Source organism: Sphingobacterium sp. HSC-15S19, assembly GCF_050433745.1.
GTDB lineage: Bacteria > Bacteroidota > Bacteroidia > Sphingobacteriales > Sphingobacteriaceae > Sphingobacterium > Sphingobacterium siyangense.
The window spans coordinates 57,672-101,242 of record NZ_JBNPWQ010000024.1 but is presented as its reverse complement, the minus strand read 5'-3'; the positions used below and the strand labels follow the sequence as shown (position 1 = coordinate 101,242).

Below are 43,571 nucleotides of genomic sequence, written 5' to 3'. Positions count from 1 at the left end.
GCAGATTGAAAAATAGGGGTCAATATCGAAATGATGAAAAAAGCTATGCTTGTACCACAGAAATCCAATCCTAAAATTTATTTAGGACACATATGGTAATGTATATTAAAAAGGTTTAATACATGCATTAATAGATTTATAGTTAACATCAACTCCATAGATATAACTAATTGTATATTAATACACTTGAATTGATATCAATAAGCGTCATTTTTTGTATTTGATTTAAATAATGTTGCTATATAATAAACAATAGTAATAAATACATAAAGATTATTAAACATAAAGGTAATACACAGACAGTATCTTGCAGATAAGTTAAGTATTTACAATCAATAAAAAAGTATTAATCATTTTATACATAAGGGTAGGGTTATATTAGCGTGGATAATTAAAGCATTTTGTTTGGCCGACAAATTAGGAGTTTTCTTGTAAACCTAAATAAATAACAAGTAGGCATTGTCAAAGCCTAATCCAAAGCGACGGAAAATTAAATAAAATTGTAATGAAAAAAATTAACGAATTGTCGTTAGACACTAAGCTACAAGATAGCAAAAATCCTTTGTTTGAAAAACGCACTGTTTCAGAATTGTCCGATAGCGAAATGGCTGCGATTGATGGTGGTACTACCCCAGCATGTTTTAGTATTAGTCTATTAATAACATTGACTCTAATACCTTACCCTGCGTATTAATTTTTGTTTTAAGGTCATCTATTGATGACCTTAAATATTTTTTATATGAATAGTAAAAATATAAAGTGGATAAAATATTGTTTATCAATTCTGTTACTATTATTGACCAGATTAGTAGATATAGTATTCACATATCAATATACTCCCAATTTGAGTAAAGAAGGAAATCCGCTGGTGGTTTATTTTAATTTTGGTTGGGCGGAAATATTAATATGTCAGTTTGTTGGGATAATCTTAATTAGTTGGCTACTATATAGCCATATATTTAATAAAAGCAATATGAACCCGGAGGTTAATGGCCTTTCGTTTAACTCTTTTGCTTTACATCAATATTACGGCGCCGAATATTTATCTATTTCAAAGAAGTGGAATGTATTTTTGGATTATCCAAAAGGATTTCAAAGGAATAAATATATTCTAGGCTGGGTGCTCCCGCAGGCTGCAATTGTCGTCGGACTGCAACTTGTAATAATTCATATCTTTCTGAGGGAAAACCAAACATTTAGAAGTAATTACCGCATTATACTACCATGGATATATGTATTATTAGTCTTATCTGTTTTTTTATGTTTTTATTTATATATGAGAGTAAAATTTACAAATTATAAGCGAGCTAATAGATCCGATGTTCAGATTCTGTAGGGCTCAAAAATGAGCTAAATGATTTTTCATTGGATATGTATTACCTAATCGAATATAAATCAGGCAAATGGTTCCATTCTTTCCTTTAATATTATTAAAACTTGAGATAAACCACAGTTATATTGCAATAGCAAACTGATTAAATACAAACAATAAAGGTATTCTCGGGATAAGTGTCATAAAACTTAGCACAAGATTATAGTTATATGTTAACTCTCGTCTAATTATTCCAAAGAAAGATACCTCTAGTAGGTGGTTTTAGCTTTGTACCCTTAACATCATGTCATATTGATTTTGTAATATGATGTTTTAAAATTGTATTTAGCTTAAATTTCACTTTACTTCTAAAAATACTAATTACTTCAATTTATAATTGATATTGAAGATTATGGAAGTTTTTTACTTCAATGTACGAGTTAAAAAAATGATTATTAAAATTATATAATATTATTAATGAGAAGTCTTGTCGTCTGCTCGAGTAATTTCGAGAATTACTATAGCAAGTGTATTTTTAATGGAAGTTTATCCTTGGACGGTCATATAATCAATTATGCTTTAATTGAAAGTGAAGATCCCCATTTCGATCCGGAACTATATCCAAATCATGTATTGTTAAAAAAAACCGCATTTTCTTGTAATTACAGAGAGATAGCATCGATGCTCAATGCATATTCCAAAATATCAATGCTGAAAAACGAAATAAAATATTATGCTATAGGTTCTGAATTTGTTGCAACCGTTATTGGTGTTGGAAAAAATGTCAAAAATCTAAAATTAATGGATAGAGTGATACCTAACGGAGAGTATCCCTTTACTAATTCGCCAGATATTACACCAGGCCTACCAACGAACCACGCTTCAAGAGAAATTGAAATTTTGCCTGCGGAAAAACTTTTTAAAATACCTGACTTGCTGGAGGATAATGTTGCCTCAGCATTTACGATCGGAGCACAAACTACTTATTCAATGATTGACAAACTAGACATAAAGACAGGGAAAAAAGTCTTAATAACAGGAATAAGTTCTAATACTTCTCTTTTTGCACTGAATGCATTAAAAAATATGAATGTATCAGTTTTCGGGACATCCCGAGATCCGAGACACCGAAAGAAGCTTCTTGACATAGGACTAGATGATTTTTTTGTTTTAACGGAAAGTGTAGACAATATCTTAGAGAATCCCGAAATAAACAAGTTTGTAGCTCATAATGGAGGATTCGATTATATAATCGATCCATTTGCAGATGTCCATCTTTTTAAAATTTTGGAAGTGATGAACATGGGGGCGAAATATATTTCTTGTGGTGTAGCCGAACAGTTTCGAATCAAAAATGAACTGGTGCAAATTAATCTGATCTTCGCGAGAATAATTCAGAACAACCTATCTATTCTTGGGAACTGTTTAGGAACTACTGAGAATCTATCAAGAGCCGTAGAGGATTATATTACAGGCAGGCTACAAGTGGTTATAGATTCTGTTTTTAAAGGAGATATTAAAGGATTTATTGAGAGATCTTTCTTAAGCAAAGAAAGACTTGGAAAAGTTGTCTTTAGATATGATTAAATAATATGTTAATAATCTACAAGTACTGTAAATAATAATAAATGTCTGAACCTTTATGCGAATATGAGCAAATAAAAAATAGGGAAATATTTTACTTAGGAGAGATATCTACATCATCTAAAGTTCTATATATCTTTTTATTGGCTCTGGTTATAATTTCGGTTTCTGCCTTACCGTTTATTAAGGTCACTATAAACTCTTCATCTCCTGCTATAATTCAAACAGCTTTGACAAACGAGGTTGTAATGGCAACTGTTGAAGGAAAGATTACAAAATTGAGTTTTAAAGATAATTTGCGAGTTCATGCCGGAGATACACTATTTTGGATAGACAATAGTGCTCAAAAAAGTAATATAAATGTCCTTCAGAATCAGAAAAAACTATTGCTGGATAACCTTAATGATTTGAAACTATTTAATTCGATTTCTAATTTCGATGGTCGTCCTAATTTTCGAACTCGAAAGTATCAAATAGAATACGATCAAATGCTTCTCCAAAAGAAGGAAATCATGTTTAGGTATAAAAAAATAGCAAAAGATTTTGAAAGAAGTGAGACTTTGTTCAATCGAAAGGTAATTTCAGCGAGTGAATGGGAGGTTGAAAAGCTGAGATATGATGGAGTCAAAAGTGAATTGGAGATGTTAGCTGAAAAGTCTAAATCTCGCTTTAGTTCTGATGAGTACAGTTTAGCACAAGAGTTGAGTAACATAGATAAGCAAATTATTCAATTTCAAGACGCTAACGTACGTAGTGTGGTTATAGCTAATATATCAGGAACAATTTATAGAAGTAGCGGAGTTCAGCAGGGGTCTTTTGTCCGGCTAGGGCAGCAAATCGGAGAGATTAGCCCGACCAGTTCATTGATTGCAGTTTGTTATGTCTCGCCTAAGGATATTGGATTTATTTCCTTAGATCAAAAGGTAAGATTGCAACTGGACGCTTTTAGCTATATCGATTGGGGAACTCTTATCGGAAGAGTAGTCGAAATAAATGACGAAGTTGTAATGATGGAGAATAAGCCTTTCTTCGTTGTAAAATGTAGCCTAGAAACCAGTTTTTTAAAGTTAAGCAACGGTCGAAAAGGTATCATTAAGAAAGGTATGACATCAACAGCCAATTTTGAATTAACTGAACGGAGTCTTTGGCAATTAATTTTTGACAAAATGCACAATTGGTTAAATCCCAACGTAACAACACAATAATTCCTTATGAAAATTAATCTTAAGCAGCACGACGCCTTTGATTGTGGAGCGGTTTGTCTTGCTAGCATTTGTGCGTATTATCATCTTAAGATTCCTATAGCTAAAACAAGGCAATTAGCGAATACAGACAAGAAGGGTACGACATTATTAGGGCTTGTAGAGGCCGCAAGGAAAATTGGATTTGATGCCAAAGGAGTAAAATGTAGTAAGGACGATTTGCTCGAGATGCCATTCCCATGTATTGCTCATATCAATTCAAAAGAAAAATTCCCCCATTATGTAGTTATTTATAAAGCAACGAAAACCTATTTTAAAATAATGGATCCCGAGGTTGGCAAGATCATTAAATACAAGAGGGAGCAGTTTTATAAAGAATGGACCTCTATATTGATAGTGCTAAGTCCAAATAGTGATTTTAAAAGTGGGAGTTTAAATGTTTCCAAAAAGCTTCTTTATTGGAAATTGCTACAGCCAAAAGCGAGTCTCATTTTTCAAATTATTCTGGGGGCATTACTCTACACTATACTAGGCCTAGGTAATTCGATATATATTCAAAAAATTACAGATTTTGTTATACCGAACTTCAACGGGAACCTTTTGAACGTCTTAGGTTTAATAATGCTATTCGTTATTGTAACTCAGGTAACCATTGGATTTATCAGAACACTTTTCACAATTAAGTTGGGCCAAATGCTCGATTTACGACTAATACTTGGATATTATACACATTTACTTGATCTACCTCAGGCTTTTTTCGACAATATGAGAGTAGGTGAAATTGTTAGTAGGATCAATGATGCAGTTAAAATTAGAGTCTTTATAAATGAAGTTTTAGTAACAATACTGGTCAATTTTGGAATTGTCTTTTTTTCCTTCATCATGATGTTTATATATGATTGGAGACTTGCGCTATTGATGGCAGTAATAATTCCTTTTTATATAACAATGTATATATTCAGTGACAAACTAAATAAGAAAAATGTACGTAATTCTATGGAAAACTCAGCGGAGCTTGGTAGTCATTTAGTGGAAAGTGTAAACTCTATGGAAACCATAAGGAGCTTTGGGTTAGAAGTGTATGCAAAAGAAAAAACTGAGGAGAGATTTATCGCGTTTTTAAGAAGTATCTACAAAATTGCAATTACTAATTTATATATAGCTTCTTTTTCAGATTTTATCACTAAATCATTATCAGTCTTGCTATTCTGGGTAGGTACAAATTATATATTTGATAGCGAACTTACGCCAGGAGAACTTTTTTCATTTTTCGCCTTATTATCTTATTTCACAGGCCCCCTTAGCAGCCTAGTTAAAGTAAATCAGCAAATCCATGAAGCGCTCATAGCTTCAGATAGGTTGTTTGAAATAATGAATTTAGATCAGGACGCAGATCAAGAGACAAAATCTATTGATATTAGTCCGGCGATGATAGGAAATATTGTTTTTGAGAAAATTACTTTCCGATATGGTTCAAGAGCTATGGTTTTCCAAGATCTATCAATTACTATACCCAAGGGAAAGTTAACTTCAATTGTAGGTGTTAGCGGTTCTGGCAAGAGCACCTTAATAAATTTATTACAAAGCATGTACCCATTAAGCCAAGGACGGATTTGCATTGGAGACTATGATATTAAATATTTATCAAATGAATCACTTAGGAATGTAATCAGTGTAGTGCCGCAAAATATTGTTTTGTTCGCAGGTAGTATTATTGAAAATATTGCAATTGGTGATAAAGAACCTGATGTTAATAGGGTGATTTCTATATGTAAAAATCTGGGTTTCATGGGCTTTATTGAGAGTTTAGATAATGGGCTATTTACTTATATAGGAGAAAATGGGACTAATCTATCAGGAGGTCAACGGCAGAGAATTGCTATAGCTAGAGCTTTGTATAGGAGCGCTGAAATTTTAATTTTAGATGAAGCTACCTCCTCTCTAGATAGTTTTAGCGACAGCTACGTCCAAAATATCATAAAAGACCTATTGAATATGTCAAAAACGGTAATAATAATAACTCATAAATTAAGTTCCGTTCTCAGTTCGGATAAGATTATTGTCTTAAAAGATGGAAAGGTAGTGGAAGAGGGAACGCACTTCGAATTAATAAAAAATGAGGATTATTATTTCGAGTTATTGCAAAAGAACGGATTATAGACAAAGTAAAAAGAATATATTGTATATGACAAAATTCCCATACGTAATAAAAGACGACATAGTTGTTAGAATTCCAAGATATTCCTTCCGAGATAGTTTGGATATCAAAGACATGGATCGTTTGTTAAATGATGAAGTCTTTTTAGAGGCAATTTATATAGCTTCGCCTGTTCTTTATAATGAAATGATAAAATTAAAATTAGGTATTTTAGCGGAGGATAAAAAGGCGAAGATCTCAATCTCTCTCCAGAAGTATTATTCTAGAATGTTCAGTAGATGTACACCGTTTGGGCTATTTTCTGCATGCGCAGTTGGAAAATGGAGCAATAAAGGAACGTATCTTAACTTTTCAGAAGAAGACTTCTTTCGTCATACACGATTGGACATGAACTACTTAAGTGATTTAACAGCTAAGATTTCCAATTTACCAGCTGTAAGAGCCAGATTATTATTTTATCCCAATTCTAGTATTCAAGCGGTTGGAAGTGAAATTAAATATTGCGAGTATTATCATAAAGACAACAGACGCAAGAACAGAATTTCCGCCATTAAAAATAACCTGTATATAGAAGGTATACTATCAAATGCAAAGAATGGGGCTACTTTGTCTCATTTAGTTTCAACAATTTCGGATGATCGATTTGATAAACAAACAATTTTAGGACTTCTATACCAATTAACATCGTCACAACTTTTGAGAGATGAACTAGAAATAGAGGTCACAGGGAAAGATCATCTGGAAAATATTATCAAGATTCTACATAATAAAAACTTCAAAGATCAGGAAAATCAAATTTTGAATATAATTTCGGAGTTGCAAAAAGTCAAATTAAGTTTGGAGAGTTTGGATGATAATAAAAGAAATAAAGTTGAAGCTTATAAAGACATAATAAATATTTTAAAACGTTTTGACGTTCCAGTTGATGAAACAAGAGTATTTCATGTAGATAGTTATCGTTCTTCGGAAACGATAATGTTAGACTGGAAAATTAAAGAACAGCTTTGTGAAGCTCTCCTTCTTCTTAATTCTATGCATATGAATGCGACATCTGCATCTGATTCTTTAATACAGTTTAAGAAAAAATTTAAAGAGAGATACGACGGGAAATCCGTATTGTTAACTGAGGTGTTAGATTATGAGAATGGAATAGGGTACCCTGTAAACAACCCTTCAATATTTGCTCCCCTAGTATCAGATATTTCCCAAAATTGGCAATCGGAAGACGTAAATATTACTTATAAAAAATCAAATAAATGGATGCTTGAATTGCTAAAAGAAGCCAATTACAATAGCAAATATAGCATCGAACTTAATGAAGCGGACTTTGATGTCTCTCAAATTAATTGGGATGATTTTCCTCCATCTTTTTCCTTACTATTTAAAGTAATTAATAAAGAACAAAATATAATAGTGCTAGATGGAATGGTTGGCCCATCTGCTATCCCGGTTCTAGCTAGATTTGCAAATGGCAACTCCTCGATTTTTAATATAGTAAAAGACATCGCAAAAATGGAAGAGCAACAGAATCCAGGAGTAATTTTCGCAGATTTTGTTCATCAGCCAGACGCTAGAGCCAGTAATGTTATCATGCATCCGAAAATTCGAAACTATGAGATACCTTATCTGGCTAAATCATCGCTAAGAGGTGACCAAAGAATTGAAATGACCGATATCTATATCAAAATCGAAAATGATGAAATTATATTATTTTCTAAAAATCTTGGAAAAAGAATTATCCCTACCAAAAGCCATATGCACAACCACTTTGATAATTCTATTCCACTGTATCATTTTTTTGGAGATTTATATAACCATACCTCTAATAATAAGATTATAAATTTTTCATGGGGAGGGCTTTCGTCGCTTTATTTTTTTCTGCCGCGCATAACTTTTAAAAACGTAATTATATCCCCTGCAACTTGGAATTTTACTTTAGATAATTTCAAACACCTATATAACCTTTCAGAACAGGCACTCTTTGAGAATATTCAAGCATTACGTATGGAGTACAAGTTGCCTGAAAAGGTAGTTTATGCAGAAGGAGACAATGAACTTCTTGTAGATTTTCACAATGTATTATCAATTAGATCATGGTTGCAAACGATAAGGCAAAGAGGTTTTATTCCATTAAGAGAATTCTTGTGGAAAGAGGATTCTTCAGGCTCATATATGAATCAGTGCGTAGCTAGTTTTATAAAGAAAGATACTTCATTTAGAAATGGTAATATTATGCAGTATGGTTATGAATCTGAACAAAATGATATTACTGATGCATTTGGTTTAGGCTCGGAATGGGTGTATTACAAATTCTATTGTAACTCGGAAAGTGGTGATCAAATATTATCGAGTTGTGTAAAAAACATAGTGGATGTTTTGAAGAATCAACAATTGATTGATAAATGGTTTTTCATTAGGTATGCGGATCCCGAGCCTCATCTTCGAATAAGGTTTCACCTAATAAATTATACTGATGTAGGTAAATTGATACAATTAATAAAGTCTTTTCTGGAAAGGCCAAGTATTGCGAAAACAATTTGGAAAGTTCAGTTAGATACATATATCAGAGAAATCGATCGCTATGGAAGTAATTCGATCGAATTATGTGAATCTATTTTTAATCTGGACAGTGATATCACCTTGGCTTTGGTAAATATAATATCTGAAAATGAAACTGAAAAATGGCTAGCCGGAATTAAGGGGATGGATGATTATTTAAATAGTTTCGGCTTAGATCTACATGCTAAGATCGAATTTACTAATAAAAGTAGACAAAGCTTTTTTTACGAGTTTAATGTAAATAAGGTTATGAGGGATAAAATTAATCTTAAATATAGAAATCACAAATCCTTAATTGCAAATATGTTGACTGGGGCATCATCGTCGGGATTACGAATGAATATCAATAGCCTTCTTAAATCAAGATGTTTATTACTTAAACCCTATGTTGAAGAGTTACAACAGGTACGCGAAAATAAAATATCAAATGTAACTGAAGAGAGTATAATAGCAAGCTTGATTCATATGATGCTGAATCGTCTTATTGGTTGTAAGGAACGTACTTATGAAATGGTGCTTTATGACTTCCTTTATAAATACTATGTGTCAGTTCAAGCACAGCAATGATTTTTAATCGTAAGTACTATTTTTAAAACATGGATTCAATCGTTATAAATAAATGTAAAGTAATTTAGAAAATGAAGTTTTATTTTACGTTACAAAGCCGCATAATTCTGCGTTATTTAGCAAATAGTGGGATGAACCCACTTCTAGTAGGTCTTTTAATATTGATAAGTTTTACTGTTATTTCACAGTATATAATCTTAAAAGCCTCATACACACCTTATGTGTACGCTATTATCCCGATGGTGCTAACTTTTTGCTTAAATGGTAGTTCTAGGAATATATTTTTAAAATTTAACTTTTCAAATAGACATTATTATTTAATAAGGGCTCTTGAAAATATCATAGTGGGACTACCATTTATTTTGCTCTTGATTGTAAATGGGAAATTGTTGATTCCTGTTATCATAATGATCGCTAATGGTCTTTTAATCTTTATAAAAGAAGGGAGAAAAGCTACTTATGTGCTTCCAACACCATTCTATAAGCTTCCTTATGAATTTATAGTGGGTTTTAGAAAAACATTTTTGATAATCCTATTATCCTATTTTATCTGCGGTATTAGCATTACTGTTGGAAATTTTAATTTAGGTGTTTTTTCATTAATAATTATTCAGATAATTAGTTTTTCATTCTACTTGGATCCAGAAAGCCACTTTTATGTATGGATTTATTCAATGACATTCTCTCAATTCTTATTAAATAAAGTCAAAATATTGATATTATATTCAACTGTCTTGTCGTTACCTATTGCTATTGCACTTGGTATCGCCTTTAGTGATCAATTTTTAATCTTAATTATTGTGCAAATCATTGGTTATGTATCAATAGTATCAGGGTTATTGAGTAAATACACTTATTTTCCTAATAGAATGCCTTTACCGATATTTGTCTTATTTATTATTGCCTTAATCTTTATTCCACTTGTGCTTGTGTGTATGCCTTATTTCTATGTTAAATCGCGAACTAGCCTTAAAGAAATATTGAAATGATTACCGTAAAGAATTTATCAAAAAAATACGGCTCGAAAATTATTTTGAGTGATATCAATTTGAACTTTAATAGAGGAGAAGTACATGGCATTGTTGGTAACAATGGCGCAGGCAAGTCAACCCTCTTTAAATGCATAGCTGGTATTGAAAGTTATGAAGGAATAGTTAAATCGGAGTTTGAAAAAACGAAGGATCATATAGGCTTTCTAGATACTGACCCTTATTTTTTTCCAAAAATTACCGGAGAAGAATATCTTCGTTTGCTTTGTCATAGCAGGAAAGTGCCAGAGCCAAACTTTGAAGAGAAAAATATATTCGATCTTCCGCTAGGTGAATATGCTGCGAATTATTCGACGGGTATGAAAAAAAAATTAGCGATTTCTGGAGTCATGCTGCAGGATAATGATTATTTTATTTTCGACGAACCTTTTAATGGCCTCGATCTCCAGAGCAATATTATTGTGACCGCCTTAATTCATCATCTCAAAGAATTAAGAAAAATTGTACTAATAAGTTCACATATTTTCTCAACACTACATGATTGCTGCGATCGAATTCATTTCCTAAAAAATGGACAGGTAGTTAAGAGTACGGGTAAAGAAAATTTTAGAGATATTGAAGAAGAGATGAAACATCTCATATTGGGCGATAAGATTGCTAAACTTGGGCTCAAATAAGATAAGCTTTTTATTTTAGAAAAATGTTTGGTTAAGGATGAGCTTCATCATTCCTTAATAAACGAATAATTATAAAGTTAATAGGGGGATATTTTGGCATTCACGTTCGTAGATAAATAGTAAGTATTATATTAGCTTAAATAGTATTCTTGCTTTTCATTACTTGAAAGAATTTTCCTAACTTAGCTATCAAGAACTTGCAGCTAAAATGTATGTCAAACCAGTGAGTTATTCGGTGAGTAGGGAAATGGAAGGTTTGTAAATAACTGATAAATAGATTAATGCAATTAGGGTTCGATTCCCCTACGGGCTACAAAAAGCGACTTCAAAAGAGTCGCTTTTTTAGTTTTTATCTAAGTGCCCAATACCAAATTCAGGAAACAGGCCAACAGATTTTTAAAGGGGCATTCAATAAAATTTAATTCTTTAAAATTTTCGCTTTTTCCGCGTCAAATTCCTCCTGGTTTATAATTCCCGCGTCCAACAGATCTTTTAAATCAAATAGAGCCTTTTTCTTCATTCCCATATCCACGTTTGATAAGGGTTCAGTGAACACTTTTTTCTCTGGAAGGCCGGGCTCACCTTTTAGGGGATCGGTCTGTGCGCCGGCATCAATCAATAATGCCGTTATTTCATTAAATCCTTGCATATTGGAATAATCTATTGCTTTTTGTTCCAATACATTCGTTATATCTGTAACGGATCCATTAGATAAGAGATACCGCAACACATCCTTTTTACCATAGGCAGCAGCATAATGAAGCGCAGTATTGCCGGTAGCATCCTGTTTATCAATTGTTGCACCACTGTCTAAAAGTTGTTTGACCAAAGACAGATAACCCATTTTTGTAGCTGTATGCAGTAATGTTTCTCCTGCATAATGAGGTTCAAAACCAAGAATAAAGATACGCCCCCCTGTCCGTTCGATCAACCTTTCCAAATATTTACCGTCCTTTCCATCAAATGAGTCTACAGGACGTGCATAATCCGCAGAGAGGCCTCTTTCTAAAAATAAAGCGAGAAGCTCTTTTTGATTGCTATTACAAACATACCACACAGGAGAAATTCCCTCGGCAGATTCAGCAAAAATATCGCTCCCTTGCTCCAGTAACTTCTGAGCAAGAATACGGTTTCCGTTTTTTACTGCGAGCAGCAAGGGACCTTCACTTAAGTCATTCAGGATATTGACAGATGCACCATTATCCAACAACATATTGACAATAGGAACGGAGCCCTGTACCACCGCCAAATTTAAGGCCGTATTGCCCTCCTTGTCAGAGATATCTACACGAGCACCATTTTCAATAAGCAGCTGTACCACTGGCGGGTATTTTGCCTGCACAGCCAATAGTAATGGTGATTCAGCACTATTGTTCAATACGTTTACGTCTAATCCCTGTGCAATCAGTTTTTCAGCCATTTCCTGTTGCCCTGTTCGAGCTGTAATATGGAGCAAGCTATTTCCCAAAAAGTCGTTGATCAGAATATTAGCATTATTTTCCAATAAATAGACTGCTGTTTGTTTTTGCTTTTGTAACAGGGCAAAATATAAGGGGGTTTCCCCCCGATGATCCTCGTAGTCCACTATAGCTCCAGCCTCAACCAGCTTTCTCACCAAATCCAAATAACCTCGATGCGCCGCATAATGCAATGCTGTCCGTCCCATTTCATCAGTGTAAGATACATCAACTTGATTTTTCTCCAATAATATTTCCGCTATTTTACGTTTTCCGCTTTCACACGCTATTATAAATGACTGAGACATAACAATTTTTTCTGTTTTTTTATTGTTTTAATAACCATTCGACTGTCTTTACCTTTATATTATCCTCCATAGCATAATCGACAGCTTTTTTATCCATTATATTTTCCAATTGAGGATCGATTCCTTCACCGACAAGATATTTTACTTTTTTATAAAGGTCTCGGGCTCTATTTTCATCGTAATTGAGGTTTACTTGACAAATTTTATGCAATAGTGTATTACCCTCGTTATCCGCATAACTGAGGTCTAGATATCCTTTGTCCATAATTTCCTGTACAACTAGGACTGATTTTTCTGCTAGCCAATCTACGCCTGTTTTTTCTTTCTGATACCAAAGTGATGCAGCTGTCAAATCTGCCCCATGTTCCAAAAGTAAGATCAGCACACTCAGATTAGTCTCGCTATCCGTATGCATCATGCGAAGGAATGCATTGAGTAGGTTTTCTCCTTGTTTATTGACGCTATGAAAATCTGGACTTCCATAATTGAGAAGGGGAACGAGCAGATCTGGATTAAAATGCCTTACTGCTGCATAATAAAATGAACTTTCGCCATGCCAATCCTTTAGCCCTGGATCTGCTCCCGCATTGAGTAATTTAATCACAACATCAGTTTTCAATGTATCAACAGCCATGTGCAGGGCTGTTTTTTGTTCAACATTGCCGATATTCGGGTCTAAACCTTCAACTAACAGCCAGTCTACGAGCTCGCTAATACGTTCATTGGACTGCATACGTAGGCTACAAACTTTAAAAAGCAACGTTTGTCCATACTGATCCATCCGCTGCAGGTCGGCACCTGCCTCAAAAATAAGCTTTAAGAAAGGAATAACCACATTTTCCTGTAATGCATATTCCAATAAAGTAATGCCACCTACTTCTTCGTTGATATCATCTATCTGTGCTAAATAGCCTTTCATCCAAATTAAATGGGCTTCAAGCTGCACTTCGGATGCAATCTGAGGTTTGAATAGCGTATTAATCACGGATGTGCTAAAACGATCATAATCGTATAGATCAGTTGAGATTAGTCCTTTTTTTACAAAATGATCCAAGACTCCATAATGCTGGGCTCTAATCAATTGGCTCACTAAACTATTCAATTCGTAATCGTGAAAGTCAACTCTATTATTTGCTTCTGCAACAATCCGTTCCATCTCCGCGATTTCACCTTTACGTGAAAATTCAGCAAGCGTCCTTAATTCATTATTTGTCATTTTTTACTTCTGTTAGTCTAAAGAAAAGAAATCCGCATGATTAAATTGAAAACGATTTAACTAGAAAAATAGTATAACAGGCACTTGATAGTAACAACAGAATCACCATAAGCCTTTAAACTGCAGGAATATAAAAAAGTTACTCCGGAAAATGGAGTGGCCTTCAACTATATCAGATTGAAAGTTAGTCTATAATTGATTTATGCCAAAGGTCTGTAACAGGATGTATCCTGTCACAGACCTTTGGCATATAATTCTGCAATAGCGGATGAAGTTGAACGATTAGCCTTAGGCTGATGCGTTAAATTTTTCCAAAGCGATCTTCTAACTAATAGATCTCTTTGGGTTCGGATTTTTCTTGCGCTTCTTTGTAGCGCAACACCTGCGATAGAATCGCTGGATTTTCGATCACTTTAGGCCTAAACTTTGTACTGTTCATATACGTTAAGATGGAGCTCAACAGCTGTCTTGCAACGGGCCTGTTGGCTAGATCCGCCTCCAGATCAAACGAAGCGATCATCAGCTTGCCTGATCCTACCGTCCCTTCAAAAAGAGATGCTAATCTTCTATTATTGGCAAAGTTATCAATGAGCTCTACAACTGCATGTCCACCTTTGACCTGATCCGTAATCATCGTAGTCGATTTAATTTGGAGATCCCACCATTGCCAATCTGTATGATTATCTGTTGGGAAATCGGCAAATACAGGATGTTTAGGGTCACAAAGCAAGCCCATTGTACCGGCCTGTTTTGGAAAATGTACCGGGCTCCAAAAAACAGGAACGAACTTCCCTTCAATACCGTTTATTTTCTTCCAATCGGGATTTAAAAGTACTTTTTTCCCTTCTTTCAGCAAGTGCATTGCTTCCTCCAATTCGCGCGTATAGCTAACTTCCCCAAAATCAACGGCCACCTTTTGAGGATACACCCAAATATTCCAATGATTTTCGTATGAAGTACCCTCAAGTTTAAGTTGAATCGTCAATTTCTTCGCCTGTCCAATTGTTTGTAATGGTACTTCTAAATGCCCCACATTGCCTTGATGTCCCTTTCCAATGGTTGACTGAAAATGTCCCTGTGCGACTATTTGTCCCGCATCTTTCAGGAACCAACTAATCCCCTGATTCTTCAAAATCTCCTGTCCATAATTACTCACATCTATAGAAGCTTTGAACGTTTCATCGTTGGTATATACAGCTTTCGCAAACTGGAGCAAAGGCACTACTGGAGCGCTAAATTGTCGAAATTCTGCCGCTGAGAGAATATGTTTGCTGTCCCAAAAAGCATCTAATAAGCCCACCAATGCCGTTCCCTGACCAGGGAAATCGTGAAGATCAAGGAGCTGATAACCACTGATACCCGGTGTCTTCAACGCTCTTTCCATCTCCTCTTTGTACAGCATAGCTGCCAATTTTCCTGAGGACATCGTATATGCGCTGGCCTTATGTAATAATCCTTTTTGTTTTAGATCTTCTGCTACAGAAATGAAGTTTAACGGTTTTAAAACACCTTTATATTTTTTGATTTCGGCGAGATTGGGATAGACAGCATATTGTCCAATTTCGTGCGTTACGACCGGAATCGAAATTCCTTCCAAAGAATTGCTGTAGTTTTTATTGAATGTAGGTGCTTCGCTATTAAATACACCTTGTCCCCGCACCCAGCCCTTGGCTGTCCACTGGGTAATCAGATAATCATCATAGGGTTCTTCCTTCACACCATGCCCTTGCTGGAATGTAAAAGAAGTTGCCGTATAAAGATGCCGTTTGTCTTTTTCCTTTACGTATTTTACCAGATCATTCAGCGCATTGAAATCACCACTCAACTCATTACCCATACTCCAAAAACAAAAGGACGGATGATTTCCATAAGTCTGCATTATTCGATCGGCCTCTTCATAGAGAAAATTCATCACTCCCTCATCTTTACCAAGATTATTCTCCCAGATTGGCAACTCAATTTGAAGATAGAATCCCAATTCGTCAGCAACAGCAAAGGCCGCCTCAGGAGGACACCATGAATGAAACCTCAGATGATTTAGCCCCCATTCGCGCGCTGTCACAAAGACTTTTCTCCAACCGGCCTTATCCATCGGCGGATGTCCCGTTAACGGAAAGATACTGCATTCTAATGTTCCCCTCAAAAATAAAGGCTCACCATTGACTTTTAGCATGGTCCCATCTGTAGAAAGCTCACGCATACCTATTGAGGTACTCAATGTTGATACGGCATCTATGGTTTTCAATTCCAGACTGATGTCGTACAAATGCGGTGAAAATTCGCTCCAAAGTTTCAGTTTGTCACCAAGAAGGTAGTTTAGATTGATCGCTGAATCCCCTGGCGACAGCTGAATGATTCTTTCAACTGGAGTTAGGGGCCCCATTTTGTCTTTTACCTTTATTTTCAGTTTACCGACAACGGCCTTTGCAAGTTTATTACGGAGATTGACCTGCAGATTGATTTCCTTTTTCGCTAGATTAGGACTCGCATACACAGACTTCAGACGTACCGCATCGTAGGCCTGAATAGCAATCTTTCCAAGCATGCCATTCCAAATAATTTGGGTGTGATCGGTATAAGCATGCGCCATATCATCAACGCTAATTGGAAGCTTCTTCCTGTTATCTATGCGGATTGTCAACCGATGCTTCTTTCCTGTTTTCAGTAGGGAACTTAAGTCAAACTCATGCGGACTGACAAGGCTACGTTGCTTTTGTACTACTGCTATCCCGTCGATCCAAACCATAGACTCCCAAAGAACACGCTCGAGGGTTAAGATCATCTCCTTACCTGCCCAACCTGCCGGGATTGAAAGTTCCCGTGTATACCATGCTGCCCCCACATAACGATGTGCTCGCGTTAGATGCGAAAGCTGAGGTTTGGCAAGAGCAGGTGTCAACGTATTTACGGTTCCTAAACCCGCATCGTCTGTTGTTCCCGGTAATTTAATCGACGTCTCAAAAGATTTATTTGTCCAGCCCTGCTTGATACCCGCATCGTCCGGATCAAGCCGAACTTTCCACTCTCCTGCAAGATCAAGGCGATTTAGTCCATCTGCCCAGACCGTATAACTTTGAAATAGAACGACGAATACAATGATATAGCGATACATACTGAATTAACTCTTTAAAGAAGTTTCACCTAAGAAAGAACACATAATAGCCTGGCTCCCTTGGTGATTGGGATCCAACTGCTGGACTTGTGCTAAATAATGCATTGCCAAAGCACGATCTCCATTCCCCAAATACCCCAATCCCATGACATACAAACAATGTATTTTATTCTTATGATCCAGATCTTCCTCCCAAATATCCATATCAGGCAAGGAAACTGCAAAATAATCTATTTTAAAGGGCTTGTCAATAAATAACTTTCCATGATCTATTAAACATTGAAAACGTTGTTCAGCTCGCACTGGATCACCAAGCTCATGCCAAGCTAAACCTTGATAAAATATCTTATCTGGTTGTGGATCATTATAGAAAAGGGCCTGCTGGGGTTCATCAACACCTTCTGTTGCTTTATGGAAATAAACTTTAGCTTCTTCGTCCATACCCAATAAACGATAGACGAGTCCTTTATAATAGTGAACATCGTTTTCTTCCATTGTAATCAGCTTACCTTCACCAAGGTTATGTGGATAACAATCAAGCGCCTTTAGCAAGGAAAGCGCCTGTTGCAGTTCATTTTGCAGTATCGATTTTTTGGCCAATTCGAGCTGACATATCGTGTATTGACGAGAGACCTTACCTTCCCCTCCTTCCCAGGGCTTAAACTGCCGGGAAGCAAGCAACGTTTTCGCGCTCTCATATTCACCCAAGAGATTAAATAGGGTGATCCGCTCCAAGAATAGATCATCTCTAAGCGTCACCAAATCCGGATATCGATCGAGCAGGGCCAACCTTTCTTTGTAAGAGCGTCCCTCCTTCTTGTAGAGCTGATGAAGCTCCATGAGTAAACGTGCATCAGTTTCATCCAATGAAAATGCGCTCTCCAATAGGGGCAAGGCTTCTTTCTTCTTGTTTATCCGATTATAATAAGCTAAGGCCAAATTACGATAAACGGTAGGAAACTGTCCATCCAATTGGATAGCATGCTCCCAACAGTCAACAGCATCCTGATGCTGTCTTTTACCATACCACAGATTGCCCAAATAATACGAGGCCTTTGCGTCAGCACTATTTAAAACTAGGGCATGTCGGAGAATTGCAATCTCTTCAAAACGATTTGGAAAACAATAAGCCGGATCCATAACGGCGGCTTGATCACAATACGTTTTTGCCTTGTCATGCAAGCCCAGATGAGTCGCAAAATACCCTAGTGTATAATATACCATAGGGTAAACTAAGGTTACGTCTTCAATAGTTTTTTCAAGGAGTAAAGATGCTTCTTCATACAGACCGGCATGAGCAAAATCCAATGCATATTCTATCGCACTATGAATATTAACGCGCGCTAAATCGAGAATAGGAGAAAATATCGATTCTTCTTGTGTTAACAGGTACCATTCGAATCGACAGCCCATATTAAACGGATCCAATTCCATTGATTCTTGAATCCATGCTAAAGCAGCATCTTTTGCCCCGATTTTTCTTAAAATAGAGGCCTTCAGCTGTCTTCCTTTATGGTGATACCAGTTTCTGCTCAATGACTGATCTATTTTTTCCAAAGCAGCTTTCCAATCACCTCTCTTGGCATCTATTTGTGCCAAGCCAAAATAGCCAGAATCCTTCCACGCGGCATTCCATGTTGCTTTGTAGAAAGCTGCATATGCCCCATTCAGATCCCCAGATAGTTGCAGAGCTACACCAAGGTTGTAGTAAGGTTCTCCATCATAAGGATTGGGATTACGTTCCGTAGCGCGAGCGATCGCGGTCTCAAAATAAGTAATGGACTCCTCTATCTTACCGTTCCGCAACAAGAAAGCGCCCATTGCATTATTACATCTGATGTCGTTCGGTTCACGTCGCAGAGCCTCCTTATAATAATCCAATGGATTATAAGTTGCATGTCGGTACTGCTCCAGATGCTGTCCTGTCAAAAACAATTCTTCGATAGAACAAATGTCTTCGGGCAGCAATGCTGCCTGTGCTGGTTTGGGTATATCTTCAGCATCCTTCGGCTGTTCTTGCTGGTAGACCAATATTTCATGGTTATTTTTATCATACACAGTCAATATGAGTTCGGTTGGTACACTGTCCAATCCAGCAACACTTTGGGTATAAATATTCCGAGGAGAACAAGTCACTTGTTCGTCCAAATAGATTTTACCGGCCGTATTACGTAACAAAACACGTATACTTTCATACCTCCCTGTTGTATACAAGACAATGTGAGCAGTCTGCTCCCTAACCTCCATATTGAGCACCGCATCTTTTGTTGCATTTTTCACCTGTCCGACTTCTGCGTATGGCATAAAATACTGAGACCAGGATTTCACTTCGTAAGGTTGTAACCAAGCAAAATCAGGCTGATTATCTGTATATACACCAGCCATCAATTCAATGTATGGTCCATTTTCATCTGTCAGGTTTCTATCCCAAGCGACACCAAAGTCACCATTTCCCCAGGTCCACTGTTTTTTCCCCGGTGAAATGTGATGGTCAGCCACATGTAACATCCCCGCATTGGTAGCACCAGCCTCATAGCCGCCAACGAAGTTGTATTTCGATTGAATGGCCATATAGGATGTCGGAACAGGAATATTTTTGTATTGTGCAATATCAACACCTCCCGAGTAATCGTACTTGTAATAGGTTCCCGTAGCAATCGGGAAAGAAGAGACCTCTCGCTTTCCATGATCAAAAACGGCATTGACATCGGGAGGGAACACGGAATAATAGTCGTCATTCACAACAACAGCCGGATTGGCCCACCACAGAAAAGTTTGTGGCAATGCTGTCCGGTTATACACCTGAACCTTGATTTCCAGATACGCTTTGTCGGGATGCAAAGTAAATCCCTGCATGGCCTTCATCCGAAACATACGCTCGATTTCGTTGCACCAAACCGTAATACTTCCATCGCTGTTGTGTTCGATTAAATGCTCTGTTGGCATAAAAGTAGTAGGTCTATGATGCTGGGGCCAATTAAATTCAATCCCTCCTGAAATCCAAGGACCAGTGAGCCCAACCAAAGCGGGCTTGATAACTTCATTATAGTAAACGAAATGTCGTTCTCTAACTTTATCATAAGCCATATGAACCCGTCCACCTAAAGCTGGAAGAATCATCACCTTGATATATTCATTTTCAAGAAATAGCGCTTGATAGATCTTGTTTCGCTTTTGATCGCTAATTTTCTCTATGATCGGATAGGGATATACTACCCCCGAGCTACCTTGGTATACGCGCTTTTCGGCAAATATGGGATTCTTCTCCATCGTCCCAATCTCGTATGTTGGAATCGCAACCTGCTCCTCCCATGCTTTTACGATCCCTTTCTGGTCAACTGTTGATTTTATAAGGTAACGGGTCAATTCTGTCATTTTCTTAATACGCTAATAGGTTGATATAGGTCGAGTTGATTATCCTGGTGCCAATTATCCTTCCAATTCTTGTTGAATTTCTTCTAAGCTTTTTCCTTTGGTCTCTTTCAGTCGGCTCCATAGAAACAGATAACCGATAAAACAGACTCCACCATACAGCCAGAATGTACCAGCTGCGCCCAGATTTTGATTCAGTAAAGGAAAAGTATAAGTGAGCACAAAACATGCAATCCATAGTAATGATGTCGCGATCGCCATCGCCTGCGCCCTTGCAGCGGTAGGAAATATTTCGGCAATGATTACCCAAGTAACAGGTGCCAAAGTCATCGCATACACCGCAATTCCGGCTAACACAAGAAGAAGCACGAAAATGCCGCTGCAATTGAAATAATAACAAGCCCCTAGCGCAATATAAATCACAAAAAGCCCTGCTGATCCGAAGAGCATCAATGCACGGCGACCAATTCGATCGACCAGATACATGCCGATGAATGTAAAAATTACATTGATCACTCCAGTGATAATAATATTGAAAAGCATCCCCGAAACGGTATATCCAGCAGCCGTAAAAATTTCTTGGGCATAATTAAAAATAACATTAATCCCACACCATTGCTGAAAGACCGCAATAAAACTCCCGAGCAACAACAACCGCAGCAACTTGCCCTGGAATAAATTTCTTTTTCGGGCTTTACCCTGACTTAGTTCAGCCGCCTCGGCAATAGATCGTATATTTTCTGCTGCATATTCATCTCCACCCATGCGTAAAAACACACGCTTTGCCTGTTCATGCCTCCCTTTCGTATACAACCAACGGGGGCTTTCGGGAATCAGGAAAAGCAGCACTAAAAAAACGACCGCTGGGATCGCTCCTGCCCAAAACATCCATCTCCACCCCTCTTGCCCATTCCAGGTTTCTAGAATAGATTCTCCAGCTAAAATGGGCTTTGCAATGAGCCAATTGACCACTTGCGCTGCAAGTATGCCCAGTACAATGGTTAATTGATTGACCGATACAAATTTTCCCCGACTTTCCGCAGGGGCGATTTCCGCGATATACATCGGAGCCAAATTGGAGGCTACACCAATACCTATCCCGCCCAAAATCCGATAAATAATAAAGGTATCAAGTTCGGACGCCATGCCGGTTCCCAATGCAGAAATTATAAATAAAATTGCGGCTGTATAAATCAGTGGTTTTCGACCATAGCGATCTGCCAGTCCCCCCGAGAGCAATACACCAACAAAGCTTCCCACAATCGCCGAAGACATGGCCCATCCCTGCAATGCAGGATCGGATTCCAAATGAAAATAAGCTTCGTAAAATGGTTTCGCACCTCCAATAACTACCCAATCATATCCAAATAGAAATCCACCAATAGCAGCCACAAAAGTGATCAATAGCAGATAGGTTGTTGCAGTCTTTTGCATAAGAGTTTACATATTTAGATTTACTTAGGTAAAAGTAATGGATTACTTGGGGAGAATCATGTAAGTGAACACGATAAACATGTAAAATATTACTATTTTTATAAGAATAACCAAAAACAAGCTCGATTTATGAAACAAAACCAAGATGTCATCGCTGAAGGATTCAAAGGAGAAAAGGCAATTGTCCTTCCCTATGCCGTATGCAACTACCAGACAGACAATAACATCACAACAAAATTACACATCACACATATCGGCTATTATCCCAATGCAAAAAAACATTATCGCGATCGTCAGGAAGGATGCAAGGAATATATTCTGATTTATTGCGAAAAAGGAAGTGGTTGGATAAAACAGGATGATACAACGCACAACCTCAATAGAAATGATATATATATCATACCGAGAGATAGTGCACATTGCTATGGCGCAAAATCAAGTGATCCCTGGAGTATCTATTGGATTCATTTCGCCGGGACAGATGCGGCTCTTTTTAAACATATCATGGGCCAAGTCATCCACATAACTGATTCCGACCCAAACAAACATGCCAACCGTATTCAGCTTTTTGAGAGCATCTACAAGAATCTCGAAATGGGATACAGCCCAGAAAATTTGGAGTATACAAGTTTTTGCTTTCAATATTTTTTAGCCTCTATTCAATATCAGGCGCAGTTTAGAGAAAGCAACCGAATTCAAGTAGATAATATCATACAGGACATCATTATATTTATGAAAGACAATCTGGAGAACAATATCAATTTGGAAGAGATTGCCGCACATTTCAACTATTCTAAATCACATCTTATTAACTTGTTCAAGCAGAAAACGTCTTACCCCCCCATGGTGTATTACAATCAACTACGGATGCAAAGAGCTTGCTCTTACTTGCAATTTACGCTACTCAAGATTAAAGAAATCGCATTTAAGCTCCAATTTTATGATCCCTTTCATTTTTCAAAGGCCTTTACACGAGAAATGAAAATGTCCCCCCAAGAATATCGCAAAAAATATCAAAAATAATGTCGGTTAAACCCTTCAGATTCATAAGCCATCTAGATCAGTTACCTCTAAACAATTGGTTATAAACGATTGGCTCTCCATTCGAACATCTTTTCTTGGTGTTATCTCATCTCTTCATCGACATTCAAACCTGCCAATACACAACGTATAGCGTTTAGCGAAGTATTGCGGCCTTATTCAAAATTGGGTGGCCTTTTCCCTAAAAACGCCGACACACCTTCTTTGAAATCTTCTGTTCCGAACAAATGACCGAAGGCGTCCATTTCCACCTTATTCCCATTCTGTTGTCTGTCTTCAGCTGCGTTAATGGCCGCAATGGCATTTGTTATGGCAACACGAGAGCGCGTAAATATCTTTTGGAGTATTTCCTCTGCCCGGGCAATTAGTTTATCCTGTGCGATCACCTCATTGACCAGTCCTAGTTCATAAGCCTGCTGCGCATCAATCATATCGCCCGTTAAAATCATTTGCATAGCCTGTCCTTTTCCGATCAATTTGGGCAAACGCTGCGTACCTCCGTAACCCGGAATCAGGCCCAAAGAAACCTCCGGAAGTCCCATTCTGGCATTTTCAGAAGCGATACGAATATGGCAAGCTAAAGCCATCTCGAGTCCTCCGCCTAAAGCATATCCATTTATAGCAGCAATAACTGGCTTCGGGGAAGCTTCGATAAGATCCGTAAAAATAATATGTCCTCTTTCACTAAGCCATCGTGCCTGAATCACAGACAAATCCATAAATTCCTTGATATCCGCGCCCGCGGCAAATGCTTTATGTCCGGCGCCAGTCAGGATAATACCCCTTACATGATCATCGGAATTGAAATGTTTGAAGATATCTTGCAATTCATCAAGCGTTTCCTGATTTAAGGCATTCAGTTGCGGCTCGCGATTAATGATGACATAGCCAATACTATCTTTAATGGCATACTTTAAATTTGAATATTGAACCATAATTGCTAAAAATTAAAATGTAAGGATGCCGTAAAAGTATCAGAAGGAACTCCTTCACCGCCTTTATAGCTTAATCTCTTTTTATACTCTAATCTAATCAATTTAAAGATATTATCCACCCCCACAAGTCCTTCTACATAAGGTTTGTTACGCACTGCTTTTGTTTGAATAATACCATCCTTGTCCGCTTCAAACTGAATATTTTCGGGCGTAATAAAGGGATTGTTGGCATCGCTTAACTTTCCATAAAAAGCCTTGAATCCTGTTACTTCACGCCACTTTAACCGTCTGAACAAAGGAATTCTATTAAAAAAGAAACCATTCCAATTGTGGTAATAAGTTAATTTCAAAAACTGGTCTGAAACAAATTCCGAGGTCGCCATCAAGTCAAAATTCACTAACGGTCCTTGCTTATCTTTAGTGACTTCTGGAAGTTCCAGTAAAGTATAAGGCAGGTGTTTCCCCCAAATTCTCCCGCCTGAGAATTCAAAATCAGCCTGCCCTGCTGGCGATAAGAACAATCGTTTGAACACACTGAACCGCAACGCATCATAACTATAATCTGCCCCCCAAAATCCTTTCAGGCCTTTATTATATTGCAGGGTAAAAATGGGATATTTATTTTCTACTGTTCCCCTGTCGAGATTATGATAAGTAAATTCTTCATTCGGAGCCCAACGCAAAATTAGCTGTAGATCATTTGTATTTACTTGGCGGACTGTATCGGATGAAGGTAGACTATTGATATAAAACAAATCACCGCGAGGTTGTCTGCGGGTATGTGTAAATGCCGTTCCTACACTAATATGGTTCCCAAATTCGATCAGATGATCGATACGATAGATATCATTAAACTGCCATTTATTAGGCCTGTTTTTTCCAAAAGAACGGAAGAAACCATCTCCTTTTAAAAAACCCAAACCTCGCCCCGGTTCCATAACGTCGTGCTGTACGGTAAAGCGCAAATAATTTGCTGGAAACTGAACAATACGTTCTCCATTTAAAGTAAGTGCCGTACTCAGGTAGTATTTTAGCGCCTTGTCTTTATCACCATAGGCTGTGTATCCTTCAATGTAGGCTTTTTCCGAAAACAAGCGTGTTGTTCGACCACTCATCCTAAAACGATTCCCTTCGTAATTATTACGGCTATAAAGATATTCCAGTGGACCAAACTCAACTTTCCCGGCATTATAATACCCCTTTGCCAATAAATAGCCCAATGCTACTAACTGATTAAAAGAACGCATATTCTGTACCGAATCAACTTTTTGATATGCCCCTACTTCAGTATGGCTTAATGGGCTTGGTCTGACCCCTACTATGGGTACATGCGGTGCGGACTGGAGGAGATACCTTTTTTCAACAGGTACACCAGCAAAATTCTCATTCGAAATAGAATCGGTGCGATGTCCTAAGTATTGGGTTTCCCTGCGCCCATACAATACATCCGACTTGCTCCCGCCAAATAACATTTTCAGGTCTGCATGAACGGGAAGCATGCTACCGTTTTTAAATTCGCTATAGCTGAGATCTATCTGCACGTCATTTATCCAATTGATATTTGCAGTACGTCCGATATTCAATGTCGCGCGATGAACCGCATACCTTGTATCATCTGAGATCAGTAGATCACCATAGAAGAGCAGATCAATTTCCGATTTACCTTCAAAATGGAGTTCAATATAATCCTTCCCCTCGATCTTTATCGTATCTTGAATTTTGTACCTATAAAACGCTGTAGCACCGGTAGCAATAGGGCTTAAGATACCCTTGTTTGTGACCTGAATCGTATTATCGTAGAGATCAACATCACGGAGTATCGTCTGGAACCGTGTCTGCCAATTATCATTGTTAAAAAAGCGTGGATTTAATTCGGTCTGATTGTGGCTGATGACAATCTTCTTACTACGATCTGGATTATGGGATGAATAGATATTGGCATAGTTTTCTTCCAAATAAAAGGGTGCAATGGTCTGCCCCCTAAAAGCTGTAGAATCGACATTTTCAAAGAGGAATCGGAATGGTTTCGGAAATTTTTTCGCTTTATCCTCAGGATTGACAAAACCAAATTGCGTCTTCTCATATTCGTCAAAACGAATTTCAGGTATACGGGTATAATGATTTTGTGGTCGATGTGCTATCACCTGTTCGATCAGTGCAATAGCTGGATCTTTAGGCTTTTTGTTTTTTCTATTGACCACGACCTCCTCTAATGTATTATTCGAGGCAATTAAATGCACCGTCAGCATAGAATCTTGTAACCGACGAACATCCACTGTCCTGCGCTCATACCCCACTGCTCCAAATACAAGCTGTCTGTATTTCTTGATATCTTGAATCTTAAAATACCCAAGGGTATCGCTGCTACCACCGCTATCTTCCCCAAGCCAGTTGATTGAAACCCTTGAAATGCCCTTGCCTGTTTGTGCATCAACGACCTTTCCACGAATAAAGTCCTGTGCAATTACTTGTTCGCAGATAACGAAGAAAAGTAACACACATAAAACATGAATCGAAAAAGATTTAACACACACTTTAAACGCCATCTGCAATTTGATAGGATTTCTTTTTTACAATATACAATTTGTATGCAAGAGTTATACCAATAAAAATAAAAAAAGCACAGCGAAATCGCCATGCTCTAATAAACAACAAGTATTTTAACAGAAACTTTATATTAATTTTAAAAGGCAGTCTGGATATACCCCAATTAATATGGTAAGCATTACGGCAAGGAATAATACCAATGAATAATTCCACTGCACATTGACACAGGATTCGTCACTGTCTCTAAAGTACATCGCAACGACAACTTTTAAGTAGTAATACACGGCAATGCCTGCATTGATTACCGCCAATACGAGCAAAACAATATGATAATTTTCCATAACAGAAGAAAACATCATAAACTTACCAATAAATCCAGCTGTCAGTGGTATTCCCGCAAGAGAAAGCATGGCTATCGTGATAGCAAATGCGAGCAAAGGATTTCGTTTACCCAAGCCATTAAAACCTTCAAAATGCTCAGAGCCGGTCGTTTTCTTGACAAGGATCAATCCCGTAAAGGCAACAATGGTTGCCAGTGAATAGGCAAGGCCATAAGCAAAGATACTATTAGCCGAAGTGGCCCCTACTGCTACAATCGCAAATAACATATACCCAGCATGCGAAACACTTGAATAAGCAAGCATACGTTTGAAGGAAGACTGCATTAATGCAGAAATATTTCCAACAAATAAGGTGAGAACAGCGATCACTAAGAAAACCGGAGTCCAAAAATCTTGTAAAGGCAATAGACTATAACTGAATAAACGTAACAATCCGGCGAACGAAGCAACTTTAACGACCGTACTCATATAACTCGTAATCAGTATCGGAGCCCCATCATAAACATCTGGTGTCCAGAAATGAAAGGGAACAGCCCCCACCTTGAACGTCAGTCCCACAATGAGGAGCAATATACCTCCATAAAACAAAGGCGAAATTGCATGCGGGTTATTGACGACATAGTTTTTGATTTCACTTAAATCAAATGATCCGGTAGCACCGTATAACAGGGCAATACCAAACAGCAGAAACCCAGTAGAGAAAGCTCCCATCAAAAAGTACTTTAATGCAGCTTCATTTGATGCTTTGTCTCTTTTACGTATACCGACCAAAATATAAAGCGCTACAGACATAATTTCAATACCTAAAAAAAGCATTGAAAAATTATGATAACTATTCACAAGAACAGCACCTGTGAGAGAGAAAATCAATAATGAATAATACTCCGCAATTTGTCCCTCCTCATCAAAATATCCCTTTGAGATTACAAAGATGCACAAGGTAACCGCGATACATAAGATCGAGAAAGCAATAGCATAATGATCAAAATGAACCATCCCACTATAGAGAGGTCCGCTGATAGACGTCCAGTCATTCCATAAGAAACCAATTGCGACCAAGAAGCCAAGAATAGAAACAGGCAGCAGCATAGATTTCATCTTGAATAAGCCAAGGTAAAGGACGACTAATGCTAATATCGAAAGTGTAATTATTGCACCCATACAATTAAATATATCTATTATCTGCCTAAAAATGTACTTAAAACTTCCACAGAACCTGCAGAAAGGTTCAATAGGAAATTAGGGAATATACCAATATAAAGGATCAAGACAGAGACCACTGTCAATACAATAAGTTCCGTTCCTTTTACATCTTCAAATTGTATAGTTCTTTCGGTCGTTTCTCCCAGCATCGTTCCTTGATAAAGCCTAAGGATATAAACTGCACCCAGAATTAAGGTTAAACCCGCAAAAACAGCAAACCAAAATCCATATTGAAAGACGCCTTTCAATAATAAAAACTCACCAATAAATCCATTTGTTAACGGTAACCCCACTGCTCCCATACAAATAATCATAAAGAAGATGGCCAACCGAGGCGCCTTGCTTGCTATTCCACCAAGCTCAGTAAGACGACGTGTCTGTGTGCGTTGCTGTATAATATCCAACACATAAAAAAGTCCTATCACAGAAATACCGTGATTTAACATTTGAATAGTTGCTCCACTCAGGCCATTGGTATTCCATGTGAAGACACCAGCGCTAATTAAGCCAACGTGGGCTATTGATGAATATGCGATCAATCGCTTCACATCATCTTGTTTAATTGCAATAATGGAAGCATAAACGATCCCAATGACGCATAAGATCATTGCAAAATGTCCGTATACAGCAATACCAGCTGGTGCGATAGGCAATAGCCAACGCATTAAACCATAAACCCCCATCTTGAGCATGATACCCGCCAACAACATCGTGCCTGCTGCAGGTGCGTTTGTATACGTATTGGGTTGCCAAGTATGAAAAGGAAAAATTGGTATTTTGATGGCGAAAGCAACAAAAAAAGCCCAAAATAACCATCGCTGTGTGTTTTCCCCCAAATCTAATGCAATAAATGAAGTCCATTCAAAATCACGATTGGGCACTTGTTGATAGAGATAAAGAATACCGATCAACATCAAAAGGCTACCCAAAAAAGTATAAATAAAGAATTTCAAATTTACGCGAATACGATCTCCTTCACCCCAAAGTGCACAAATAAAATAAATCGGAATCAAGGCAATCTCCCACCCCACATAAAAAGTAAAGGCATCCAAGGCCATAAATACGAGCAGTAAGCCCGCTTGCATAAAAGCCATTAAAGCATAAAAGTTTCCTTTATAATCCTTCTTAAAGGTTGTGGCAATAATTAAAGGCATCAGCCCATTCGTCAATAAGATCAACGGCAAGCTAATTCCATCAACGCCGATATGAAAATGAATATGCAATGAAGAAATCCATAGCCAATTTTGTTCAAATTGCATTCCGCCATTTGCGTCAAAAGTACAAAGGAAAGGAATAGTCAAAGCCAAAGACAGTAATGATAAAATCAAGGCAATAGACTTTGCAGCATTGGTCTTTAAAAACGTTAGAATCAATGCGCTTATTAACGGCAATAAAATAAGTAAAAACAAGTTATCCATCGATTATACCAAAATTAAAGACTCAACAATCCATAGATGAAAATGGCAATCACCCCAATTACCATCATCAATAAATAAAAACCAACATTACCATTCTGGAGCAAACGCAATACTTTTCCTGTATCAAATGTTGCTTTCCCGGCACCGTTAACAACACCGTCAATCCCACGTTGATCCACAACATTCCCGAAGAAAGCCGAGAGCCAATTGATCGGACGTACAATGATGCTATCATAAAGTTCATCCACGTAAAACTTATTGTAAGATAGATTCGCCAAGAAACTTCTGGTACCTTCTCCCGCTTCAGGTAACTGTTGTCGTTTAACATACTTATTAAAGGCTAAAGCAACCATAATCAATACTCCAACAACAGAAACGGCCATTAATAAATATTCAGTACTGTGTTCCAAATGATGAGTTGCAGGTATTATCGCTTTTCCCTCTGAGAACACTGGCGCCAGGAAATCCTCAAGCCAATGATTACCTCCCAAAACAGCTGGTAAGTTGATCACGCCTCCAACCACAGAAAGTATAGCCAATACAATGAGTGGCATGGTCATACTCTTTGGAGATTCATGCAAATGATGTTTTTGTTCTTCCGTGCCACGGAATGTTCCAAAAAAGGTCATAAACAGCATCCTAAACATATAGAATGCCGTCATTAATGCGCCAATAAAACCTAAACCCCATAAGACCGGACTAGCGGCAAAAGCCCCCGCCAATATTTCGTCTTTCGAGAAGAAGCCAGAGAATGGTGGAATTCCTGCAATCGCAATTGTCCCCATCAACATCGTCAGATAAGTAATAGGCATTGCTTTCTTCAAGCCGCCCATTTTACGCATATCCTGTTCCTCACTCATACCATGTATAACAGATCCGGCCCCTAAGAATAGTAATGCTTTGAAAAAGGCATGAGTCAATACATGGAAAAATGCTCCCGTAAATGCTCCGACACCAAGGCCAAGGAACATATACCCAAGTTGTGAAACGGTTGAATACGCCAATACCTTCTTAATATCATTCTGCGTCAGTGCAATCGCAGCCGCCAATAGTGCTGTACAGATAGCTATGACAGAAATGAGCTGCAACGTAAACGGTGAAAGGATAAACAATACATTGGAACGTGCAATCATATAAATACCGGCTGTAACCATCGTCGCCGCATGGATCAGGGCCGACACGGGTGTCGGGCCAGCCATGGCATCTGGCAACCAGGTAAACAAAGGTATCTGCGCCGATTTACCTGTTGCAGCAATAAACAACAAAATGGTAATGCTAACGACTGTGATATCACCAACAGCAAAATTCTTGGCCGCAGGAAATACAGTTGAAAATTCTAAGGATCCAAAAGTTCCAAGGATTAAAAATACCGCAAGTAGAAAACCTAAATCACCTATTCTATTCATCACAAATGCTTTTTTTGCCGCATTTGCATACGAACTATTCTTATACCAAAAGCCGATCAATAAATAAGAACATAGCCCTACACCTTCCCAGCCGATGAACATGACCAGGTAATTGGATCCCAATACCAATAGCAACATAAAAAAGATAAAGAGATTCAAATAGGCGAAGAACTTACCAAATCCATGATCATGATGCATATAACCAATGGAATAGACATGGATAAGGAAACCAATTCCGGTAACGATTAAGAGCATGATCGCACTTAACGGATCTACCAAAAAGGACAGACCTATCTTGAGATTGCCCACTGCAATCCAATCAAATACATGTTGTTCAATGATGCCTGCTTGTCCAGCTTGTCTCGCTTGGTAGACTTCGGAGAACAGAAGGCAGCTACATACAAAAGAAATAAGCACAACAGCGCTGCCAACAGCGCCTATCATACCTTTGGAAAAGGTATTCCTACCCAATCCATTAACTATAAACCCGATTAAGGGCAAAAGGGGAATCAACCAAACTAATTCACTCATCGTATTTATTTCTTAAGTTCTACCAACGAAGTTTATTTAAGGAATCGATATCCACAGACTTCGTATTCCGATATACCATAATAATAATCGCCAAGCCAACGGCAACTTCTGCCGCCGCCAATGCCATGATAAAGAAGACAAAGACCTGTCCTGACGAATCGCCATGCTGCACTGAAAAAGCAGCTAAAAGAAGATTCACCGCATTCAGCATCAACTCAATAGACATCATAATAATAATGACGTTACGGCGAATAAGAACACCGATAACACCAATAACGAAAATAATCGCACAAAAAATCAGATAATGATTTATTGGCACCCCCTGCAACTGTTGAACAACTGTTTCCATTAGATTTGTTTAGGTTCTTTCTTAGCTAATAATATTGCTCCAATCATTGCTGTCAATAACAATAATGATGATAACTCAAAAGGAAGCAAAAATTCGTTAAACAACACCTTACCCAGATTCTTAACCAACCCTATTTCCGGATTAACAACAGTTAAGGGATTAGAAATGTCAAATACGCGGTATACACCGAAGAAAGTCACCAATAGGCAACAACCGGCGATAGCACCCATAAACTTAACCAGATTGGATTTCATGGGTTCGGTATCCTTGTTCAGGTTGAGCAGCATCAGTACAAATAAAAACAACACCATGATGGCTCCCATATATACGATGAAATTCACCACAGCCAAAAACTGTGCATTCAAAAGAATATAATGTATTGTAAACGTAAAAAACGTAATGACCAGATACAGTACACTGTGTACAGGATTTTTTGTAAAAATGGTCAGCAGCGCAAAGAAAATAGACAAGAAGGCTACAAAATAAAATACTGTCATAATTTCCTGGTTTAGCTCTTTAATTTGGTAATATCAAAAGTTGGTTCTACCAATTTATCTTTTCCATAGATAAAATCCTTACGGAGATAATCTGCTGTCACATGTGGTCCATCCAGGTAGATCGCTTCTTTCGGACAGGCCTCTTCACATAGACCACAGAAAATACATCGCAACATATTGATTTCATATACTGACGCATACTTTTCCTCGCGGTAAAGATTTTCTTCACCTTTTTTTCGCTCGGAAGCAGTCATTGTAATCGCCTCTGCAGGGCAGGACAAAGCACATAATCCACAGGCTGTACACCGCTCACGCCCTTCCTCATCACGTTTGAGCGAATGTTGCCCCCTGAAGTTTTTCGAATAAGGTCTTATTTCCTCAGGATATTTAATGGTTGGAATTTTCTTAAAAAAATGCCTTAATGTAATGCGTAAACCTTTGATAATAGCGGGAAAGTAGATTCTTTCCGAAAATGTCATCGGTTTTTGTTCAATTACTTTTTTACGATTGGTTAGTTGCATAAAAAGTCCTTTCTTATGAGAAATAAGTATCTTTAATCAATGTAAATACACCTGTAAGTACAATATTGGCAATAGCCAATGGAATCAACATCTTCCAGCCTAGATTCATCAATTGATCGTAGCGGAAACGTGGTAAAGTCCAACGCACCCACATAAAGAAAAAGATAAACAGCAATATTTTAATGAAGAATACAACCACCCCGATGATCGTGACCATATTGGCAGACAATCCCATATCATTCATAAAAGGGAAATTATATCCGCCAAAATAGAGTGATGCCATCAATGCAGAGGAAACGAACATGTTAATATATTCGGAAAACATGTAGAGTCCCAATTTCATGGAGGAGTACTCCGTATGGTAACCACCAACAAGCTCCGTTTCACATTCCGGCAAATCAAATGGAACCCGATTACATTCGGCAAAAGCACAGACCATAAAAATGATAAAGCCCAGCGGCTGTGCCCAGATATTCCAATTGACAAAACCCGACTGCTGCGCAACAATTTCTTCGAGTGTCAAAGTGCGAGTTACCATCAATAGCGCAATAAGTGATAATCCCATTGCAATCTCATAACTGATACTCTGTGATGCTGCACGAATTGCCCCCATAAGTGAGAATTTATTATTGGAAGCCCATCCGCCCAACATGATACCATATACACCTAATGCAATCACACCAAACATATACAACACCCCTACATTGATCCCTTGTGCAACCTGCAAAGAAATCGTTCGGTCTCCAATCTGTAGCTCCTGCCCCCAGGGAATAACGGCTGAACTAATACATGCCGTTATAATCGCAATTGTAGGCCCCAAAATAAAGAGCACCTTATGTGCGCCTGCCGGGATAATTTCCTCTTTAAAGAAGAATTTACCACCATCACACAGTGGTTGCAAGATACCAAAGAGACCAGCCCGATCAGGACCATATCGATCTTGCATAAAGCCTGCAATTTTACGTTCCGCAAGTGTCGAATACATCGCGATCACCAAGGTGATAACGAATACAATAGACACCAGTATTAATTTTTCTATGACAAAAGACCACTCCATGTTTGTGATTATTTCAATTTTTCTGTTCTAGCCAACTGTTCGCGATTTTGTTCCTGTAGTATCGGATTCTCCTTAACAATTTTCGGCGGATTAAATAACTCGTAGTGATTGGCAGAAATGACGGAATGTCGGTCTATTTCTGTTGGTTCCTCCAACACCCAATTGCTCGTTTTTTTCTGATCAAAGCGACAGGTATTACAGATAAACTCTTCCACTTCACCAAACTCATCCTTTCGAGCAGTTACCCGAATGACCTCTTCTCCCTTATACCATAAGGTTACCTTACCCGAACATGTCGGACAATCGCGATGTGCATCGACAGGCTTCGTAAACCATACCCTATTCTTGAAACGGAAGGTTTTATCTGTCAAAGCTCCCACAGGACATACATCAATAACATTTCCGGAGAAATCGTTATCGATTACATTTTCGATATAAGTCGATATCTCGGCGTGATCTCCTCGTCCTAAGATACCGTGTACACGCTGGTCGGTCAACTGATTTGCGACATAAACACAACGGTAACATAAGATACAACGGTTCATATGCAATTGGATCTTATCGCCCAGATCAATGCGTTCGAAGGTACGTCGATCGAATTCGTAGCGTGTATGAGCACTACCGTGTTCATATCCAAGATCCTGCAATTTACATTCACCAGCCTGATCGCAGATTGGACAATCTAAGGGATGGTTAATCAATAAGATTTCAACAACACCTTTTCTTGCTTCCACCACCTCTGGCGAAGTAATATTTTGTACTTCCATACCGTCCATCACCGTTGTACGACAAGAAGCCACCAATTTCGGCATCGGTCTTGGATCTTTTTCAGATCCCTTGGAGACTTTTACCAAACAGGTACGGCATTTACCGCCACTCCCCTCCAGTTTGGAGTAGTAACACATTGCCGGAGGGACTATATCGCCGCCGATCTGTCTCGCTGCATTTAATATGCTTGTCCCAGGAGCAACCTCTACCGGTATACCATCGATGGTGACCTTAAACTTTACATCTTCCGCTTCTGCCATGATATGATTAATTTATCGTTACAGCTTCTATTATGATACTATTGGTTGTAAAGGATCAGCATAATGTGCCAGTCCATAATTCCGTGTTTGTGACTCTTCCGGATGCAGGATATGCCATTCAAATTCATCCCTAAAGTGTCGTATTGCAGCTGCCACAGGCCATGCTGCAGCATCCCCTAATGGACAGATTGTATTGCCTTCAATTTTCCGCTGCACATCCCACAGCAAATCAATGTCTGACATCGAGCCGTGACCGCTCTCGATCTTATGCAACACCTTCTCCATCCAGCCTGTTCCTTCACGACAAGGCGAACATTGACCACAGCTTTCATGATGATAGAATCGCGCAAAATTCCAGGTATTACGCACCACGCACTGATCCTCATCAAATACGATAAAACCACCTGATCCGAGCATTGTACCAGTTTGGAAGCCACCATCAGCCAATGACTCATAAGTCATCAATCGACTATTTCCAGCAGCAGTTTTCAAGATCAGATTAGCCGGTAAAATAGGCACCGAAGAGCCTCCGGCCACGACAGCCTTCATTCGTTTTCCGTTGGCAATACCACCACAATATTCGTCCGAGTAAATAAATTCTTCAACAGGCAGACCGAGTTCGATCTCGTAGACACCTGGTTTTACAATATTTCCGCTAGCGGAAATTAATTTTGTTCCGGTACTACGCTCTACACCGATCTTAGCATACTCTTCACCACCCAAATTTATAATGGGAACTGTCGTTGCAATAGATTCCACATTATTCACCACTGTCGGGCAGTTATATAAACCCGCTATCGCCGGAAAAGGGGGTTTAATACGCGGATTACCTCGTTTACCTTCTAAAGACTCTAATAAAGCCGTTTCCTCACCACAGATATACGCTCCACCTCCCGGTTGAACATAGATCTCCAGATCATACCCCGAACCTAAAATATTTTTACCCAAAAACCCTTTTTCCTTGGCTTCAGCAATAGCACGCTCCAAAATTCTGATCTGTGGCATCATCTCTCCACGCACATAGATATACGACGTGTGAGCCCCCAAAGCGAAGCTGGATACAATCATTCCCTCAATGAGTGCATGCGGAATATGTGTCATTAAATAACGGTCTTTGAATGTCCCTGGCTCAGACTCGTCGGCATTACAGACCAAATAGCGTGGCACCCCCTCAGGTTTAGCCAAAAAGGACCATTTCATCCCCGTAGGAAAACCAGCTCCCCCACGGCCACGTAATCCAGACTTCTTAACTTCTTCGACAACATCCTCAGGAGACATTGTCTTTAATACTTTTTCAACAGCAACATAACCACCTTTTTGTCGATAGACCTCAAAGGTATTGATGCCCGGAACATCGATATGAGTCAACAAAAGTTTACGTGCCATATTATTCTGTTTTAGCTTTTAAATTATCAATCAATTCGTCGACTTTATCTTCTGTCAGATTCTCATAGAATGTATATTCAGGGCCAATCTGTAAGACTGGTCCGAAACCACAGGCAGCCAAACATTCTACACCACGCCAAGAGAAAAGCCCATCGCTTGTGACCTGCCCCTCCTTTACACCGAGCTTTTGCTCTAAATGCCCCATAATACGCTCTGCACCGACCAAACAACAAGGCCCGGTACGGCAAATCTCCAGTACGTATTTTCCTTTGGGTTGCAACAGGAACATGGTATAGAAGGTTGCCACCTCATATACCTCAATCGGTAATATATTCAGGTAAACAGCAACCTTATCCATCGCATCTGCGCTGACCCAGCCGTATTCCGCCTGAACCAAATGTAAAATGGACAATAAGCCCGATTTCTGCTTTCCTTCGGGATAACGGCTTACCACTTCTCCAAACTTGGCTAACAATTCTGGAGAAAACGTTACATTTTCATTATGTTGTTTTACACTAAGCATCTAATTCTCCAGCTATAACGTTAAGACTACTCATATTTATAATAGCATCTGAAATCAGCATTCCTGCACTCATTGGTGCAAACATCTGATAATTGACAAAAGAAGGTCTCCTGAAATGCAGACGATAAGGTGACCGTCCACCATCATGAATCAAATAAAAACCAAGTTCACCATTTGCCCCTTCGACCGCATGATAAACTTCGGCTTTAGGTGTATCCACCTCACCCATGACGATTTTAAAGTGGTAAATTAGAGCTTCCATATTGGTATACACCTGTTCTTTCGGAGGTAAATAGAAATCAGGAACCTCCGCATGGAAGACTCCTTTAGGCTCTTTCTCAATTTTCGCTAATGCCTGTTCAATAATCCGAAGTGATTGCCACATTTCGGCATTGCGAACCATGAAACGATCGTATACATCACCTGTCGTGCCAACAGGCACATCGAAATCAAATTCTTCATACGAGCAATAAGGATTCTGTACACGCACATCGTAATCTACACCTGTCGCACGTAAAATAGGACCAGACCAGCCATAATCCAGGGCATCTTCTGCTGTTACAGCAGCAACACCCGACGTTCGTTCTATAAAAATGCGGTTACGAACAAACAACTCTTCAAACTCTTGCAATACCGGAGGATAGCGTTTCAGAAATTCACGTATTTTCTCAAAGGCTATAGCATTGAAATCACGCTCGAAGCCTCCAATACGACCAATGTTCGTTGTCAGACGAGCGCCACAGATTTCTTCAAAGATTTCATAGATAAACTCGCGTTCCTGCATCACATACAAAAAGCCCGAAAAAGCACCCGTATCTACCCCCAAAATACCATTACAAATAATATGATCCGCAATACGGGCAAGCTCCATGACGATAACACGCATATATTGCACCCGCTTAGGAATCTCTATTTTAAGTAATTTTTCAACGGTCATATGCCAGCCCATATTATTGATTGGAGACGAGCAATAGTTTAGACGATCAGTCAAAGGTGTTATTTGATAAAAAGGTCGATGTTCAGCAATTTTTTCAAATGCGCGGTGAATATAACCGATCGTGGACACGCCACTCACAATACGCTCGCCATCGATTTGTACCACGTTCTGAAATACGCCATGCGTGGCGGGATGCGTGGGACCAATATTCAGGGTAATCAACTCGTCTTGCGGATCGTTGTCTTCGAAGACAGGCTGATTAGATGTTATCTTGCTTATAAATTCGCTCATATCGTATAAATTAACGGCCGAAATACAAATCTTTCTTATCTACGCGATTTGGATCCTCTAAAGGATATTCCTTACGCATTGGAAACACCTCCATATCATCTACATTCAAAATCCTCCTCAAATCGGGATGTCCTATAAAATTGACACCAAAAAAATCAAAAGTCTCACGCTCCATCCAGTTCGCACCTTTCCAAACGACGGTTGCTGTCGGAATCTCAGGATTCGGCCCATACAAAAAGACCTTCACTCGGATTCGGATATTATGAACGAGACTATGAATATGATAAACCACAGCAAACTCCTTTTCTAAATGCGGATAATGTACCGCCGTAATATCCGTGAGATGGATAAACTGCAACTCCTTATTCGATTTCAAGAAACGAAGTACATCAATCACATCTTCCGTATCCACGACAATCGTCAATAAATTGTGTGCATCTTGAATTTCGTTAATCTTTGCCGGAAAATTTCCTTGGAGCTTATCCAATAAAAAACTGTTTTCCATCATCTATTTATTTGTATGTATTCCGTACTTCTCAAGCAGCGCTTTGTATTCGGGTGTATTTCTCCGGTTCAATGATTCATTCTTTACAATATCCTGTAGACGCAACACACCATCCAAAATTGCTTCTGGACGGGGAGGACAACCAGGCACGTACACATCAACCGGTATAATTTCGTCTATTCCTTGTAGCACAGAATACGTATCGAAAATACCCCCACTAGATGCACAGGCCCCTACAGCAATTACCCAGCGCGGCTCGGCCATTTGGATATACACCTGCTTTAACACCGGAGCCATTTTCTTAGCGATGGTACCCATCACCAATAGCATATCTGCCTGACGCGGCGAAAAACTCGGGCGTTCGGCACCAAATCTAGCCAAATCGTAAGTAGAGCCCATCGTAGCCATAAACTCGATACCACAGCAGGATGTGGCAAAGGGTAAAGGCCATAAGGAGTTGGCTCGGGCCAAGCCAATGGCTTTGTCCAAACTTGTCGCAAAAAAACCTGCGCCTTCTACTCCCGGAGGAGCTTCTGCCAATTTTATATCACTCATGAAAAGTCGATTTATAGGTTTAAGTATTGCTGGCCCAAAGGCCAACCATCACGGGAATATCTAATCCCAACTCAATGCTTTTTTCTTGATCACATAGATAAAGCCCAACAAGAGCAGTCCCATGAAAATAAACATCTCGATCAAGCCCTGTAGTCCCATTTCCCGGAAGTTGACTGCCCATGGATACATGAAAATAACTTCAACATCAAATATGACAAACAGGATAGCGACCAAAAAATATTTTATGGAGAAAGGCTGCCTGGCATTTCCGACAACTTCAATTCCCGACTCAAAAGCTCCAAGCTTGTTTTCCGTGCGGACTTTTGGCCCGATAAGATGTGTAATAATTATGGTACCTACTCCAAATCCTACAGCTACTAAAAGCTGTATAAATATAGGCAAGTAGTCTATCGGCATACTATTGGCTTGCTCCATCTCAATTAAAATTTATATTGGTAACTATCTCTAAATATAGAGATTTCAAGGTAAAAATCAAAACAAAAAAGGCGTAGATATTACTATCTACGCCTAATTTAGAATGATTTTATTTAAGCTTATTTCAGGCCCTCTAAGTAACCTTTAACAGCTTCATTTGCCGGATCTATAGCCAATACTTTTTGGAAGCACTCCTTCGCTTTAGGAAGATCTTGCTTCACGTAATAGTAAAGTCCGATATATGTATTTGCATCGATCAAATAATTTTTATTCTTCTCTTGTGCGCCACGTTGATTGATGGTTTCGATCAATTTTTGGAATGGTGCAACAAAATCACCTTTAGGTTGCTCCAAGTTGTCCGCGGTTAAGGCAGCAAAAGCTTTATAATAAAGCGCATTGATCAAATATTTATCTTGTGCTTCTTTATTGTCTGTCGTTTCAATAACAGATAAGAAAGTCTGTGCTTTTTGCAAATCAGCAATTGCTTTATCTCTCAATTCTTGATTAACGACGACTTGTTCTTCATTCTTACTAGCAGCATCTTCCTTTGCACCGATTTGGTAATAGGCTTCTCCAGCATAGTAGTTTGCATCAAACAAATATGTTTTGTTATCTTTATAAGAAGCAACTAGCTCGAATAAAGAGGCTGCTGTCTGCAATTCTTGCTCTTGGTATTTAGCAAATGCCAACTCAGCTGTTTCTCCCAACAATTCTTTGTCTAAATCAATTGCTTTCTTAATATCAGCAATACCCTTTTGAATATTCGCCGTATTCTCTGCTGTCAATACCGGAGCCGCAGTAGCCGTGCTATCTGCACCAGCAGCCGCTGGTTTTGGGCTATTTGCAGCAATCTCAGACATACCTAGATACATATAATCCAATGGAATTACACGATCTTTTTCCATTTTGCTAAACATCTGGTTTAAGTACTCCAATGCTTTCGGATAATCTTTAGCTTTTTGGAAGGCGATATACCCCAAATAACGATAGATTTTTGGATCTACAGAAGGGTTTTGAGCTAATTCTTCAGAAACTACTTTCAAATCGTCGTATTGACGCGCGTAAACCAAGAAATCGGCATAACGGATTTTAGCTTCCAATGAATTATCACCCGCAACTTCCAGGTATTTTTTGTATTGCTCAACACCTTTTTTATTTAACTCGACATATTTCTCGTCAGAAGTACCCGGCAATCTAGACCATTGGTTATATGTTTCAGCCAACTCACGGTAAGTAGGTGCGTATGCCGGAGTTTCTGTAGCGATAGTCTGCAATTGTCCAATTGCCTCATCAAAAGCCTGCGCTCCACGTACGATAACAGCCTGTCCAACTTTCGCTTGTACTGAATTTGGATCGATATCAGTCGCTTCACCATAGCTTGTATAAGCTAATGAACCTTCTTTTAAACCACGGTATGCATCACCTAATGCGATAGGAATTGCAACATCTTTTTTGTTTTTTTCTTTCGCTTGCGTTAGGTATTCCAAAGCTTTCGCATAATCGGGCTCAGGCGTTTTTATATATGCACGACCGATTTCCAATAATGGCTCGTAATCTTTCTTACCTAATTTTGCTGTTGCCAAAGCGAATTTAGATTCAGCGCTCGCTTTATCCTTTTTCATTAAGTCAACATAGCCCAAACCTACATTGTTGATTGTAGCCTTTGGATCAGCAGCCAAACCTTGGTTGAAAATCGCAGCGGCAGAATCCGCTCTGTCGTTTACCAAATAAATTTGACCCAAATAGAAATAATTATCTCCATTCTTAGGTTGCTTAGTCACTAACTGTTGAAGGATAGTTTTCGCTTTACCATAATTTTCAGCCTCGATGGCTGCTCTAGCATCTTTCAAACTTTGTGCACTTACTGTGCCCACAGATCCCGCCAATAAAAGACTAAATAATAATTTACTGTTTGTCATAATCTATTTTTGTACTATTTATTATCTATTTAATATAACTTTCATCTCTAATAATGATCTCACGTCCAGGCATTGTAGCAGGAACCAGTCCAGCTTTCAATACAATACGTTGTCCACGATCTCCTGTCAAAAAGGCACTGAAGCCTAAACCTAAGCCCATATTCGGCTGATAGTTCATAATGTAGACAGGTCTTACAAAAGGATATAAGCCGTCGGCGATAGTAGATTGGGATGGTCTATAAAAACTGACCTTTTCGCCCTCCTTACCAACACTTTCGATGCTCAATGTACGAATTTTATCCAATAAATTCGAATTTTTTTCTACAGCTTTTAAATACCAATTATAACCAATAACGCCTACTGTATTCGCATTCTCGCTCACATATTTCATCACATCCTCACTATCTTTCAAAGCAGAAACAGCTTTCGGATCGATTTTGTTCAATTTAAAATAATCTTTCAAATAGCGCAGTGTGCTTGAATTGGCGTTGTCAAAGATCAGTCGTTGTCCTGCTAAGTTACCTTCCAACAAAGACTTAACGTCTTTTTGAGGCATTATAGTATCAGCACTGTTACGATTATTGATCAATACAACGGCATCCGACGCCATTTGGAATATTTTAGGTTGAATACCTCGCTTTTTAAAGTAGCTATCTTCCTCATTTGTCAGCTTGCGCGTCAACACAACCACATAGGCCGAATCGCCAAGCAATGCATTCACCGCTTTAATTTCAGGACGAGCAATAAGCTCCAAACTCGAATTTGGATAAGAACTCTCAAACACATCCGCAGATTCTTGGATAATAGGCAACAAAGTTTGATCCACAATAACGGGTAGCTTACCCGTTAGAATATCATCGCTCTCTTTCGTTTGCTTTGTTTTATTTTCGCAGGAAACAAAAATGCCCATACAGATGCCAAGCATCACAAGAATCATTTTATATTTTCTCATATGATACATCATAAAATAAGACAGTTTAATTAAAAAATAGTTTAATTTTTGAAGAGAGAATTGGTTTTAGCCAAAAAGAAGAGGGCAGTTAATTAAAAATTATTTTGCCAAAGCCGCACAAATCGCATAAAAGAATACAGGATCAATACGACACCAAAGATTGTTTTGTAGGTTGGATTAATCTCAATGGGAAAATTGTCCCAGAATATAATCAAAAGGCCCAAAACAAAATAAAAGCCAAACATAAATAGTCCCAAAATAGACAGAAACCGCTTCAGAGGCGATTTCTGTCTATAATTTGAACTATTATTCGAATTAAAATTTGTCATTCTAATTTTGAAGGTTCAATCGAATTGGTAAAGTGTACGCTACACGAACTGGACGACCATTTTGAATACCAGGTTTCCATTTCTTCGCTTTCTTAAGCAACCTTACGGCTGCATCACCAGTACCATATTTCAAATCGCGTTTGATATTGATGTCTGTTAAGCTACCATCTTTTTCTACAACGAAAGATACCTCAACGACACCATTTACACCATTTTCAGTTGCCGCAGCTGGATACTCGTAGTTTGAACCTACCCAAGACATAAATGCTTGCATACCGCCTACAGGCATTGGCTGAACCTCGATGGCATTAAATGGAAGAATTTCATCTCCATTACCATTTGGATCGCCTTTTGCAGCACCAGTTATTGCGCCATCTTGTTTTTTCGAACCAAATTCACCACGTGCAACAGAAGTACCAGTCGGGCTACCTTTCAAAGTAATACGCGCTGGCGTTTTATTTGGATCTTTCAACTCTTCCTGAGAAGCAACTTCTTCCACAACTTTGTTTGCAGGAGCTACTTTAGGTTCAGGGAAACGAACCAAATCTTCTTTCGGTACATCCATAGCCACTTGTTGAGGTTTTTCTTCCGGTTCTTGTGGAAGCGGCTCCTCTTCTTCAGGCTCTGGTGGTTTGATTTCTTCAAGGTCTTCCAAAGTAACTTCAGTTACTGCAGGAGGAGCCTCAACGGCTTTCTTCGGGAACAGCTTACTTCCATAAACACTAAGGAAACTGGCTATGACTACAATGCCGATAACGACAAGAAGTCCCCTGTTAGTCGCTTTAGGCGCTAGCTTACGAAGCTCATAAGCTCCGTACTCCTTATTGCGGCCTTGAAAAACGACGTCAAGCCATTCTTTCTTAAAAATATCTAATTTTGACCCTATCATCTTATTTTAGTTTTTTGTGTCAATCTAAT

Annotated in this window: 32 protein-coding genes; 8 read left to right on the top strand and 24 right to left on the bottom strand. The window is 38.5% G+C overall.

Annotated elements, in window-relative coordinates:
* Positions 1-505 precede the first annotated feature (505 nt).
* From L1283_RS19065 to L1283_RS19035, 7 genes are all read left to right on the top strand, one after another.
* The gene (locus L1283_RS19065) at positions 506-694 is read left to right on the top strand and encodes a hypothetical protein (RefSeq protein WP_291095828.1); all 189 of its coding nucleotides are present in this window, start codon (positions 506-508) and stop codon (positions 692-694) included.
* Between the two features lie 1,170 nt (positions 695-1,864).
* The gene (locus tag L1283_RS19060; protein WP_286734191.1) at positions 1,865-2,899 is read left to right on the top strand and encodes a zinc-binding dehydrogenase; all 1,035 of its coding nucleotides are present in this window, start codon (positions 1,865-1,867) and stop codon (positions 2,897-2,899) included.
* Positions 2,900-2,940: 41 nt separating this feature from the next.
* Positions 2,941-4,101, top strand: coding sequence for an HlyD family secretion protein (locus tag L1283_RS19055; protein WP_291095833.1), 1,161 nt, complete (start codon positions 2,941-2,943; stop codon positions 4,099-4,101).
* Positions 4,102-4,107: 6 nt separating this feature from the next.
* Positions 4,108-6,258 (top strand): peptidase domain-containing ABC transporter, encoded by a 2,151-nt coding sequence (locus tag L1283_RS19050; protein WP_291095836.1) that lies wholly within the window; start codon positions 4,108-4,110, stop codon positions 6,256-6,258.
* Between the two features lie 25 nt (positions 6,259-6,283).
* A complete protein-coding gene (locus L1283_RS19045; RefSeq protein WP_291095838.1) occupies positions 6,284-9,382 on the top strand; it encodes a lantibiotic dehydratase in 3,099 nt (1,032 codons plus the stop codon).
* Between the two features lie 71 nt (positions 9,383-9,453).
* Positions 9,454-10,371, top strand: coding sequence for a hypothetical protein (locus L1283_RS19040; protein ID WP_286734182.1), 918 nt, complete (start codon positions 9,454-9,456; stop codon positions 10,369-10,371).
* Complete coding sequence (locus L1283_RS19035) at positions 10,368-11,048, top strand: ATP-binding cassette domain-containing protein (RefSeq protein ID WP_286734180.1); 681 nt, start codon at positions 10,368-10,370, stop codon at positions 11,046-11,048. Before L1283_RS19040 ends, L1283_RS19035 begins: the two co-directional genes overlap by 4 nt.
* 418 nt (positions 11,049-11,466) lie before the next feature.
* Here L1283_RS19035 and L1283_RS19030 read toward each other — a convergent pair whose 3' ends face one another.
* From L1283_RS19030 to L1283_RS19010, 5 genes are all read right to left on the bottom strand, one after another.
* Positions 11,467-12,813 carry an ankyrin repeat domain-containing protein gene (locus L1283_RS19030; protein ID WP_286849183.1) on the bottom strand — a complete coding sequence of 449 codons (1,347 nt, stop codon included), beginning with the start codon at positions 12,811-12,813 and terminating at the stop codon, positions 11,467-11,469.
* Between the two features lie 19 nt (positions 12,814-12,832).
* Positions 12,833-14,029: an ankyrin repeat domain-containing protein gene (locus L1283_RS19025; protein ID WP_088163305.1), complete on the bottom strand. Its 1,197-nt coding sequence runs from the start codon at positions 14,027-14,029 to the stop codon at positions 12,833-12,835.
* 328 nt (positions 14,030-14,357) lie between these two features.
* Positions 14,358-17,141, bottom strand: a complete 2,784-nt coding sequence (locus L1283_RS19020) for a sugar-binding domain-containing protein (protein ID WP_429626381.1) — start codon at positions 17,139-17,141, stop codon at positions 14,358-14,360.
* Positions 17,142-17,147: 6 nt separating this feature from the next.
* Complete coding sequence (locus L1283_RS19015; RefSeq protein WP_286849177.1) at positions 17,148-20,516, bottom strand: tetratricopeptide repeat protein; 3,369 nt, start codon at positions 20,514-20,516, stop codon at positions 17,148-17,150.
* 54 nt (positions 20,517-20,570) lie between these two features.
* On the bottom strand, positions 20,571-21,947 hold the full coding sequence (locus L1283_RS19010; protein WP_286849175.1) for a sugar porter family MFS transporter: 1,377 nt from the start codon (positions 21,945-21,947) through the stop codon (positions 20,571-20,573).
* A 129-nt stretch (positions 21,948-22,076) separates the two neighbouring features.
* On the opposite strand from L1283_RS19010, the gene L1283_RS19005 reads away from it, so the two are divergent.
* Positions 22,077-22,970, top strand: coding sequence for an AraC family transcriptional regulator (locus L1283_RS19005; protein WP_286849174.1), 894 nt, complete (start codon positions 22,077-22,079; stop codon positions 22,968-22,970).
* Between the two features lie 173 nt (positions 22,971-23,143).
* On the opposite strand, the gene L1283_RS19000 is transcribed toward L1283_RS19005, so the two are convergent.
* From L1283_RS19000 to L1283_RS18910, 19 genes are all read right to left on the bottom strand, one after another.
* Entirely contained in the window at positions 23,144-23,923 is a 780-nt protein-coding gene (locus tag L1283_RS19000) for an enoyl-CoA hydratase/isomerase family protein (protein WP_088163309.1), read from the bottom strand.
* A 5-nt stretch (positions 23,924-23,928) separates the two neighbouring features.
* Positions 23,929-26,421, bottom strand: coding sequence for a DUF5686 family protein (locus L1283_RS18995; protein ID WP_286849170.1), 2,493 nt, complete (start codon positions 26,419-26,421; stop codon positions 23,929-23,931).
* Positions 26,422-26,595: 174 nt separating this feature from the next.
* Positions 26,596-27,972, bottom strand: coding sequence for an NADH-quinone oxidoreductase subunit N (locus tag L1283_RS18990; RefSeq protein ID WP_286849168.1), 1,377 nt, complete (start codon positions 27,970-27,972; stop codon positions 26,596-26,598).
* 17 nt (positions 27,973-27,989) lie between these two features.
* Complete coding sequence (locus L1283_RS18985; protein WP_312352510.1) at positions 27,990-29,432, bottom strand: complex I subunit 4 family protein; 1,443 nt, start codon at positions 29,430-29,432, stop codon at positions 27,990-27,992.
* A gap of 14 nt (positions 29,433-29,446) precedes the next feature.
* Complete coding sequence (nuoL, locus tag L1283_RS18980) at positions 29,447-31,369, bottom strand: NADH-quinone oxidoreductase subunit L (RefSeq protein ID WP_429626380.1); 1,923 nt, start codon at positions 31,367-31,369, stop codon at positions 29,447-29,449.
* Between the two features lie 19 nt (positions 31,370-31,388).
* Positions 31,389-31,718, bottom strand: coding sequence for an NADH-quinone oxidoreductase subunit NuoK (gene nuoK / locus L1283_RS18975; RefSeq protein WP_046673084.1), 330 nt, complete (start codon positions 31,716-31,718; stop codon positions 31,389-31,391).
* The gene (locus L1283_RS18970; RefSeq protein WP_070560985.1) at positions 31,718-32,215 is read right to left on the bottom strand and encodes an NADH-quinone oxidoreductase subunit J family protein; all 498 of its coding nucleotides are present in this window, start codon (positions 32,213-32,215) and stop codon (positions 31,718-31,720) included. The genes nuoK and L1283_RS18970 overlap by 1 nt, the downstream gene beginning before the upstream one ends.
* A gap of 11 nt (positions 32,216-32,226) precedes the next feature.
* Positions 32,227-32,736: a NuoI/complex I 23 kDa subunit family protein gene (locus L1283_RS18965; RefSeq protein ID WP_112375105.1), complete on the bottom strand. Its 510-nt coding sequence runs from the start codon at positions 32,734-32,736 to the stop codon at positions 32,227-32,229.
* A 13-nt stretch (positions 32,737-32,749) separates the two neighbouring features.
* Entirely contained in the window at positions 32,750-33,793 is a 1,044-nt protein-coding gene (nuoH, locus tag L1283_RS18960; RefSeq protein ID WP_201639978.1) for an NADH-quinone oxidoreductase subunit NuoH, read from the bottom strand.
* A gap of 8 nt (positions 33,794-33,801) precedes the next feature.
* A complete protein-coding gene (locus L1283_RS18955; protein WP_112375106.1) occupies positions 33,802-34,821 on the bottom strand; it encodes a 2Fe-2S iron-sulfur cluster-binding protein in 1,020 nt (339 codons plus the stop codon).
* Positions 34,822-34,851: 30 nt separating this feature from the next.
* A complete protein-coding gene (gene nuoF / locus L1283_RS18950) occupies positions 34,852-36,207 on the bottom strand; it encodes an NADH-quinone oxidoreductase subunit NuoF (RefSeq protein ID WP_075990304.1) in 1,356 nt (451 codons plus the stop codon).
* A 1-nt stretch (position 36,208) separates the two neighbouring features.
* Positions 36,209-36,730 carry a complex I 24 kDa subunit family protein gene (nuoE, locus tag L1283_RS18945; RefSeq protein WP_286849161.1) on the bottom strand — a complete coding sequence of 174 codons (522 nt, stop codon included), beginning with the start codon at positions 36,728-36,730 and terminating at the stop codon, positions 36,209-36,211.
* Complete coding sequence (locus tag L1283_RS18940; RefSeq protein WP_075990306.1) at positions 36,723-37,958, bottom strand: NADH-quinone oxidoreductase subunit D; 1,236 nt, start codon at positions 37,956-37,958, stop codon at positions 36,723-36,725. The genes nuoE and L1283_RS18940 overlap by 8 nt, the downstream gene beginning before the upstream one ends.
* A 10-nt stretch (positions 37,959-37,968) precedes the next feature.
* Positions 37,969-38,466 (bottom strand): NADH-quinone oxidoreductase subunit C, encoded by a 498-nt coding sequence (locus L1283_RS18935; RefSeq protein ID WP_075990307.1) that lies wholly within the window; start codon positions 38,464-38,466, stop codon positions 37,969-37,971.
* Positions 38,467-39,018 (bottom strand): NADH-quinone oxidoreductase subunit B, encoded by a 552-nt coding sequence (locus tag L1283_RS18930; RefSeq protein WP_088163315.1) that lies wholly within the window; start codon positions 39,016-39,018, stop codon positions 38,467-38,469.
* Between the two features lie 60 nt (positions 39,019-39,078).
* A complete protein-coding gene (locus tag L1283_RS18925) occupies positions 39,079-39,453 on the bottom strand; it encodes an NADH-quinone oxidoreductase subunit A (protein ID WP_088163316.1) in 375 nt (124 codons plus the stop codon).
* Positions 39,454-39,572: 119 nt separating this feature from the next.
* On the bottom strand, positions 39,573-41,372 hold the full coding sequence (locus L1283_RS18920; RefSeq protein WP_088163317.1) for a tetratricopeptide repeat protein: 1,800 nt from the start codon (positions 41,370-41,372) through the stop codon (positions 39,573-39,575).
* Between the two features lie 25 nt (positions 41,373-41,397).
* Positions 41,398-42,324, bottom strand: a complete 927-nt coding sequence (locus L1283_RS18915; protein ID WP_172462423.1) for a PstS family phosphate ABC transporter substrate-binding protein — start codon at positions 42,322-42,324, stop codon at positions 41,398-41,400.
* A 330-nt stretch (positions 42,325-42,654) separates the two neighbouring features.
* Positions 42,655-43,542, bottom strand: a complete 888-nt coding sequence (locus tag L1283_RS18910) for an energy transducer TonB (RefSeq protein ID WP_088163319.1) — start codon at positions 43,540-43,542, stop codon at positions 42,655-42,657.
* Between the last annotated feature and the right edge of the window lie 29 nt (positions 43,543-43,571).

Bases quoted from the DNA above. Each gene is read 5' to 3' on its own strand.
- L1283_RS19065 (WP_291095828.1), top strand. From the start codon at position 506: ATGAAAAAAATTAACGAATTGTCGTTAGACACTAAGCTACAAGATAGC.
- L1283_RS19055 (WP_291095833.1), top strand. From the start codon at position 2,941: ATGTCTGAACCTTTATGCGAATATGAGCAAATAAAAAATAGGGAAATA.
- L1283_RS19050 (WP_291095836.1), top strand. From the start codon at position 4,108: ATGAAAATTAATCTTAAGCAGCACGACGCCTTTGATTGTGGAGCGGTT.
- L1283_RS19045 (WP_291095838.1), top strand. From the start codon at position 6,284: ATGACAAAATTCCCATACGTAATAAAAGACGACATAGTTGTTAGAATT.
- L1283_RS19040 (WP_286734182.1), top strand. From the start codon at position 9,454: ATGAAGTTTTATTTTACGTTACAAAGCCGCATAATTCTGCGTTATTTA.
- L1283_RS19035 (WP_286734180.1), top strand. From the start codon at position 10,368: ATGATTACCGTAAAGAATTTATCAAAAAAATACGGCTCGAAAATTATT.
- L1283_RS19030 (WP_286849183.1), bottom strand. From the start codon at position 12,813: ATGTCTCAGTCATTTATAATAGCGTGTGAAAGCGGAAAACGTAAAATA.
- L1283_RS19025 (WP_088163305.1), bottom strand. From the start codon at position 14,029: ATGACAAATAATGAATTAAGGACGCTTGCTGAATTTTCACGTAAAGGT.
- L1283_RS19020 (WP_429626381.1), bottom strand. From the start codon at position 17,141: ATGTATCGCTATATCATTGTATTCGTCGTTCTATTTCAAAGTTATACG.
- L1283_RS19015 (WP_286849177.1), bottom strand. From the start codon at position 20,516: ATGACAGAATTGACCCGTTACCTTATAAAATCAACAGTTGACCAGAAA.
- L1283_RS19010 (WP_286849175.1), bottom strand. From the start codon at position 21,947: ATGCAAAAGACTGCAACAACCTATCTGCTATTGATCACTTTTGTGGCT.
- L1283_RS19005 (WP_286849174.1), top strand. From the start codon at position 22,077: ATGAAACAAAACCAAGATGTCATCGCTGAAGGATTCAAAGGAGAAAAG.
- L1283_RS19000 (WP_088163309.1), bottom strand. From the start codon at position 23,923: ATGGTTCAATATTCAAATTTAAAGTATGCCATTAAAGATAGTATTGGC.
- L1283_RS18990 (WP_286849168.1), bottom strand. From the start codon at position 27,972: ATGGGTGCAATAATTACACTTTCGATATTAGCATTAGTCGTCCTTTAC.
- L1283_RS18985 (WP_312352510.1), bottom strand. From the start codon at position 29,432: ATGGATAACTTGTTTTTACTTATTTTATTGCCGTTAATAAGCGCATTG.
- nuoL (WP_429626380.1), bottom strand. From the start codon at position 31,369: ATGAGTGAATTAGTTTGGTTGATTCCCCTTTTGCCCTTAATCGGGTTT.
- nuoK (WP_046673084.1), bottom strand. From the start codon at position 31,718: ATGGAAACAGTTGTTCAACAGTTGCAGGGGGTGCCAATAAATCATTAT.
- L1283_RS18970 (WP_070560985.1), bottom strand. From the start codon at position 32,215: ATGACAGTATTTTATTTTGTAGCCTTCTTGTCTATTTTCTTTGCGCTG.
- L1283_RS18965 (WP_112375105.1), bottom strand. From the start codon at position 32,736: ATGCAACTAACCAATCGTAAAAAAGTAATTGAACAAAAACCGATGACA.
- nuoH (WP_201639978.1), bottom strand. From the start codon at position 33,793: ATGGAGTGGTCTTTTGTCATAGAAAAATTAATACTGGTGTCTATTGTA.
- L1283_RS18955 (WP_112375106.1), bottom strand. From the start codon at position 34,821: ATGGCAGAAGCGGAAGATGTAAAGTTTAAGGTCACCATCGATGGTATA.
- nuoF (WP_075990304.1), bottom strand. From the start codon at position 36,207: ATGGCACGTAAACTTTTGTTGACTCATATCGATGTTCCGGGCATCAAT.
- nuoE (WP_286849161.1), bottom strand. From the start codon at position 36,730: ATGCTTAGTGTAAAACAACATAATGAAAATGTAACGTTTTCTCCAGAA.
- L1283_RS18940 (WP_075990306.1), bottom strand. From the start codon at position 37,958: ATGAGCGAATTTATAAGCAAGATAACATCTAATCAGCCTGTCTTCGAA.
- L1283_RS18935 (WP_075990307.1), bottom strand. From the start codon at position 38,466: ATGATGGAAAACAGTTTTTTATTGGATAAGCTCCAAGGAAATTTTCCG.
- L1283_RS18930 (WP_088163315.1), bottom strand. From the start codon at position 39,018: ATGAGTGATATAAAATTGGCAGAAGCTCCTCCGGGAGTAGAAGGCGCA.
- L1283_RS18925 (WP_088163316.1), bottom strand. From the start codon at position 39,453: ATGGAGCAAGCCAATAGTATGCCGATAGACTACTTGCCTATATTTATA.
- L1283_RS18920 (WP_088163317.1), bottom strand. From the start codon at position 41,372: ATGACAAACAGTAAATTATTATTTAGTCTTTTATTGGCGGGATCTGTG.
- L1283_RS18915 (WP_172462423.1), bottom strand. From the start codon at position 42,324: ATGAGAAAATATAAAATGATTCTTGTGATGCTTGGCATCTGTATGGGC.
- L1283_RS18910 (WP_088163319.1), bottom strand. From the start codon at position 43,542: ATGATAGGGTCAAAATTAGATATTTTTAAGAAAGAATGGCTTGACGTC.